The organism is Shewanella sairae, assembly GCF_023283535.1.
Lineage (GTDB): Bacteria > Pseudomonadota > Gammaproteobacteria > Enterobacterales > Shewanellaceae > Shewanella > Shewanella sairae.
Map to the genome: position 1 here is coordinate 1 of NZ_JAKILT010000004.1, position 57,671 is coordinate 57,671.

General features: G+C 43.3%; 51 protein-coding genes (1 of these 51 running past the window's edge). 24 read left to right on the plus strand and 27 right to left on the minus strand.

Going from position 1 to position 57,671, the window contains the following annotated elements:
* Positions 1–269 precede the first annotated feature (269 nt).
* Positions 270–1,559 (minus strand): glutamate-1-semialdehyde 2,1-aminomutase, encoded by a 1,290-nt coding sequence (hemL, locus tag L2748_RS02270; protein WP_220779455.1) that lies wholly within the window; start codon positions 1,557–1,559, stop codon positions 270–272.
* A gap of 26 nt (positions 1,560–1,585) precedes the next feature.
* Positions 1,586–2,605: an aspartate carbamoyltransferase gene (locus tag L2748_RS02275; protein WP_220779457.1), complete on the minus strand. Its 1,020-nt coding sequence runs from the start codon at positions 2,603–2,605 to the stop codon at positions 1,586–1,588.
* Positions 2,606–2,857: 252 nt separating this feature from the next.
* Between L2748_RS02275 and lgt the strand changes: the two genes are divergently transcribed.
* Positions 2,858–3,673: a prolipoprotein diacylglyceryl transferase gene (lgt, locus tag L2748_RS02280; RefSeq protein WP_373317178.1), complete on the plus strand. Its 816-nt coding sequence runs from the start codon at positions 2,858–2,860 to the stop codon at positions 3,671–3,673.
* 93 nt (positions 3,674–3,766) lie between these two features.
* Here lgt and L2748_RS02285 read toward each other — a convergent pair whose 3' ends face one another.
* From L2748_RS02285 to L2748_RS02315, 7 genes are all read right to left on the minus strand, one after another.
* Positions 3,767–5,923 carry a TonB-dependent receptor gene (locus L2748_RS02285; protein WP_220779466.1) on the minus strand — a complete coding sequence of 719 codons (2,157 nt, stop codon included), beginning with the start codon at positions 5,921–5,923 and terminating at the stop codon, positions 3,767–3,769.
* A gap of 367 nt (positions 5,924–6,290) precedes the next feature.
* Positions 6,291–7,379 (minus strand): glucosaminidase domain-containing protein, encoded by a 1,089-nt coding sequence (locus tag L2748_RS02290; protein WP_220779468.1) that lies wholly within the window; start codon positions 7,377–7,379, stop codon positions 6,291–6,293.
* Between the two features lie 205 nt (positions 7,380–7,584).
* Entirely contained in the window at positions 7,585–7,995 is a 411-nt protein-coding gene (locus L2748_RS02295; RefSeq protein ID WP_220779470.1) for a c-type cytochrome, read from the minus strand.
* 1 nt (position 7,996) lies between these two features.
* Positions 7,997–8,395 (minus strand): cytochrome C, encoded by a 399-nt coding sequence (locus L2748_RS02300; protein ID WP_220779472.1) that lies wholly within the window; start codon positions 8,393–8,395, stop codon positions 7,997–7,999.
* A complete protein-coding gene (locus tag L2748_RS02305) occupies positions 8,395–9,621 on the minus strand; it encodes a molybdopterin-dependent oxidoreductase (RefSeq protein ID WP_220779474.1) in 1,227 nt (408 codons plus the stop codon). The genes L2748_RS02300 and L2748_RS02305 overlap by 1 nt, the downstream gene beginning before the upstream one ends.
* A complete protein-coding gene (locus L2748_RS02310; RefSeq protein ID WP_220779482.1) occupies positions 9,621–9,941 on the minus strand; it encodes a c-type cytochrome in 321 nt (106 codons plus the stop codon). Before L2748_RS02310 ends, L2748_RS02305 begins: the two co-directional genes overlap by 1 nt.
* Before the next feature lie 687 nt (positions 9,942–10,628).
* Positions 10,629–12,350, minus strand: coding sequence for a chloride channel protein (locus L2748_RS02315; protein ID WP_220779483.1), 1,722 nt, complete (start codon positions 12,348–12,350; stop codon positions 10,629–10,631).
* Between the two features lie 59 nt (positions 12,351–12,409).
* Between L2748_RS02315 and L2748_RS02320 the strand changes: the two genes are divergently transcribed.
* Both L2748_RS02320 and erpA read left to right on the plus strand, forming a co-directional pair.
* Positions 12,410–13,213 (plus strand): DUF6776 family protein, encoded by an 804-nt coding sequence (locus L2748_RS02320; protein WP_220779488.1) that lies wholly within the window; start codon positions 12,410–12,412, stop codon positions 13,211–13,213.
* Positions 13,206–13,556, plus strand: coding sequence for an iron-sulfur cluster insertion protein ErpA (gene erpA, locus L2748_RS02325; protein ID WP_220779489.1), 351 nt, complete (start codon positions 13,206–13,208; stop codon positions 13,554–13,556). The genes L2748_RS02320 and erpA overlap by 8 nt, the downstream gene beginning before the upstream one ends.
* A gap of 81 nt (positions 13,557–13,637) precedes the next feature.
* On the opposite strand, the gene L2748_RS02330 is transcribed toward erpA, so the two are convergent.
* The 6 genes from L2748_RS02330 to L2748_RS02355 all read right to left on the minus strand — a co-directional run bounded on the left by L2748_RS02330 (position 13,638) and on the right by L2748_RS02355 (position 22,544).
* Entirely contained in the window at positions 13,638–14,138 is a 501-nt protein-coding gene (locus tag L2748_RS02330; RefSeq protein WP_308444239.1) for a hypothetical protein, read from the minus strand.
* Between the two features lie 85 nt (positions 14,139–14,223).
* Positions 14,224–14,604, minus strand: a complete 381-nt coding sequence (locus tag L2748_RS02335) for a DUF2750 domain-containing protein (protein WP_012154247.1) — start codon at positions 14,602–14,604, stop codon at positions 14,224–14,226.
* A 136-nt stretch (positions 14,605–14,740) separates the two neighbouring features.
* Positions 14,741–15,436 carry an aquaporin Z gene (aqpZ, locus tag L2748_RS02340; RefSeq protein WP_220779491.1) on the minus strand — a complete coding sequence of 232 codons (696 nt, stop codon included), beginning with the start codon at positions 15,434–15,436 and terminating at the stop codon, positions 14,741–14,743.
* Positions 15,437–15,604: 168 nt separating this feature from the next.
* A complete protein-coding gene (locus tag L2748_RS02345; protein ID WP_220779493.1) occupies positions 15,605–17,074 on the minus strand; it encodes an alkaline phosphatase in 1,470 nt (489 codons plus the stop codon).
* Between the two features lie 90 nt (positions 17,075–17,164).
* On the minus strand, positions 17,165–19,675 hold the full coding sequence (locus L2748_RS02350; protein WP_220779495.1) for an alpha/beta hydrolase family protein: 2,511 nt from the start codon (positions 19,673–19,675) through the stop codon (positions 17,165–17,167).
* Positions 19,676–19,769: 94 nt separating this feature from the next.
* A complete protein-coding gene (locus L2748_RS02355) occupies positions 19,770–22,544 on the minus strand; it encodes a TonB-dependent receptor domain-containing protein (RefSeq protein ID WP_220779497.1) in 2,775 nt (924 codons plus the stop codon).
* A gap of 350 nt (positions 22,545–22,894) precedes the next feature.
* Here L2748_RS02355 and L2748_RS02360 point away from each other — a divergent pair, with 350 nt between their 5' ends.
* Positions 22,895–25,039 carry a winged helix-turn-helix domain-containing protein gene (locus L2748_RS02360; RefSeq protein WP_220779499.1) on the plus strand — a complete coding sequence of 715 codons (2,145 nt, stop codon included), beginning with the start codon at positions 22,895–22,897 and terminating at the stop codon, positions 25,037–25,039.
* A 48-nt stretch (positions 25,040–25,087) separates the two neighbouring features.
* On the opposite strand, the gene L2748_RS02365 is transcribed toward L2748_RS02360, so the two are convergent.
* Positions 25,088–26,197, minus strand: coding sequence for an anhydro-N-acetylmuramic acid kinase (locus tag L2748_RS02365; RefSeq protein WP_220779501.1), 1,110 nt, complete (start codon positions 26,195–26,197; stop codon positions 25,088–25,090).
* Positions 26,198–26,263: 66 nt separating this feature from the next.
* Entirely contained in the window at positions 26,264–27,682 is a 1,419-nt protein-coding gene (locus tag L2748_RS02370) for a peptidoglycan DD-metalloendopeptidase family protein (RefSeq protein WP_220779503.1), read from the minus strand.
* 127 nt (positions 27,683–27,809) lie between these two features.
* On the opposite strand from L2748_RS02370, the gene tyrS reads away from it, so the two are divergent.
* Positions 27,810–29,006, plus strand: coding sequence for a tyrosine--tRNA ligase (gene tyrS / locus L2748_RS02375; protein ID WP_220779513.1), 1,197 nt, complete (start codon positions 27,810–27,812; stop codon positions 29,004–29,006).
* Between the two features lie 30 nt (positions 29,007–29,036).
* Here tyrS and L2748_RS02380 read toward each other — a convergent pair whose 3' ends face one another.
* The 6 genes from L2748_RS02380 to mtnN form a co-directional block, all read right to left on the minus strand.
* Complete coding sequence (locus L2748_RS02380) at positions 29,037–29,447, minus strand: hypothetical protein (protein ID WP_220779515.1); 411 nt, start codon at positions 29,445–29,447, stop codon at positions 29,037–29,039.
* Between the two features lie 92 nt (positions 29,448–29,539).
* Positions 29,540–30,019, minus strand: coding sequence for a nuclear transport factor 2 family protein (locus tag L2748_RS02385; RefSeq protein WP_220779517.1), 480 nt, complete (start codon positions 30,017–30,019; stop codon positions 29,540–29,542).
* Positions 30,019–30,642: a trimeric intracellular cation channel family protein gene (locus tag L2748_RS02390; RefSeq protein WP_220779525.1), complete on the minus strand. Its 624-nt coding sequence runs from the start codon at positions 30,640–30,642 to the stop codon at positions 30,019–30,021. The genes L2748_RS02385 and L2748_RS02390 overlap by 1 nt, the downstream gene beginning before the upstream one ends.
* Positions 30,639–31,016 carry a DUF2721 domain-containing protein gene (locus L2748_RS02395; protein ID WP_220779665.1) on the minus strand — a complete coding sequence of 126 codons (378 nt, stop codon included), beginning with the start codon at positions 31,014–31,016 and terminating at the stop codon, positions 30,639–30,641. The genes L2748_RS02390 and L2748_RS02395 overlap by 4 nt, the downstream gene beginning before the upstream one ends.
* 170 nt (positions 31,017–31,186) lie before the next feature.
* Positions 31,187–32,167 carry a cobalamin biosynthesis protein CobD/CbiB gene (locus L2748_RS02400; protein WP_220779527.1) on the minus strand — a complete coding sequence of 327 codons (981 nt, stop codon included), beginning with the start codon at positions 32,165–32,167 and terminating at the stop codon, positions 31,187–31,189.
* Between the two features lie 55 nt (positions 32,168–32,222).
* Entirely contained in the window at positions 32,223–32,915 is a 693-nt protein-coding gene (mtnN, locus tag L2748_RS02405) for a 5'-methylthioadenosine/S-adenosylhomocysteine nucleosidase (protein ID WP_220779537.1), read from the minus strand.
* A gap of 292 nt (positions 32,916–33,207) precedes the next feature.
* Between mtnN and L2748_RS02410 the strand changes: the two genes are divergently transcribed.
* The 9 genes from L2748_RS02410 to L2748_RS02450 all read left to right on the plus strand — a co-directional run bounded on the left by L2748_RS02410 (position 33,208) and on the right by L2748_RS02450 (position 38,214).
* Positions 33,208–34,065, plus strand: coding sequence for an alpha/beta hydrolase (locus L2748_RS02410; RefSeq protein ID WP_220779538.1), 858 nt, complete (start codon positions 33,208–33,210; stop codon positions 34,063–34,065).
* Positions 34,066–34,144: 79 nt separating this feature from the next.
* On the plus strand, positions 34,145–34,552 hold the full coding sequence (locus L2748_RS02415; RefSeq protein WP_220779546.1) for a VOC family protein: 408 nt from the start codon (positions 34,145–34,147) through the stop codon (positions 34,550–34,552).
* 95 nt (positions 34,553–34,647) lie between these two features.
* Complete coding sequence (locus tag L2748_RS02420) at positions 34,648–35,070, plus strand: VOC family protein (protein WP_246616089.1); 423 nt, start codon at positions 34,648–34,650, stop codon at positions 35,068–35,070.
* Between the two features lie 37 nt (positions 35,071–35,107).
* Positions 35,108–35,575 (plus strand): GNAT family N-acetyltransferase, encoded by a 468-nt coding sequence (locus tag L2748_RS02425; protein WP_220779668.1) that lies wholly within the window; start codon positions 35,108–35,110, stop codon positions 35,573–35,575.
* 28 nt (positions 35,576–35,603) lie between these two features.
* Positions 35,604–36,218: an FMN-binding negative transcriptional regulator gene (locus L2748_RS02430; protein WP_220779548.1), complete on the plus strand. Its 615-nt coding sequence runs from the start codon at positions 35,604–35,606 to the stop codon at positions 36,216–36,218.
* A gap of 376 nt (positions 36,219–36,594) precedes the next feature.
* Positions 36,595–37,023 (plus strand): DUF2753 family protein, encoded by a 429-nt coding sequence (locus L2748_RS02435; RefSeq protein WP_220779550.1) that lies wholly within the window; start codon positions 36,595–36,597, stop codon positions 37,021–37,023.
* A 135-nt stretch (positions 37,024–37,158) separates the two neighbouring features.
* Positions 37,159–37,371 carry a hypothetical protein gene (locus L2748_RS02440; RefSeq protein ID WP_220779551.1) on the plus strand — a complete coding sequence of 71 codons (213 nt, stop codon included), beginning with the start codon at positions 37,159–37,161 and terminating at the stop codon, positions 37,369–37,371.
* Positions 37,372–37,407: 36 nt separating this feature from the next.
* Complete coding sequence (gene sodN, locus L2748_RS02445) at positions 37,408–37,914, plus strand: superoxide dismutase, Ni (protein ID WP_220779553.1); 507 nt, start codon at positions 37,408–37,410, stop codon at positions 37,912–37,914.
* 45 nt (positions 37,915–37,959) lie between these two features.
* Positions 37,960–38,214: a S24/S26 family peptidase gene (locus L2748_RS02450; RefSeq protein ID WP_220779554.1), complete on the plus strand. Its 255-nt coding sequence runs from the start codon at positions 37,960–37,962 to the stop codon at positions 38,212–38,214.
* A 265-nt stretch (positions 38,215–38,479) separates the two neighbouring features.
* Here L2748_RS02450 and L2748_RS02455 read toward each other — a convergent pair whose 3' ends face one another.
* Both L2748_RS02455 and gltB read right to left on the minus strand, forming a co-directional pair.
* On the minus strand, positions 38,480–39,889 hold the full coding sequence (locus L2748_RS02455) for an FAD-dependent oxidoreductase (protein WP_220779555.1): 1,410 nt from the start codon (positions 39,887–39,889) through the stop codon (positions 38,480–38,482).
* Between the two features lie 5 nt (positions 39,890–39,894).
* Complete coding sequence (gltB, locus tag L2748_RS02460; protein WP_220779556.1) at positions 39,895–44,343, minus strand: glutamate synthase large subunit; 4,449 nt, start codon at positions 44,341–44,343, stop codon at positions 39,895–39,897.
* A gap of 509 nt (positions 44,344–44,852) precedes the next feature.
* On the opposite strand from gltB, the gene mnmL reads away from it, so the two are divergent.
* From mnmL to oxyR, 3 genes are all read left to right on the plus strand, one after another.
* Entirely contained in the window at positions 44,853–45,764 is a 912-nt protein-coding gene (gene mnmL / locus L2748_RS02465; protein ID WP_220779557.1) for a tRNA modification radical SAM protein MnmL/YtqA, read from the plus strand.
* Between the two features lie 218 nt (positions 45,765–45,982).
* A complete protein-coding gene (locus L2748_RS02470; RefSeq protein WP_220779559.1) occupies positions 45,983–46,348 on the plus strand; it encodes an Hpt domain-containing protein in 366 nt (121 codons plus the stop codon).
* Positions 46,349–46,541: 193 nt separating this feature from the next.
* The gene (gene oxyR / locus L2748_RS02475; RefSeq protein WP_220779561.1) at positions 46,542–47,456 is read left to right on the plus strand and encodes a hydrogen peroxide-inducible genes transcriptional activator OxyR; all 915 of its coding nucleotides are present in this window, start codon (positions 46,542–46,544) and stop codon (positions 47,454–47,456) included.
* Between the two features lie 51 nt (positions 47,457–47,507).
* Here oxyR and L2748_RS02480 read toward each other — a convergent pair whose 3' ends face one another.
* Both L2748_RS02480 and mutH read right to left on the minus strand, forming a co-directional pair.
* The gene (locus L2748_RS02480; RefSeq protein WP_220779563.1) at positions 47,508–48,584 is read right to left on the minus strand and encodes an adenylate/guanylate cyclase domain-containing protein; all 1,077 of its coding nucleotides are present in this window, start codon (positions 48,582–48,584) and stop codon (positions 47,508–47,510) included.
* Positions 48,585–48,709: 125 nt separating this feature from the next.
* Complete coding sequence (mutH, locus tag L2748_RS02485) at positions 48,710–49,381, minus strand: DNA mismatch repair endonuclease MutH (protein ID WP_220779565.1); 672 nt, start codon at positions 49,379–49,381, stop codon at positions 48,710–48,712.
* A 703-nt stretch (positions 49,382–50,084) separates the two neighbouring features.
* Between mutH and rppH the strand changes: the two genes are divergently transcribed.
* The 7 genes from rppH to nhaR all read left to right on the plus strand — a co-directional run.
* Positions 50,085–50,606, plus strand: a complete 522-nt coding sequence (rppH, locus tag L2748_RS02490) for an RNA pyrophosphohydrolase (protein ID WP_220779567.1) — start codon at positions 50,085–50,087, stop codon at positions 50,604–50,606.
* A gap of 18 nt (positions 50,607–50,624) precedes the next feature.
* The gene (gene ptsP, locus L2748_RS02495) at positions 50,625–52,859 is read left to right on the plus strand and encodes a phosphoenolpyruvate--protein phosphotransferase (protein ID WP_220779568.1); all 2,235 of its coding nucleotides are present in this window, start codon (positions 50,625–50,627) and stop codon (positions 52,857–52,859) included.
* A gap of 81 nt (positions 52,860–52,940) precedes the next feature.
* Positions 52,941–53,720, plus strand: a complete 780-nt coding sequence (locus tag L2748_RS02500) for a sulfite exporter TauE/SafE family protein (RefSeq protein WP_276521511.1) — start codon at positions 52,941–52,943, stop codon at positions 53,718–53,720.
* A 95-nt stretch (positions 53,721–53,815) separates the two neighbouring features.
* Positions 53,816–54,667 carry a thymidylate synthase gene (locus L2748_RS02505; protein WP_220779572.1) on the plus strand — a complete coding sequence of 284 codons (852 nt, stop codon included), beginning with the start codon at positions 53,816–53,818 and terminating at the stop codon, positions 54,665–54,667.
* Positions 54,668–55,160: 493 nt separating this feature from the next.
* Complete coding sequence (gene nhaA, locus L2748_RS02510) at positions 55,161–56,336, plus strand: Na+/H+ antiporter NhaA (protein WP_220779574.1); 1,176 nt, start codon at positions 55,161–55,163, stop codon at positions 56,334–56,336.
* Positions 56,333–56,716 carry a hypothetical protein gene (locus L2748_RS02515; RefSeq protein ID WP_220779576.1) on the plus strand — a complete coding sequence of 128 codons (384 nt, stop codon included), beginning with the start codon at positions 56,333–56,335 and terminating at the stop codon, positions 56,714–56,716. Before nhaA ends, L2748_RS02515 begins: the two co-directional genes overlap by 4 nt.
* Before the next feature lie 68 nt (positions 56,717–56,784).
* Positions 56,785–57,671, plus strand: partial view of a transcriptional activator NhaR gene (nhaR, locus tag L2748_RS02520; protein ID WP_220779578.1) — the 5' portion only. The gene runs 22 nt beyond the window's last position; the window shows 887 of its 909 coding nt (coding positions 1–887); its start codon is at positions 56,785–56,787; its stop codon lies off the right edge, out of view.

A 57,671-nucleotide genomic window follows, 5' to 3' on the forward strand; every position in this document is an offset into this window, starting at 1 on the left:
ATAAGTTGGTTGAGTCTTCATTACTTTTACACCGTTCTATATTAAGGAGAGTTTACCTCATATCGGTGTACAGGTTTATTAAGCCACAATAGTATTCCACCTATTTCCCTGCGGCAGCGAGGAAAGCGTTGAAGATGAAGAGGGAAGGGAAGTTAGACGAGCGCATCCCTTTTGCATTGACGGGCGTTACAGATATAAAAAAGGAACACTAATAAGTGTTCCTTTGATGTTTTTAGCTATTAGGTTTTAGGCTATCAGCCTTAACCTAATTAAGCCTTAGCAAGCTTAGCAAATACGCGATCAGCAGCTGCTAGTGTCGCTTCAAGCTCTTCTTCACCGTGAGCAAGTGATAAGAAACCTGCTTCATAAGCGCTAGGAGCAAGGTAAACACCCTCATCTAGCATTAGGTGGTAGAACTCAGCAAATAGTGCAGTATCACACTTAGTCACTTGAGCGAAGTTAGTTACAGTTTCTTCGTCAGTGAAGAAGAAACCGAACATGCCACCAACGTAGTTGATTGCCATTGGAATGCCGTGCTTATTAGCCGCAGCTTTAAAGCCTTCAGCAATATACTCAGTCTTAGCCGCTAGTTGCTCGTAAACGCCTTCTTCACAAAGCGCTTCCATCTGTGCAAGACCAGCAGACATCGCAATTGGGTTACCAGACAGTGTACCAGCTTGGTAAACTGGGCCTGTTGGTGCGATAAACTGCATGACATCTTTACGACCACCGAAAGCACCGACTGGCATACCGCCACCGATAACTTTACCTAGCGTTGTTAGATCGGGTGTTACGCCGTAGTGACCTTGTGCGCCGCTCTTAGATACGCGGAAACCTGTCATTACTTCGTCGATAATCATCAGTGCGCCATACTGATCACAGATAGCACGTAGACCTTGTAAGAAACCGTCGATTGGCGGAATACAGTTCATGTTGCCTGCAACAGGCTCGATGATGATACAAGAGATAGCTTCTGGGTATTGCTCGAAGATAGCCTTAACAGAGTCAAGGTCGTTGTAAGTTGCTGTTAGCGTGTGCTTTGCAAAATCTTCAGGAATACCTGGAGAGCTTGGCTGGCCAAGTGTTAGCGCACCAGAACCTGCTTTAACAAGTAAGCAGTCAGCGTGGCCGTGGTAGCAGCCTTCAAACTTAAGAATTTTGTCACGGTTAGTGAAACCACGCGCTAGACGAATAGCACTCATTGTCGCTTCAGTACCAGAACTCACCATACGAACTTGTTCCATTGAAGGAACCATTTCGATAACTTTTTCAGCCATAGTGACTTCAAGTTCAGTTGGCGCGCCAAAAGATAGACCATTTTCAACCGCTTTTAATACCGCTTCGCGAATTTTAGGGTGATTGTGGCCTAAAATCATTGGGCCCCAAGAACCTACGTAGTCGATATATTTTTTGCCATCTGCGTCAAAAATATAAGCGCCATCAGCTTTTTCGATAAAGCGTGGTGAGCCACCTACACCAGAAAATGCACGTACTGGAGAGTTTACGCCACCTGGGATGGTCTTTTTAGCTTGTTCAAATAGTTCGTCAGAACGAGTCATTTTTAATCCTTAAATTTGTAGCCGATTTAAAAATCAGCTTTTCGAGAATACCAATTAACAGGGCGTTCATACTGCTCAAGTTGAGCATCAACGCCTAACGTTAGTGCAAACAGTGCCATGCGGATCAACAAGCCATTATCAGCCTGTCTAAAGATAGCCAAATTTGGATGGTCGTTAAGATCATTGTCCAATTCGTTTGCTTGCTCACGCGAATCGCGTGGCAGCGGGTGCATGATCACAGTGTTTGACTTGCAATGCTGTGTATAAATACTTTGGTTTAAGCGGAACTTACCACGGTATTTGTTCGCTTCTTCTTGAGAAGGGAAGCGTTCTTCTTGAATACGCGTTAAATAGAGTATATCAGCGCGATCTAAATTGCCTTCAAGTTGATCTGTTATTGTGATCTTATGGCCAGCATTTTCAATGTCACTGATCACAGAGTCAGGCATTGCTAGCTCTTTTGGTGATACGAGTGTGAAGCTGACATCTTTATACATGCATAACAGACGCGAAAGAGAGTGGACTGTACGGCCAAATTTCAAATCACCGACCATGGCGATGTTCATGCCGCTTATATCACGACCGCCAGCTGCCAGTTCTTTTTGAATGGTAAACAGGTCTAAAAGTGCTTGAGTAGGATGCTCGTTAGCACCGTCGCCACCATTAATCACCGGTACGCGGCTGCCTTTAGCAAATTCACTCACCGAGAAAGAGTCTGGGTGACGCATAGCAATGACATCTGAGTAGCTAGAAAGCACGCGGGCAGTATCGTAAAGCGATTCGCCTTTTGATAATGACGATGATGCCATGCCAACGGTTTCGTTAACGCGACCGCCAAGTAGGTTAAAGGCACTAGCAAAGCTGACGCGAGTACGGGTACTCGGTTCGAAAAATAGGTTGCCTAAAACTGCACCGTCTAAAACAGTGGTACGTTTTTGTCTTAAAGCATAGGGAGTCATGCGAGTAGCAACGGAGAAAACTTTTTCAACGGCTTCCAAATCAAGTTGGTTTACCGACAGAATGTGCGAACCTTGAAACTGAGTCATCAGCCTATATTTCCAATTTCTGAGGGGCGGTATAGCGACGCTATAGCCCAAATTTATGTAGGGTGGCTGAGGCGGCACTATAGCAGAATCTAATGGGCAGTTAAATATAACAAGTACAGAACAATGGATTAAATTATGTAGATTTTTGACTTATCTCGATGGCTTGAAACATTCTGTTGCGGCAAATCTAGCGAAAACCTTGCCAAACAGCTTGTTGAAGCGTAAAAATGCGCATGAGTTATCACATTTTCGATGCACAACAATATATTTGGAAGGCTTAGTTTGGACCATTTTATTTGGAATATTGACCCTATCGCGATAAGTGTAATGGGGCTCACGGTACATTGGTACGGCATTTTGTTTGCACTGGCGATAGCGTCAGGCTTTCAGGTGATGAAACGCATTTATATTAAAGAAAACCTACCGGTAGAGTCGCTAGATAATCTACTGATGTATTGTGTGGTGGGCATTATCGTTGGCGCGCGTTTAGCCCATTGTTTGTTTTATGACCCAGCGTATTACTTGAGTCATCCTCTGAAAATTTTAGCTATCTGGGAAGGCGGTCTTGCCAGTCATGGCGGTGGTTTAGGCGCAATTTTAGCCCTGTACTATTATCAGCGTCAGGTTAAGTTGCCTTTCTTGTTCTTACTGGATCGTTTAGCGATTGCCACGGCAATATTTGGCTTCTTTGTGCGTATGGCTAACTTTGTTAACTCAGAGATTTTAGGGCTACCAAGTACTGTGCCTTGGGCGATTGTGTTTGAGCGTGTCGATATGCTGCCGCGTCACCCTGCGCAGCTGTATGAAGCCATTGCTTACTTATCGATTTTTGCCTTGTTGTGGGCCATCTATAAGTTGACTGATATGAAGCAAAAGCACGGCGCGATTTTTGGATTATTCCTAGTGCTAGTCTTTAGTGCGCGTTTCTTAATTGAGATGGTGAAGGTCAAGCAAGCAGTGTACGCCGATGCATGGACATTCAGTGCTGGTCAGCTACTGAGTATTCCTTTCTTAGTCGTGGGTGTGGTGCTACTTGTTTTGCCTTATTTGCGAAAAAGCAAAGCGTAATACTAAACTGTCTCAGTAAAGAAAAAGCCGTTAGCGTGTTACGCCAACGGCTTTTTTCTTATTTTGCTTTTGGGCTAAAAAGATAGTCTGCTATTAAAACGGTAGACTAAAGCCGACAGTTGCCGTGCGCCCCATGCCTTTAAAGTAGCGGGTATCTTTGCCTACGGTCTGCGAGTAATAAGTGTAATAGTCCTCATTTAACAGATTTTGTATTCCGATACTTAATGTGCCGCTGTATACCGGAATGGCAATTGATGCATCAACTGTGGTGTAACCATCAAAGTTAGCGTACACATTGTTATTCTCGTCTTTAAAGTCTTTATCCATATAGAAATTAGCTTGAATACGAGTCGAAATATCGTTGTCGAAATTGTGGTTCCAGAATAGGTTAATACGATTTGGAGAGATATTGGCGCCGTCGAGATCTGTATCTACACTTTGGTCACCATTGGAGTCGTATTCACCATTTTGAATGGCAAGGTTGACTCCAACATCATCATTATCACCAATATAGGCTGTTACGCTGGCTTCTATTCCTTCAATTAAGCTTTTCTCACGTTTAATTACAAATGAACCGCTACCATCTCCTTTGTCGACCATACGTGCACCATAGTCACTTGATGAGCGGTAATAAGCTATCTTAGAGGTAAAATACTCTCCTTGATAGTCTGCGCCAAATTCAATGTTGTCAGTAACAATAGGATCGAGTGCGAGGGTATCTTCAATGCTTGGATTCGGCCCTTGGAAGTTATCGCCATCGCGCAGGACTCGTCCTACATCTGGCATACCAAAGCCTTGATTAAAGCTAGTATAAACCCGCAGAGCAGGGGTTATTTTGTAAGACGCACCAATATTAAAGAGTGTTTCATTGAAATCGGGGCTACCGCCTTCAACATATTTGTTCCCGTAACCATACATGGTCTTGTAGTCATCGACATTAAGCTTGGCATACTCATAACGCACACCACCAGAAAGGGTTAGGTTTTCAATGAGATCATAATCTAGTTGCGCAAATGGTGCGATATTGTCATAGGTGCTTTCCGGTACCCAAGATACGCCGCTCATCACCATATCTTGCTCAGTCGTGTCGCGAAACAGATCTAAACCATAGGCAATACTAACGCCAGAATCAGCGATATTGTTTGCCATCAGAGAGGCCTTCATGCCCCATTTTACAGACTTGTTTCGTGATTGCTCATAGTAAAGAGATTCACCGTTAGTGCCGGTTCCACATAGGGTAACTTGATCACTGCCTTCCATGCTTGGGTCATAAAAGTCAGACCAACAACCGCCACCATAGACGGCTTCAAAGTTTTGATTAAAAAACTGTAAGTTTAGCTGTTGGCCAGCAATATCTTCATGGGTATAAGTCAAACTGGTCGTCGTAACTTGGTTGTTTGCTGCATCCCAAGGCTGCTCTTGTTTGATTGCTCCAGTTGGTATGTCGTTTTCTTTGTCACCTTTTACGGCCATGTAGTCGCCGTTATTTTCCATATTGTAATGGTTAACCATGAGTTCAAGACGCGAGTTATCAAAGTTGTGCCCAAGCTTGATAAAAAAGTCCATGCTCTGGCTATCCATAGACTCACCTTGAGTGGTATCGACACCAATTATTTCGTCGTTAGCATCGTAATAAACACCGTTATTGCGATAGCTGACGGCACCTATCATATCTAAGCTGTCAGATTCACCCGAGAAGCTATAGCTGGTGCCAAAGCTAATACCATCAGAGTCTAAATTATTTGGAACAGTGACATCAAAGTTGACGTGATGTTCGTTGTCTCCGCTTGGCTTTTTAGTTATGTAGTTGATAATGCCGCCTTGAGCACCAAGGCCATGCATCGCATTGGCGCCGTGTATGATCTCAATACGTTCAATCATGGCAGGATCTATGGTTTGCCCTGAACGGCCACCACTGCGTAGTGGGTTAGATTGTGGTACACCATCAATCATGATAAGCGGAGTACGGCCGCGGAGAGTTTCGCCTGTATTACTCATTTTCTGGCGGCTAGGCGAAAAGCTTGGCGCCAGATTACCGATAATAGTTGAGAGGTCCTGAGTGGTTCTAAGTTGTTCATTTAACTGCTCTTGGTCGATAATCGTTACCGTGTTCGGTATCGCGCTGACCGGTTTATCCATTCGACTTGCAGTGACTGTGATGACTTCGATATCGCTGTCTTGTGCGACAACTAGGTTTGGAGCAATAGCGGTTGCGATTGATAGCGCAATAATGGAGTTCTTAAACTGCATGAAAGATCCCGTTTAAGTGGAAACACTGTTATGTTTTATGTTTCCATCCATTGGAAATTGGTTCCTAGCGTGTCTACCCACAAATGTAAATGATAATGATTAGTGTTTTTCAGGGTAAAGGTGGAGATAAGTGATGTCCATGCTAAGTGCAAACATTGTACTGCAGAACTTTTGAAGTGTGAGATAGATCTCTATGGATGTAAAAGGTATGTTGTAATTAAGGTTTTGTTAAGTCTTTATTATCTATTTGGTTACATTTGTTGCTGTCTGTGCAGGGTTTTGCCCCCAATAATACTAGTTTGCAAGTAATAAAAAGTAAGGTATTTAACTGTTTAATTAAATACCTTGTATCAGGTGCTACTGTTACTTAATCGGGTCTAGGGATTAAATGCAGCGGCGCTGCATCACTTAAATAAGCTTCATCGACTTGATCTAGCTTGTTATAGCTAATCATCTGCCGTATGCCATCAATATAGGCTTGACCGCGTTCTGAGTATTTATCTAATGTGCCAGCGAGTTCCATTCCTGTAATGGGCTTATTTTCTGCGCGCAGCTTTGCGCGTAACTCTCTGAGTTTTTTATAGGCGTTATTGGTATTAAGGTTAAGCATATAGCCTTCAACTGATGCCAGCGGCGTGTCAAAACGGGCTAAACCGTAGTTGCCTAGCTCTTTGCGTTGTTGTTTGGGGATCATGCCTTTGCCGCTAAAGTCCCACTGACCAAAAAATGCATTGCCCTCAACCGTAAAGCGCGATGTTGCCCAGCCACTTTCTTCTGCCGCCTGAGCCAGTACCAATGATGGCGGCATGATATCAACTTCTTCTAATAGTGCTTGGCGTTGTAGCTCTGTTAGCGCGGTATTGTCGTCTTTGGTGATTTTGTATTTATGGGCAATTTTTTGCAGTACAACATCATCTAGCGGCGCTTGGGCAATCAGTTTGCGTTCTAGTAAAATATTCTCATTGGCGACCAAGATAAGCGGTGCAAGTAAGCGGAAGAACACCATCTTTTTTTGCTGTACCGGTATTTGATTTGAGGTCTTTTGCCAGCGTTCGCTTACCGATTCAAAGGTGAGGCGAGGGACTTCTCTGTTGCCTTCTCGCCAGCTTTGGGTGTTGTAGTTTAGCGAGTCAAACAGCGCCATTAGCTCATCAAGCGAGTTAACGCGGATATCTTTGGGGGTTTTAGTTGGGCGTTGGTCAGAAACTTTAACAAAACTGGTTTGGGTTGCAGCTGAGCCTTTTGGTGTGGCGAGATCGGCGGCAACGGTTGCTTGCTTTTCTTTATCGTTTGCCTTGTTCGTTGCATTGCCTATTTCCGGTGTTGTTTTCGGCGGCACTGTTAGTGCTACCCGTGCGCCAGCACTGTCAGGGTTAAATTGCGAATTAGCGGCATATAAAACCAGTGCGATACACAGGGCAAGTAAAGCGATCAGAGTCTGCGGCTTTTTAAGCATGAACCGTCCTATTGTTTAAATGGGCTAGCTTAAATTTAGTCGAACTTGGACAGATATGCTTTCGAGGGCGATGCTCTAAGTGAATTGTGATTAATTTCGTTGTACACAAAAACGTAAAAAAGCTCAAACGCCAATAGCATTTGAGCTTTTTGTGTCTAGCTTATTTGCAAGCGATAGCGTTTTAGAATGGTTATATTTCTAAAAACTACTTGCTTAAGTCTGATGCTGTCTGAGTAGAGTAGTAGTAAGCTACATCTTTCATTTCTGTCTCAGATAACATACCAGCTTGTGCCTGCATCAGTGGGTCGCTGCGGTCACCACGCTTAAAGTCAACCAACTGCTTGAATAGGTAAGCAGCTTTTTGGCCTTTAATATTAGGGTAAGTTTTCATCATGCCTAGCATGGCATCACCATGACAAGCGATACAACGCTGGTTAGCCAGCGCTTCACCTTTGCTAGCATCAGCCTGATAGTTTAGTGCGCTAGCCTCAAGCTTTAACCCTTGTACAGCTAATGTGTCTTTAAAAGACGTGTCTGCATTGGCAATACTTACGCTAACAGATGTTGCCCAGATCAAGCTGACTGCTAAGACTTGTTTAATTAAACTATTTGGCATCTTAACCTTCCTCACCTGGTGTTGGCATTGGCGGCATTGGCGGCATTTGCTCGCTATCCAAAGGCTTACGTCTAAAGATCTTCATATCAATACCGGTTTCATCATAATACGTTGATAAGTAATCAAGTACTGGATCCCAAGTATCAGATAAGTCCCACAGTCCTTGGGTATCAACCATCCATTGAATGGTATCACGCCAAACTTCACGGTTACCTTTGTTCTGTGGGATAATCAATGAGGTATGACAGGCATTACATTGATAATTAACCATCTCCCAACCCGGCGCCATGATTAGCCCTGAAACAGGGTCCACCGGGTAGCTTTTGGCTGCATCAGCAGCCATAGCAGGAGAGAGGCAACTTAAGGCAAGCAAGCTTGCCGTAAACAGAGTCTTTCTCATTATACGACCCTTACTGCCACTCGGTGACAGCCGTTAAATAAGTAACCTTTAGGGTTCCATTGTGGTTGAACCATTGGCTGAGAGTCGCCCTTGGTGTCTGTTGCGCGTGCCCAAATCTCATAGTAACCAGCTTGTGGCAACTTAAGGTCGACTTTCCACTGCTGCCAAGCTGTTGGGTTTACAGGCTTAGTGAGTGAAGCCTTTTGCCAAGTTGTACCGTAGTCGTAACTAACTTCAACTTTGGCTACATCGCGCATACCGGCCCATGCATGACCACTTACTGAAAGCGTTTTGCCCAACGCCATTTCGCTACCTGTTTGTGGCGACGTGATTAACGACTTAACAATCATCTCTTCGATAATCTTAAAGTCTTTATTTGCGACTTTCTCACCAGGTGCAACTGGGAATTTAGGTACTTGGTAAGCAGGAGCTTCCATCTTCTTACCATCGTGTACGCGGTCACGAACGCCCATACCTGTGGCACATTTTTGTGAGACAGAGCCTGGACGACCACCGAATACGATACGCAGCGGGTAACCGTGCATGTATGGAATATCTTCGCCGTTCATGCCCCAGGCAATCATACCGTTTTCATTCATTGCAGCATCGATTGGTACACCGCGTGAAATCGCCGCGCCTTTACCGCTGATATGCTTATCTGCACCGTAGTGAGCAGTGTAAACCGCGTCACTCTTCACGCCGCAGTCAGCCAGTACGTCTTTGATCAACACACCGGTCCATTCTGCGCAGAATACCGCAGTGTTACTCCACTGGTTACCCTTGGCATTTGGGTAGAAGTTTTCGCGGCTGTTACCGCCACATTCGAGCACTAACTGTTGAGTGTGGGTTTTGAATTTTTTCTTAAGTTCAGCAATGGTGTAGGTCTTTGGGGTTTCGATTGACTCACCGTCAACGGTAAATTCCCAAGTATCTGGATCAATCTTGTCAAACTCCGGCATTTGTCCGTTCCAACGGATAAAGGCAACATCGGCCGGCGTCTTAACTGGAGCAAGTAAGTGCTCAGGAGGGAAGGCGTTAAGCGGGCTAGAGTTCAATACTTTGAAGTGGCTTGGTAAATCTTCAACATTCTTCCACTTAACAGCAGATACGTCCATTGGCTCAATACCGGCTGGGCGGTTTGATGCAAAAGCCCAGTTTAGTGGCAGCATGGCTGTTACTGAGGTCGCCGCAGCGCCCTTTAAAAAATTACGTCTATCGATAGCCATTAGTCTTGTTCCTTACCCGTATTGAAATATTCCGCCATTGCCTGCATCTGTTTTTCGGTTAACAGTTTGGCGACTTTACTCATTGTCTTATCTTGGCGTGTGTCGGCTTTAAAGTTTTTTAGTTGTACAACCATGTATGCTGCATTCTGTCCCTTTAGATTAGGGATTGAATCGAATTCATTACTACCGTCGACTCCATGACATGCGATACACATGTTGAGCAACCTCTGATAGTCCTCTGCAACTGCCTGGCTACTGAAGCCAACCAATGATGCAGATATCACTATTAGCGCTGCTATTTTATTTTTTAATACACTCATTACGTGCCCTTATCGGGATTAAGTTGTTTACAGTAGGTTAAGAGGCTTCAATTTAGCCCGCTTTCCCTTTTTGCAGATAACTCCATGGCGTCTGCGCCAAGTTACGACCTTGCAACGTTTTCCTTCCAACGCTATCGAGAACTTGTTTTCGTTTTATAGTAAATGAAAGCGCCTGAGTTCGTGAAACTACCTAAAAGTGTGACGATAAGCCTGTAAAAAAATCTAAAAAGTTGTGAAAATGCCGCAAAATTAGACGTTGTGTTGGTTTTTAGTGCAAGTGATAGCTTAGGAACTATCGATGTGGTTTTGTTTTATGATTGTTGCTGTTTTATTGTGCGTCAGTTTTGTATTTGCTATTGGCTGTTTTGTTGAACATGTGTCGAGGTTATTTTGAGCTAATGAGAGGTTTTTTCTTGGGGTTTATGAGGCATCTTGATGGCTAGGTAAGGCATAGTTTGTTGATAAAATTAGCAGTTCCCTAAAAGGTAACACCACTATAGATATCCAATAGCGGTGATTAACGTCGCTTGTTAAATATGATGATTAAAAATGAATAGCTGTTGTCTGTACTTAATATTGGTCGACTTTATATAGACTCAACAACGAGTAACTATTTTGTTGTCTATGTGGCTTAAATTGAAATATATGGGCGCTTCTGAATCGATTAAATGGCGAGTGTAAAAGTTATTACACCTGACCTGAACGGATCTCTTTTTGTAGTGACATCCAGTTTATGACGCCAACAATATTGTTGCTGGTTTCTTGGTAGATATACACTTCACCACGGCGCTCTTTGGCTAAAATGGCATACACCTCGTTAAGTGTTGAGGTGTCAGCTAGTCCTTTTATTGGGTGGCGGGTAAGTGTGGTATCTTCATCTCTCACTTGCAGTTCAAGTTGAAGCATCTCCACATCACCCGCTGTATTGCGTACTAGCACCGAGCGCCCCTCTGCGCGTTTTAGCACCTCTAACAGCAATTCATCATTGTCATTTACTATGACAAAACGCTTATCCATTAAATGGCGCACACCGACTTTTTGTAATCCAAGGTTAACCGGAGCCACTTTATAGCCAAGCCCCATAATCTCTAATTGTTTAAAGAAGATTGATTTTGTTTGGAACCCTTGGTGTGCAATAAGAAATGCAGGGATCACCACGAACATCGAGGGCAGGATAATAGATGCGTTATTGGTGAGCTCAATCAGCGCGACTAGGGCGGCTAAGGGAGCGCTTAAACACACCCCCATCATGCCCGTCATACCGATAATGGTATATAAACCAATATAGGGCGCAATACTTGGGAACATAAGTGCACTGACTAGGGCTAATATTGTGCCTAGCAATGCCCCAATACCATAAAGTGGACCGATTAATCCGCCAGGAATGCCTAAGCCTATGGCGGCAATTGTTGCGATGACTTTACCTACCAATATGGCACATAAAAATAAGATACTCGGGTGTTGGTTAATCGTTTCGGCAATGGCAAGTTCGCCACTGCCAATAGCTTGAGGTAAGACTAAGCCCACAAGAGTAGTGATGGCCCCTGCTAGCAGTAAGCGGTTAATCAAGGGCCATTTTTGGCCCATTGCGGTTATTTTCAATAAGCTAGTATTAAAAAATGCAGCGATACAGCCAAGTACCACACCAAATATAGCCAATAGAGGATACTGGCTAAGGGGAATGACTTCAGCGCCGATCTGCTCAAATTCGTGAACATCGCCAAATACCATTTGGCTGGTGAGTGCTCCGCAAATAGCCGATAGTATAATAGGGAAGAAATAGTGGATTTTGTATTCACGTAAAACCACTTCAAACACAAAGATCACAGCCGCAAGTGGTGCGTTAAAAATCGCAGCAATCCCCGCAGCAATACCACTGGCACACATCACTCTAACGCTGTTGTCTGGCAGTTTAAATTTTTCAGCTAACACACTGGCGCTTACTGCGCCCAAATGAATCGCGGGTCCTTCACGGCCAACAGAGAAATTAGTCGCTAAAGCAAACAATGCTTGAAAAAACTGCCCCGGTGCAGACTGCAGCGGAATTTTGCCGTAATGTAATTTTACGCGATGGATTACATAGGCGATCCCCATGCGTTTATAACGCTGAGATCCCAGTTTTGCGACGCCCCAGATTAAAAAGGCACCTAAAAGCGGTAATAATACTCGCCAGTCATCAATGATATCCGTAAAATTCAGTGCTTGGGTTTTGGTGAAAGTGTCGCACCAAGCGAGCAGTAATTTAAAAAGTACAATGACACTAGATGCAAACAAAGCAAATAGTAAAGCGAGCAGGCATAACTGAACACTGACTTTAGATTGCGACAGCGTATCTTTAAGTTCAGTGTTGAGATACTTTTGAAATTGCGCTCGTTTTTTTACCAATGTTTGATGCACAGAGACTTCCAAAATGTGTGTTTATCACATTAATTTCGAATGTGAGATTTTTATTAAGGGGCTGTTACTTAATGCCAAATTATCATCGTTGGATCGATCGCATGCAAGTGGTTGAACGACAAATTAGGCCTTCGAGTGTTTATTTATTGCTTTTAGTTATTATTGCCTTTGTTTTAGGCGCACTCTGTTACGATTATGCCAAGTTACATTATTTGCCAAAAGCGGCAGTAAAAATCGATAACTCAGCAGAATATGTAAAGCAGCTACATACACAGGCGCAAACTCTGGCTGCACGTAATATTGAGCTGGCAGTCGAGCGAGAAGCCAATGACAATATGCAGCTGATGTTTGGTGAGCAAAGCGCTAAGCAAAAAGAGTTAGAGCGAGAGTTGGCTTTCTACCGCAGTGTGATGGCGCCAGAAAATAGTGCAGATGGTGTGGCGATTAATGGATTGGAGTTAACCCCAAGTATTGAACCACGCCAGTATCGTATAAAGTTGGTGCTTACCCAATTAGAGAAACGTAAACGCTCTTTGTCGGGTCGCAGTGAAATAACGTTAGAAGGTTTACAACAGGGAAAAACCGTTAGCTTAAAGCTAAGCGATTTAACGGAAGACTCATTTAAATTCCAATTTAGGTACTTTCAGATTTTAGAAGGTGAATTTACATTGCCTGACGGCTTTAGCTTGTCTAGAGTGAAGGCAAAAGTGATTGTGCCAGCGAGTCGCTGGACTAAAGGTTCACAAACTGAACAGGAATACAGTGCACAAGATTTACTTGTGGATGAAAAAGAGCAGGGCATATTACTTGAACAAAACACTCAGGTATTAGATAATTCTGCACAGCAAACTGATGTAAGAGGTAGTAATGACTGAACAAGCTGACGATGCTTTGCCAATTCGCTTTACTGATGCGGCGGCTTCAAAAGTAAAAACCTTGCTCGAAGAGGAAGAAAACGACGCACTTAAGCTACGTGTATACGTAACAGGTGGCGGTTGCTCAGGTTTCCAGTATGGCTTTACGTTCGATGAGAAAGTAAACGAAGGCGATTTCACTGTTGAGAAGCAAGGTGTTCAGTTGGTCGTTGATCCAATGAGCCTGCAGTACCTTGTTGGCGGTGAAGTGGATTATACATCTGGACTTGAAGGTTCGCGCTTCTTCGTTAAAAATCCTAACGCAACAACAACATGTGGTTGTGGTGCTAGTTTCTCTGTGTAATCAGTAATGATTTTATAGAGCTTGTACTAAAAAAGCCGTCTTATGACGGCTTTTTTGTGCAACAAACTCAGGAATCGATGTTTAACGCATAATATTCAGGTTTAGTGCTCTGCTGAAGTAGCGGCTGACTTTAGGCGTAAACGCAATCCAAACTTGTACAAATGACAAGATGATAAGTACAGCAAACACTAACCAATCAGGCAACTGCATGCTAAAGCTGCCAATACCATAGCTAGATGGCTCTGAAGGTACCATGTTGTCTGGATCATGCAGCATTATAGGAAGTGCACTGGCTATGGCTAATTGCAGCGAGGTATACACCCTTAGCATAATCAAGCCTGCTTTTTGTTTGCCTATAATAGCGAGCACCATAAACAGGGTTAAGATACAAAATAGCACGCCTTGTTTGGCCATTAAGCCACTGATAGAGATCACCACTAAAAATACCAGCAAGGCGATAAGGCGCTTGGGCATGTTGATTTTTTCAGCTTGGGGGTTAGCGGTGCTATTGGTAGCTTTAGTATCGTGCGAGGTTTTGCTAGCTTCAGACTTAGCGGGAACTACAGGTTTTTCACTATCCACTTTTTGATTCTCTTTATAGTTTTATTAGCAGATAAAAAGACCAAGATGGCAAGCTAACGTTGCTTGCCATCAAAGTGCTTAATGATTAGTGACGCTTTTTAGGCGCTAGACGCTCTTCTAGCTCATAAGGAGGAATAACCACACCTAGATCTTCTTGTACTGGGAAAACAGCAACGAATAAGTCGTCATCTTGCATACCAGGCACCCAACGCTCTAGCCACTCGTCAACAGGAATTGATAACGTTTGGCAATCTGCCCAATCATCAACGGCCCAAGACGCTGCAGCTTCTTCAGTCGGCCACATAGGAATACAATCTTCCTCTTCAGTCGTTAGCATTACACAACCATCTAAATCTTGTAGTGACCAAAGTGTTTGGTGTTCTTTCACTTGTTCTACAAGGTAGTCGTAGCGAGCTTCTGGCGTCATTTCAGTAAGTTGCTTAAGGCTTTTGCTTTTGTTGCTCATGGTTTACATCTCTTAATATTAAATGAGGCGAGCCTTGAAACAAGGAAAGCGCGCCGATTGAGACGGATAATAACATCTAGCTGACTATTGAAAAAGAAAACAGAGCTTAATTCAGCTCTGTTATTTTTATTACAGCTTATTCTTTGGCGTCAAACAGTTTATAAATGCCACCGGCAATAATTGCACCTACGATGGGGGCGACCCAAAATAACCACAATTGCGATGTCGCCCAGTCTCCAACGAACAATGCTGGGCCTGTACTGCGGGCGGGGTTAACCGATGTATTGGTTACTGGAATACTGATAAGGTGGATAAGCGTTAAACCAAAGCCAATAGCGATAGGAGCAAAACCTTTTGGTGCGCGGGAGTCTGTTGCGCCAAGAATGATAATTAAGAAAAACAGGGTCATGACTATTTCACAAATAAGCGCGGCGGTTAAGCTGTAACCACCTGGCGAATGCTCGCCGTAACCATTAGAGGCAAAGCCTGCTGATAAGCTAAAGCCATCTTGTCCGGAAGCGATTAGGTATAAAATGCCGGCGCCAGCAATACCCCCCGCGACTTGAGCAATAATGTAGGGCAGTAACTCAGATGCAGGGAAGCGACCACCGGCCCACAAACCGATTGAAACCGCAGGGTTGAGATGGCAGCCTGAAATATGCCCTATAGCAAACGCCATTGTCAGCACCGTCAAACCAAATGCCAAAGCCACTCCTAGTAAGCCAATGCCAACCTCAGGGAAAGCTGCAGCCAACACCGCACTACCACAACCACCTAATACCAGCCAAAGTGTACCGATAAACTCGGCAGTCATTTTTTGCGTCATATTCATATAACAGTTCCTTGTGCTTTAAGTTGGCGAAACACCTTTGTAGTGCGCCAATTTTAAAATAAGACATTGTTACTTCATGTTTAGCGATCTAAGTCTTCAGCTAAATATATGCTAAATTCAATGAATTGCTAAATAAGTGGCTATTTAATGAGCTGATTGTTTCAATCGTTAGGGCAATAAGTATTTTAGTGATTGATTATCTTCTTTTTGAAAAGTGTTTAATGAGGTAAGGGCTTTGTAACGCTCATCCTGGACCATTTGGATTAATGTCGCTGCTATTTCGGTATTGTCTTTATGTCCTCTGAAGTACAACGCGCCTTTACCATAGGCATATACGGGAACGTCAATAGCGTCATGACCACTGGTTGTCCAGCCGGTATAGGTTAATTTATCAATGGCTTGTTTCAGATCGCCAGTGAGCAGTTTCTCGGCTTTATGTTGCGACAAGCGAGAATTGAGTTTCCAACGTAAGCTATCGAGCTTTTTATCTTCTATATCGATATTGATATGCGGGTTTAAAAAGGAGCGAAATGCGCTTAAGTCGTTTAGTACTTCTGGTTTTTCAATAATCAGTTTGGCAATGCTGCTGGGTAAACTATGCACTTGATGCAAAAGTTGACCTTGCCATTGATAAGTACCATCTCGGCCAAGAGTGAGTCCACCAGTAGAATGATCTGCTGTGGCGATTAATAAGGTGTCTGGGTGGGCATCAACATAACGCTTGGCGAGTTCTAGGGTTTTGGCAAAGTCGTGCATTTCGGTCATGGCACAGGTGATATCGTTACTATGACCGCACCAGTCGATTTGGCTGCCCTCAATCATAATAATAAACGGTGTATCGTCAGTGCTTAATAGCGCTAATGCTTTAGTCGTCATTGTCGCTAGGCGCAAAGGATCGTCGCTTTCTATGGCATAAGGTAGCCCTTTAGGGGCAAATAGCCCAAGAGCGGGTAAACTATCAAGGTTATTTAGCTCGCTTAACTTGCTGATATATTGGTAACCCAAGTCTTGGAAGTCTTGGGTTAAGTTCCTATCTTCTCGCACAAAATATTGCGTACCTCCACCTAACATTAGATCTGCAACAGGGCGTTTTTGTATTAGGTTAGTTAAATAACTATCTGCTATTTGGTCGTAGTTACGGCGGCTTTCATTGTGAGCTAAAAAGCTTGCCGGTGTAGCGTGATTAATTTGCGAAGTCACCACAACTGCGGTGTTTTTGCCTTGGGCTTTAGCGATCTCAAACATGGTTGGAAATGGGCCATGTTGATGATCGACGGCAATAGCGCCATTATAGGTTTTATAGCTGGTGGCGAGTGCAGTTGCGGCTGCAGCTGAATCAGTGACATAAGTATCGTCATCAGGGTAAGTGCTCGACATTCCAACCAATAGTTGATCAAAGATAGTTTTCTCAACTCTGTTGGTTTGTGGGTTATCACTGTAATAGCGGTACGCTGTAGTGTAGGCAGGGCCCATACCGTCACCAATTAGGTAGATTATATTTTTAGGTAGATACTCTGCGGCAATGACGGGGACAAAAGGGGCTTTGTTATCCGCCGCTGCGACCGTTGTGTATAGGGCGGTACTTATGAGGCTCGAGCATATTGCGGTCAATCGTATTGTTGAAAGTAAATTCGCCATATTCTGACTATCCTTTTTATTCGCAGTGACAGACAAGACTGCTTAGCCATGTCTGTCACTGTGTTAGCAATGGTTAGGCTTTAACTGCAATTAGTGAAACGTGACTTCGGGCATAGTTGTTTGTTTCGGTTTTAGAGGATCACTCCCCCGTGCGAGCGCGGGCTTTTTCAGATATTGTTCAAGCCAGCTTTCTTGCTCCCATAACATGTGCATAATTGACTCTTTTGCTTTGTAACTGTGACTTTCATAAGGGAAAGTAACTAAACGTGCTTGGCCACCCAAGCCGCGTATCGCCTTAAACAGCCGGGCTGACTGCATTGGGTAAGTGCCGGAGTTTGAGTCCATTTCGCCATGCATGAGCAGTAAAGGCTCATCAATTTTATCAGCATGGGTAAAGGGGGATATTTGCTGGTAAAGGCTGGGGGCCTCCCAGAAATTACGCTTTTCATGTTGAAAGCCGAAGGGGGTTAACGTGCGGTTGTATGCACCGCTACGGGCAATACCGGCAGCAAAAAGATCTGAGTGAGCAAGCAGGTTTGCCACCATAAAAGCACCATAGGAGTGACCACCAATAGCAACACGCTCCCTATCTGCAACGCCCATATCAACTAACGTATCTATGGCCGCACTGGCATTGGCGACTAACTGGTGTCTAAAGCTATCGTTAGGTTTTTCTTTGCCCTCACCAACAATGGGCATAGCAACTTTATCGAAAACAGCAAAACCATTGGCAACAAATGGCACCGGACCTTTACTGCTTATAAGACTATATTGATTAGCCGAGTAGTTAACCTGGCTGGCGACTTCGGCATTTTTATACTCTCTAGGATAAGCCCACATGAGTACCGGTAGTGGCCCGTCCTGTTTGCTATAACCTGCAGGTAAGTAGAGTATGCCCGACAAGGGTAAGCCGTCATCACGGGTGTAGTTGACTAACTGTCTTGTCATGCCTTGGTAGGCTTTTAATGAGAGTTGCTTTTGATACAGCACTTGCTCTTTACCTGAGTCTACATTGATCTTGACCAAGTGGGCTGGAGTGTCTGCCGATTGCCTGCTAATGATGAGCGTTAGAGGCTCAAGACTTGTGATGTATTTGACGTTTTCAAGCTCTGTGGTTGAAGATTGCCACAAGGTACTACTGCTACCGAATGCGGTTAAGTCTGCTTCAAGTGGTTGTGCCTTAACAAATGGGCGATAACCTGTTGCTGATGCGCCTAAGCCATAGTGGATAAGCGCGTTATCATATACTTGAAAAACGTTACCCAGTTTTTTGCGATTATGGGTTGCTGCAGTGCGGTGCACTTTTCCTGGATCTTGATAAGTATCGCGAATCGCTTTTTGATACCAAGTCGACAATGTTTTATCGCTCGTTGGAGAGGTGTCGAGCAGGCTGACTCGCATCTGTTTTTGGCCTGAATGGCGTTCGGTTATTAATGCAGTATTTTGCTCACCCCATTGCACGGATTTTATACGCCAAGGAGTTTTAGTTAACGCGACAGGCTGGTTAAAGGGAGCCGAAAGAGTCCGCAGTTCATCTCGAAATTCTGCTTTAACACGGCTATCGCCTTTGTCTAGTGATTTTACGAAGGCTAGCGTGCTCGGTTTGTCGCTGCGCCAGTGGATCATTCGTGGGCCTTTTCTTACCGAGTCACTACCTGGCGGGCGGTACTCACTGCTTTCTAGTTGCGCTAACGTCGTTAGCTTTTTACCCGAACGCTCAAATAGCATGACTTGTTGGGCAAAATCATAATATTTAACCATATAGGAAAAGGGGGCGGCGATACGTTTCACCAGTATGTATTGGTCATCAGGCGACAGACTATAGCCAATATTAATTGCGGGTTGCCCAATAGCAGTGACACTGCCATCTAAGGCGATGAAGCTTAACTGACTCGTCGTTAAAGCTGAGAACTCTGCTTCATCCTGAGGGTTTTGTAATAGATCTTGATAGGTTCGACGCGGCGCTTTTTGGCCGTATGCTTCGCTAATATTTGGCGCAATAGTAAGTTGTTGAGCAGGTTTGGACTTAGCGGATATCGCCAAGTTGGTATAGAGACCTTTACTGTCATTCTGCCATGTATATTTAAGTCCTAAAGTTGCATTAAGCGGTTTAGGGTTGAGCTTATGGCTACGCTGTTGTTTTAGATCGTACAGGTATATATCGGCGCTGTTTTGAGTCAGTCCAATATAGCTTAAAAATCGACTATCGGGTGAGAAGCTGACTTTGGCTGCTAACATGCCTTTAGGTAAGTCGATGTTGATAGATTGCGGGTTGACTTGGTTTAAGCTCAGGTCAATTAGCTCAATATTTTGATAGGTGTATTTTATGCGACTAGGGCTCAACAAGGCGGGCGATACACGTAAACCTGCAAGCTTACGTTCATCTTTGGCTAAGCTGGCAATGGATACGTGTGTTTGTGGCGTGAGTACAGCGAGCCATTGCTTATCTTGAGATAAGCGGGTACTCACTTTTTTGTTTTGTTGTACGATGTCTTGTAATGGCTGTGTTGGTAGTTGATAGGTGCTACACATCGCATCGCTTATTAGCAGCGGGCTAAATATGGCTATCAGGGCAAACTTAAAGAGCGAGTGTCGAGACATTCTTATCTCCTGATAATAGTGAAAATATTAGAATAAAAAAAGCGCCCAGACTTGGGCGCTAAGGATCTGGTGATTATCGGAAGTACACCCCAGACTAGAACTTTTGTGAATACCCTACGAAGAAGCTGCGACCAGTATTTGAATAGCTACTGTTGTCATCTTCGTAGAAAGGCCAGCTATTATGTTGGTCATTACGAACGTCGTAAAGAGGTGGCATTTCATCAGTTAGGTTTTTAACACCTGCAGTGAACTTACCTTTCCATGGAGCATAGTAGGATAGGGTAATATTGACTACTTGGTATGCATCTAAAGTATCGGTGTAATCCTCTTCTTCATACTCGTTACCATCACTGTCGATAAGAGTAAATGTGTCCGTTCCCTTTGCTTCACCAGTATAGTAATAAGCAACAGTAGCGCTGAAATCTTGATAGTTCCAACTGAGGCTGGCATTACCTTTCCACTTAGGGAAGTAATCGGTTTCAGTCTGTTCTTCAATCTCGCTATCAACTCGCTCTTGGTACTCTTTCTTGATTAAGTAAGAGGCAGCAACTTTAAACTTAAAATCACCTATAGCGGTCTCTGGGAACTGATAGTTAAAGCTAGTATCAATACCTTCAGAGGCTTCATACGCACTGTTGATTGGGCCTTTACGCATACAAGCGATATTCTCAATGCCGTCATCGTCAAACTCATTGAGATAACCAACAACGTCCATTTGATCACAGTTGCTGTAATTGCCGGTTTGGTTATACCTAGCTTCATCGTCTAGCATCTCATCGGTTGAGATTGTTTTAACTGCGCCTTCAAGCTCAATGTTCCACCAATCTAGGGTGATGTCGGCATTGTCGGTTATATTAGCGACTAAACCTAAGTTCCAGAATTCGCCCTTTTCTTCTTCGAGATTGATATTACCTGAGCTTATGCTGCTGTAATTATCTTCATAGACCTCATCAGGAATAGTTGGGTGTGGGTATGAAGTAGATCCGTAAGCTCTTGTTAAACCGGCATAAAGACGGTGCATATCTGGCGCTCTAAAGCTTTTCCCCCAGTTAGCGCGAATCATGACCTCTTCGATTGGGCGGTACGATAAGCCTACCTGTGGAGTCGTTGCACCGCCGACATCGGAATCATCTAAGTATTGGTCGTAACGCAGTGCGGCTGATAGATCGAGTGATTTAACCCCGGTGATGTTTGCAATAAGTGGGATCTGAACTTCACCAGCTACAGCTAAGCGGTCTCTATCTCCCTCGCCACCAGTGCCGCCCATACCGATTAAACCACCGCTCATTGTTACTTCATCTAGGGTATCTTCATAGCTTTCACGCGCCCATTCTGCAGTGGTTGCAAAACCTGCAGTGCCGGCTGGTAACTCCATTAAATCACCGGTGAATACCGCTTGGAATTGATGCATGCTCGAATCTGAGTTCTTGGTTGAATCAGCAATAAGCATATTAGCTTGCTCTGTTGTCATTTGGCGGTTTGGATACCACTTTGATGGATCTGCATCGTTTGGATCAAAGGTGACAATATCAAGCAGCGCATCTGCTTTGACCATGTGATGGTTTTGCTTTTCATACTTGTTATAGCTACTTGACCAAGATAGATCTAACTCATAATCGCCTATGGTGCCATCAGCACCAAACGAGATAGCCGCTTTAGTGTTTTGGGTATCATAGGTACGCGGCCCTGGGTACTCTTCCATTCTGCGAGCTAGGTAAAAGCGGTTATCATCTTCAAATTCATATTTGTCGTAACTTAGTGCACCTGTTGCTTCATCTTGATAAATACTTCTGCCAAAGCCCTTTTCATCTTTGTACTTAGTGGCTTCTTTGTAAGAGGCGTTGATCATGCCGTAGATCTGCCAGTCATCATTCAAATCATAGGTTGAATTTAAGACTAGGTTCACTCGGTCGTAAGCTGATTTTAGGCCGCGGTCGGCGTATTTATCATAGTAGCAATCATACTTGTAATCGGGTCTGTAAATACCTTTTTCACCAAACAGTTCACTACATTGCTGTTCGCTAAGATTAACGTATTTATCGTCATGATAAACCTTACTGTAATCGGTAATTCGAGAAGACCAACTTGAAGGTGAAGCATCGCCATAAGGGCCTGCACCCCAGGTCAGTTCTCCATCTTCATTTTCATAGTAAGCAGGGCTATATAGGTCATCACGCTGGTAAGTTTGAATAGATTCTACTTTCTTGTATTCGAGCATCAATAAGGTTTGGCTTTTATCGGTATTAAAGCCTTGTAGGTAAGACAGATCTAACTGCTCGCCGCCACCTTGGGTTGGCTCGGTATACTTGGCGGCGACTTTAGCGCCGTCATACTGCTGTTTTAAGATGATGTTAACTACACCACCTACTGCATCTGAGCCGTAAATCGCCGATGCACCGCCGGTTAAAATTTCAATACGTTGTACTGCAGCTGTAGGGATATCAGAGACGTCAACAAAGTTAGAGGTACCGCCAGCGGCACTTGGAAATGAAGCCTGGCGACGACCATTAATTAACACCAAGGTTCGATTTGCGCCCATACCGCGTAAGTTGACAGAGCTAGCGCTGTCGGTAAAGCCATCGCTTTCACCGTTTAGCGAGCCGCCAGTGTTGGCAACTGAGGATTGCAGTACTTCTGAAATAGAGTTAAGGCCGCTATTGGCAATGTCGTCGGCAGTAATGACTGTCACTGGTGCAACGCCTTCAAAGTCAGCACGCTTAATACGCGAGCCAGTGACTTCAATTTTTTCTATTTCTTCTTTAGCTTCTGACTTACCTGCTGCTTCGGCTGCAAACAAGGTTGTTGGGGTTAGCGCTGCCATGCTGATAGCTAAACTAATAGCGGATAGATTCATCTTTTTTGGTTTCATTGATTGCAGTCCTTATTTTTATAATTGCCCTGACTGTGCGAGTTACTCTTACGCAACATCATCTGAATTTCACTAATATTCTCAGGGGTAATACTGTCGATGTTCCAATTTTTGTGCTGCTGGTTGTCAACTGAGTTATTTGTAATTTTTTTGTAAACTAACAGCAATGCTAATCAGGTCGTTTCTTTGTTGTTTATATATCTATTTATTATCTATTGTATTATTTTTCATGGTTTTGCTGTATGTTTTTGTGGTGTGATAATTGAATTGTCTATGTTGAATAGATGTAATTTTTCGCAGAGGGTTAGTTCCAAAATACTCAAATCTGTTATTTAACCGGAGGTGCCACGATGGGAATAAGAAAGGAAGCGGTATTTAAACTCGGCCAATGTGAGGTGAACCCGAGTGACAATAGCCTTTGCTTTTTTAATTCTGCAGTCGATGGCGTCAGCTCAGAAAAGGTGTCAGTTCAACCTAAATTTATTGAGGTATTAAGCTATCTCGCGCGGCAATATCCAGAAGTGGTTACCCGTGAGGAGTTGATCGACAATATTTGGGAAGGTAATACTTATGTGGGCAGTAAGGCACTAACTAACGCTATTTGGCACCTGCGCAAGCACCTTAATCAAGAGCTCGGTGAAGACAATGCGATTGAGACGGTGCGTAAAATGGGCTACCGCTTGTTAATTGAGCCTTGTTTTAACCAATCAGACTTAGTCGATGATCTGGACTTATTTGAGCAATCTCAACTGAAAATCGCACAGCTCACAAGCTTGAATCGACGGATTGCAGCTGTCGGAGCTTTAGCTTTGTTGTTTATGTTTAGTGCATGGGCTTATCACCTTTACCAAGATCGTATCCGCTATGTACCGACACTAAAGCAGAGCTTAACTACCGCAGCAGGTTCAGAGTTATATCCCATAGTGTCTCCAGATGGTCGTTGGCTCGTTTATGGTAGCCGCAGCAATAACCGGTACTCTAGTTTATACCTTAAGGACTTAACTAAGCCGACAGAAACGCCTAAACGGTTAACCTCAACCAAAACGGCGGAGATCCGTGCAGTGTGGAGCCCAGACGGTGAAGCCTTGTATTTTGGGTCCGAGCACCGTAGTGAAGGTAAGTGCTACCTAACTAAACTGAACTTGGATAGTAACGAGGCGCTTAAGCTCGGTGAGTGTTATACCTATAGCTCTGCACTTGATATTGCACCTGATAGTAGTCGGCTTGTGTATATTTGGGATGCCGGCGAAGGGGATGGCTCAGGTTTGTACGAATTATCGTTAACCGAAGAAGCATTACCTAAGCGACTATCCTGCGCAGAGCATTGCAGTTACCGTGATAGAGATTTGGCATTTAGCCCCGATGGTCGTTGGCTAGCGATTGCTCGCCGCTTTGGCAATATCTCGGAAGATATCTTTATTTTAAATACTAAAACCGCAGAAGAGCGACGTTTAACCTTTGGTTTAGAAGATATTCGTGGATTAAGTTGGCATCAAGATAATGAGAGACTGATTTTTAGTACCGAAAACTCAGGTGTTAGAAATGGCTTTATTGTTGGTATTAACGATAAGCATATTTTGCCGCTTGATGTTGAGGGCATGAGCTATCCTCGCTCCATTCCTAATACCGATGAATTGGTATACTCCAATTATATGCGAGACTATCAAGTGGCTTCTTTTGCGCTGGAGCAATCTATTCCTACAGCGACTTTTCCGCTGCTACAAGTCGACTATAGTTATCGCAATCCTGATTATTCGGCTATTACTGAACGTATTGTTTATGTGTCGAATGAAACTGGATTCAATGAAATTTGGACGAGTGATATCAACGGTGAAAATCGGCGTCAACATACTGACCTTAAGCGACGCGTAGCGTATCCAAGTTGGTCTCATGACGGGACTAAAATTGCCTTTTTAGCGCCTGATGATAAAAATGAAGGTAACAAAATCCACGTGTTAGATTTATCCACGTCGAACATCAGTATCTTAGCTACGCCTTATTTAGATCACAATCGTCCGAGCTGGGGCTGGAATGATGAGATGGTTTTATCACGTAGTAAAGATGGGATAACCGAGTTCTATCTTGATAACCGTTTACCTAAGGTCATCAACTCAATGAATATGCGTTTGGGGAAAATGATTAGCGAAGACAAGTTAGTATTCACTCGCCTTGATAAGGCGGGCTTGTGGGCTGTTGCACTTTCTGAACCTGATAATGTCACTGAGGTGATAAGTGAGCATCATTTTGGTGAGGGGTATAACTGGGTGGCAACAGACAAAGGTATATACTTTAGAAATACTCGGCGTGGATTTCAGTTGATTAACTTTTGGCGTTTTAATACTGGGTTAATCACACCGATATTAAAGCTCCCTTCCGGCAGTATTCCGCGCTCTGGCGCCATGACTTATATCGCCAATAATAATAGTTTACTGATGACGCTATCGCAGAACTATAAGCGGGATGTGATTAAGCTACAGCATAGGTTGCTGCACTAGATTACTCATGGCTAATCACAGTAGTTCTCTACTGGTTAAATTATCGTATTAATCTGCTGGGTAAAGCGCGCCAAGCACAGCCTCTTTAGAAGCGCCTGTGACAGCGGGAAGGTTGCCGGGCAAACCTAGGTGATGTCTCATCGCAAGCCAAGCAAAGGCGATGCCCTCAACCCATTGCGGATCCATGCCTAAGTCTGCTGTGGTAACAACTTTATAGTTTGGTAGCAACTTACGCAGACGGTGCATGAGTTCGCAGTTGTACGCGCCGCCACCACATACATAAAGCTCACCGTTTTCGCTTAGCTTAAGTGCATCATTTGCGATGCTATAACAAGTTAGGTCTAGCAGTGTCGATTGAATATCAGCTTCGCTTAAGTCGTTAAATTCAGATAACTGCTGTTCAGCCCAAGCTTGGTTAAAGAGTTCGCGTCCAGTGCTTTTAGGGGCATCGAGCGCAAAATAAGGGTGCGATAGTAGGTGCTGCAGCATCTTTTGATCTGTGGTGCCTGATTTTGCCCATTCGCCATCTTTATCATAAGGCTGACCCAGTTGATGCTGGATCCATGCATCACTTAAGCCGTTACCAGGTCCAGTATCAAAGCCTGTCACCTCTTCCGTGTTACCTGGTAGGTAAGTCACATTGGCGATGCCACCTATGTTTAAAATAATGCGCTGGTGATTTGGGTTGGCAAACACGTGCTGATGAAAAGCTGGCACTAAGGGCGCACCTTGGCCGCCCAGAGCCACATCTTTACGCCTAAAGTCAGCGATAACATTAATACCTGTTTCCACGGCAATCGTGTTTGGGTCACCAATTTGTAAGGTAAAGCCCATTTCAAGGTTTGGCATATGACGTACCGTTTGCCCATGGCTGCCAATGGCTATTACCTGCGACTTATCAATGCTTGTTTTAGCCAGCAATGCATTGGTTGCTTTGGCGAATAACTTGCCCATACTGCGATCGAGGTGACCTAAACGGTTAATTTCATCGTTGCCGGGTAGGCAAAGCTTTTGTAGGCTTTTTAATAAAGCGAGCGGTAGTGCTTCGGTATGCGACTCAATAAGGGTTGGTTGATCGCCGTCAAAATTAACGAGAACGGCATCAATGCCATCCATGCTGGTACCAGACATTAGACCAATGTAGTAACTGCTATTCATGCGCTTGATACCTTTTAAGCTTGGGTGACTCAACTGAGTAATAGTAAAGGGAAGGTTGTTGCAGCGCTATTGCGCTGCAATTTGTACCTGCTTATTGTGCTCTAGTTCAGCCATCATACTTTGGCTCAGCTTAGCAAATTGTGCCTTTTCCTTCTTGGCAATCGGATCGGATTTTGGCAGCTTTATCGTACGCGGGTTTCTATGAACACCATTTACAATGAACTCATAATGCAGATGCGGACCTGTAACTCGACCTGTTGAACCTAAGGTACCAATGATCTGTCCCTGCTTAACAGATTGACCCGTCTTAACCTTACGTTTGGTTAGGTGTAAGTATTTGGTTGTATAGGTGTCGTTGTGTTTAATAAACACATAGTTACCATTGTATTGGTTATAGCTAGACTTTATGACTCGGCCATTACCGGCAGCCTTAATGGGGGTGCCAACCGCCGCGACATAGTCTACGCCGCGGTGAGCCCTTACTTGTCCGGTTACAGGGTGTAGTCTGCGAGGATTAAAGCTTGAGCTTACATATTTAAAGTCGACAGGTGAGCGCAAGAAAGCTTTACGCATGCTGCGGCCTTCTTCCGAGTAATAGGTGCCATCTTTGTAGCGCACTGCTGTGTATCGGTCGCCTTGATTTATAAACTCTGCAGCGAGAATATTACCGTTTTTTAAGAACTTACCATCAGCATATTCTTCTTCAAATATCATGGAGAATTGATCGCCTTTGCGCAGATCTAAGGCGAAGTCGACGTCCCAACCAAAAATGGTTGCTAACTGCATAATTTGGTTTGGCGTCAAACCAGCATTGACGCCGGCATTCCAGAAATTGTTTTTGATGGTCGCGCCAGCAAACTTTTTCCGAGCTTCCACTTTTTTGGTGACAATTTGCTCGGTATAACCATTTTCATCGTTACTCACAATCAAGGTAGTAATTTTATCTAAATGATAAGTGAGTTGTACCAGTTTACCGTTTTTATCTTTGGCGATGACTAAGTCGTCGCCAGGCATAATCTTAAGTAGATTTTTTTTGGCTTTCGGCAACTGAGTGACGTCATACACATCTTTCGCAGTAAGACCCGCGCGTTCAAATAACGCAGCCAGCGTATCACCGCTTTTCACTTGAAAGTGTTTTTCGTTTAACTTTGGCGCAGCTGGGACGTTAGATACTGTTGTTGCAGTTTCTTCAGTTGCTGGCGTATTAGTTTGTGTTGCAGCTGGCGCAAGTTGTTCAGGGCGTTTGCGCTGCGCAGGATCTGAGCTACTTAATGATGCTGAAGGTGGTGTTGGTTCTCTAAACGCTAATGGCACGTTATAACGTTTATTAACGTCATATTCGCCGTCGACTGCAGAGGTTTGTTTTGAAGCTTGCACATCATCGGATGGCATAAAGATAATAATTAACGTGACAAAAACTAAACCGCACAAGAGCATTTGATGTAATTTTGGCAGTAATTTAAATAAAGTTATAACCTTTCCCATTGACCTTGATACCAAATTAGCCCTTTCTTAGTGATCCCCTTAGTGTACACACTTTCATTTGTCCTTGCTAACAAGTAACATAAGTGCCCAGAATTTTTTGATTAGGCTCCCAGGAGTAACCGCCGATATGGCTGATTTAGAGCAAGCATTAGCAGAAATAAAACGTGGTACGGACGAGATATTACTCGAAGCAGATCTACTGGAGAAGCTAAAAGAAGGTCGCCCGTTAAAAATTAAACTAGGTGCCGATCCAACCGCTCCTGATATTCATCTTGGCCACACGGTTATTTTGAATAAAATGCGTACTTTCCAAGAGCTAGGTCATGAAGTGATTTTCTTGATTGGTGACTTCACGGGTATGGTCGGTGATCCAAGCGGAAAGAACAGCACTCGTCCACCGTTGACGCGCGAACAAGTGCTTGCCAATGCTGAGACATATAAGCAGCAGGTCTATAAAATTCTAGACCCAGCCAAAACTCGTATTGAGTTTAACTCTACGTGGTTAGAGCCATTAGGTGCCGCGGGTATGATCCGCCTTGCTTCGCAGCAAACCGTTGCTCGTATGATGGAACGTGATGACTTTAAGAAGCGCTATGGTTCAGGTCAATCAATCGCTATTCATGAATTCATGTATCCGTTGCTACAAGGCTATGACTCAGTTGCCCTAGAAGCTGACGTTGAGTTAGGCGGTACCGATCAGAAGTTCAACCTGTTAATGGGCCGCGAGCTGCAAAAGTCTGCAGGTCAAAAGCCACAAACAGTGATCATGATGCCACTGCTTGAAGGCCTAGACGGCGTTAAGAAGATGTCTAAGTCTGCGCATAACTATATTGGTGTGAGTGAGCCAGCTGGTGAGATGTTTGGCAAAATCATGTCTATCTCTGATGACCTGATGTGGCGTTACTTCGAACTACTGTCTTTCCGTCCACTAGCTGAAATTGAGCAGTTTAAAGTTGACGTTGAAGCGGGATTAAACCCTCGTGATGTAAAAATTGCGTTGGCTAAAGAAATTATCGCGCGTTTCCATGATGATGCGGCTGCAGAAGCGGCTCACAATGAGTTTATCAATCGCTTCCAAAAAGGCGCGATTCCTAGTGATATTGAAGAGCTAGAGATTGCCGCTGGTGAAGGTATCGCGATTGCTAACCTACTTAAAGAAGCGGGTCTTGTTAACTCGACATCAGATGCGATGCGCATGATTAAGCAAGGTGCAGCAAAGATTGATGGCGACAAGATTGAAGATACTCGCTTACAACTTACAGCCGGTACTACGGCAGTATTCCAAGTGGGCAAGCGTAAGTTTGCAAAAATAACTTTGGTATAGTTGATAACTAAACGACCTACCTTGGGTCGTTTATGGGTTCGATAAGCAACGGTCAGTACTAAAGTGCTGACCGTTTTTGCATTTCCAGGTCAAGCGAGCCGCATCCAGTTGCCAACTATTATTCTGCTTTTCCATCGATAAAATAAGTAACATCTTAGGGTGTTTGGTATCGGCAGTACTGACATTGTACGTAACAACTTTGCCTTGATACTGTTTGACTTTGGCGAGACTGAAGCCAGTTCCAGCATAATGGGCGGAGATTGATTCAGGTTTGTTAGTCCAGTGCCTATGTTGGCGTTGAGCTTGTTGTAGCTCTTGATTAAAACGGTGAATTGGCTGGTCAGCATAAGAAACGACAATCGGTTGTTCTAGAGCAAACGCAGAGCTACAAAACAGTAGCGCAAGCATAATTGCGCTGCGAAGCGCATTAATCAAATTCATAGTGACCTACAACAGATAAAGTAACTAAATACTCTGATTGCTGAAATCGAAAAAAATTCCCGAGCCTTGATTGAAATGTGATCTAAGCAGGTCTACTGCACTGAGAGTTGATCCGCCATGGTTTGGTAATCCATCAAGTCTTGATGTTCTTTAACGCGCTCATGGGTCATATCTAAACGCAATGTCGTCACACCAGGAATGGCAATATCAATAATCCGCCCTGGCTTACCAAAAAGCTCGCCAGGTCCTTTGTAACGGTAATTACCAATAAGCACGACGAGAGAGCCTGAGTTGAACATGTGCTCAATATTAAAGCTATACTCCAGTACTCCACGGTGGGCACGCTTTAGGAACTGCAAAATATGACGTTTGCCGGTATATTTTCTGCCAGCAGTTCTGTCGTTAAACACACTATCACGATTATAAAAGTGGCTTAGACCTGAGTAGTCTTGATGCGTTAACGCTTGAATATACTTGATAGCGAGCTGCTGCTCTTTGGGCATATCACCAATATTGGCAGTGGCCGAAAAGCTAGTTAACAGTAACAGTAAACTTAAAAATCCAAATCTCATTATTGCGGTGTCTTTAAATCAAAAGCCGGTAAAGAAAGATGCCAACGAATCGCAGCTAATCTAATCACGAGTGCGGTGCTCATTGCAAATAATAAGGCAAACATATCCGCTGCGCCCAAGTGTAAACTGATGGTATAGCAGATACCGCCTACAATTGATGCTGTCGCATAAATTTCGGTACGCAATACCATAGGGACTTGTTGGCAGAGCAAATCACGAATAATGCCACCACCGACCCCAGTAATTAAGCCCATAACCACAGCTGTCATGCCATCTAGACCGACGCTCAGTGCTTTCTCCACGCCAATAGTGGTAAATAACGCTAAACCAAAAGCATCGGCAACTGGCAGGATATAGCGTGGAACACGTTTGGGTTTGCGCACTAAAACAAAAGTCAGTACTACTGTTGCTAAGATGACAATAATATAACTGGGATCTTGAATCCAAAATACAGGAGTCGTGCCTAATAGCGCATCGCGTATGCTGCCACCCCCTATTGCGGTCACAGAGGCGAGTACAAGCACACCGAACGGATCCATTTTATGTCGCCCTGCGGCGAGTGCACCTGAGAGGGCGAAAACCGCAGTGCCACAAAGATCAAAAAAGTAGATCCAATCGATCATTTGTCCATCTCTTCAAGATGGATGTTGAGCGCATCAACAGAGATTCGAATTTCAATCACCGACAACAGCAGTGAATAGAGCAGTAACAGTAAGCTACAACCAAAAATAAACGAACCAGTTTTGTTAAAACCCACATAAATAAAAATCATACATAACACACACAGTGCAAAACTGAGCACACCAGACTCTTGCATGCGCCTGATGATACTAATGCGCTGACGCAGGTTTTTAATCTGATCTGTGTGAATAGGTTTTCCGTCGGCACTTAAATTACGGATCAGTGCTGCCAGTGAGAAAAAACGGTTGGTGTATGCCAATAAAAGTAAAGAGATTGCTGGAAACAGCAACGCAGGCGTTGTAAGTGAAACGTGAATATTATCAAACAATGGGATTTGCCCTAGAAGATGCAACACAATGAGTTTAACGAATAATAACAACGCCAACAGTTTATACAAGACGATTACAATGCTATTGCGTAAATAAGCATGCCAACTTAACCAATACTCACTTTAATTTGCTTTGCACTGCAAAGTATTGCGCTTTATTAGTTTTGTAATAGACGCAGTGCGCCCCATAGTCCCGGCAAAATAACGATAGCAGATACCCATAGCGCAAAGGCAATAGAGTTGATTTTTATGGCCATTAATACGTCTTCTGCTGTCGGGTGACGTCCGTAGTTGATTTTGCTCATCTCAATACGGGTATCATTAAACTTTACCGGACCACCAAGTTCTACCGTTAACGCACAAGCCATGACTTCATTTGCTTGATACTCGTTCATAGGCACAGCATTCACTTTAGGATTGAATAAGGCTGCTAAGCTTTTTGGTCCGCCTTGAATCGCAATACTGAGTGCCCAAAGTTTGGCTGGAATAAAATGCATCACAGTACTTAAAGCATAAACGGGGATGCCAAAGTAGCGATACTCTGGATTGTAGATCGGCCAGCAAAACTCCAGTTGCTTGAGCATTCTAGCGATTATTAATAAAGGGATACCACCTATAGCGTAAAATAGGATTGCTGATACGGTGCCGTAAATGGATGTGGTTGTTAGTCGCTCAATTGTAGCTTTGTATAAGCCAACACTCGATAGCGAGCAAGTGCTACGGTTAAGCCAAGGCATCAAGAGGTTGCGAGCTCGAGTCTTATTATCACGTTTGACGGCGATAACAACTTCATTGGCTATATGGCGGAAGTGGTCATCTTGTAAACAGAGGTAGATAATAATCGCTTCAAAAAACCATGGAAACTCTGCCAGCTCAACTAGAAAGCTAATCACCGCCCAAAAAGGAATGATTAACAGTAGCATAGCTAACGTTCCAGCGATTAGCTGTTGCGAACGGTCGCGCCGAGTATGATTGACTTTTAAGCTAAGGTTTTTGGCCACTTGAGAAAGCCATTCAAGTGGCTGTAGATTGCGCGGCAGCGGGGCAATTCTTGCCAATAAGATTGACACTAAGAGCACCAAAGCACCTACGTAAAGCTGACTATCTTGAGAAAAGATTTTGGTAAACTCAGGAACCATATTGCCGCGCTATCCTTGTCTTATCTACTTTATGTAACGACTTAAGCTGTTTTGCTTAAAGTTGTTCAAGTAGAGCAATAACCATCAATGCCGAGTGACGACCAGCTTTAACGATATACTCGTCGAAATCGACAGGCGAGTCGTTATTTGCGTTGTCAGACAGTGAACGAATAACCACAAATGGTACGTTGAACTGATGACATACTTGCGCAATTGCCGCGCCTTCCATTTCACACGCTGCCATGGTTGGGAAGTTTTCAAGCATGGTCTTAGTGCGAATTGGGTCGCAAATAAAACTATCGCCAGTACAGATCAAGCCTTCAATTGCTTTGACTTCACCAAGGCTTGCAACCGCTTTTTGCGCCGCAGCAACTAATTTTGTATCCGGAATAAACGCTGCAGGTTGCTGCGCCATTTGGCCTATTTCATAACCAAAAGCCGTTACGTCAACATCATGGTGACGCACTTCAGATGAAATTACGATATCGCCAATGGCTAGCTCATCGGCAAAACCGCCAGCAGAGCCAGTGTTGATAATCGCATCAGGAGCGTACTTTTCGATAAGTAGTGTGGTTGCGATACTCGCAGTCACTTTACCAATGCCAGAACGTGTCACAATGACGTCTTTACCTGCCAGTTGACCTGCAACAAACTCGATACCCGCGATGGTGGTCGAGCTTGGGTTTTGCATTGACTCAACTAAGTGCGCAACTTCTGGCTCCATAGCGCCAATAATACCGATTTTCATGAAATGACCTTTAACTACTTTAGTGAATATGGGCGCTAATATACCACGGCATTTAACGTTAGTGAAAAAGCCTTGTAGATAAGATGAGAGGTAGGGCGTTAGCTTGCTGTGCAGCCTTGTTGGTATACGAGCTTTTGGAGCATTAACTGTGGAGATAAAGCGCGATGAATTTTACTATATAAGTTACTGCTTGATTATCATTCGGGTTGTGGATAGGATTAATTGCAAATACAAATCTGCTTAATAAGCGTTCAACACAAGGCGTTGAATCAGGCTAAACAAGGAATGTTTTATGCTTAAAATTGTCCCAATTATCGCCCTGTTACTGCTCAGTGGCTGCTCCATCAAGATCACTCCAGACACCTTTATTTATCAAGATGAGGTTGTCGAAAAAAACCTAGATTTAACTGATATAAAATCTAAGCTAGACCAACAAGATAACGAAATTGAAATCAGTGCAGTGGCACTGACAACAGATGATGGCCTAACGTTAAAAGGGGTGAAATTGTTACGGCCTGATGCACTGGCTAATGTACTCTTTTTTGGCGGCAATGGTATGAAAATCAGTACATCATCGGGGATCCTTAAGCAGTTTGCTATGTTACAGCTAAATGTGATCTGGTTTGATTACCGTGGTACAGGCGTGAGTGAAAAAAAAGAGGCGTTAAAGGTGGTGGATTTGCAAAGTGATGCCCTGGCAGTATTTGATTTTGCCAATGCTAGCTTGCCAGCCGATATACCCTCGGTGATCCACGGCTTATCCATGGGCTCATTAATAGGTAGCTATACTGCCAGTCAGAGAAATGTTGATGCGTTAGTGCTTGATGGCGCGATTAGCTCGGTGCCAGAGCTAGTGGACGCGTTAGTGCCTAGCTGGAGTAAAATCTTTTCGACTGTGACTGTCGCGCCAGAGTTGGCAAGCATTGATAACATCGCGTTAATGCAAAATTATCGTGCCCCGCTGTTATTGCTGGTGGGAGAAGAAGATGAAACAACGCCTGTCGCATTTTCCCAAGCGCTTTATGATGCTGCCGCTAGCGAGCAAAAAACTTTAACAGTGCTTAAAGGTACGGGTCATAGTCAGTCCATGAAAATGGATGCGGCGTTAAAAGCTTATGCTAGATTTATCGACGAGTTTAGTCTGCTTTGATTTTTCTGCTGCAGATTTTAAGCAATAAATACGCAAATTAAGACTCACTTAGCGGCGTGGCTAATCAAAAGGAAGTGTAATGAATCTAAATCAAGTGACTTTGCCTGTTTATGACATGGTTAAAGCCGTGGAGTTTTACTTAAGCTTGGGTTTTACGCAAATTGTCGACACCGCGCATTATGCACGCTTTGAATGCCCTGAAGGAGAGGCTAGTTTTTCGTTATCTTTAGAGGATGAGCCTGGCAAGGCTGTTGAAAAAGGCTGCGGCGCCATCATCTATTTTGAACATGAGCAGCTTGATGAATGGGTTAGTGAACTCGAACAAGCGGGTATTGTGTTTGAAACAAGTCCTGCTGATCAGAGTTATCTTTGGCGTGAAGCTGTTTTATTTGATCCGTCAGGCAATAAAATCAAACTCTACTGGGCTGGAGATAATCGATTGAATCCGCCATGGCGAGTAGATAAACGAGTAAATAAAAACACTTAATCGTAATGCGCTAGGGTAGGGAGGCTAGCGAGTAACTTACATGTTGCGCTGTTCTCACTCGCTGATTCGACTTATCATCATGTTACAGACTAACGATGAGTAACAACGTCATGCAAACGGCGATAACACAAAAAATTGGCTCTATCGCACTGGTCGTTGAAGACTATGATGCGGCGATTGCGTTTTATACCCAAAAATTGCGTTTTGAATTGGTTGAAGACACGGATTTAGGAGATGGCAAACGTTGGGTACTTATTACCCCACCTAGATCCAATGGGACACATTTGCTATTAGCCAAGGCGAGTAACGCTGAGCAGAAACTTGCTGTTGGAAACCAAACCGGTGGCAGAGTGTTTTTGTTTTTACACACCAATGACTTTTGGCGCGATTATGAGTTTATGCAATCTCAAGGCATAAGCTTTACTGAAGAGCCCAGAATTGAACCCTATGGCACAGTGGTTGTATTTGAAGATCTATATGGCACTAAGTGGGATTTACTGCAGTTAAATCACTCATAACCGTATATTTAAGGGAAAGATGATTAAAGATAAACCGATGCAAATCAAATGTGGTCAATTAGATAACTCTCAAGTATTGGCGTTATTAACAGCCCATCATGAGGATATGGCATCCCACTCGCCGCCTGAAAGCGTGCATGCATTGGATGTCTCAGGGCTTGAAAGTAAGGCTGTAACATTTTGGAGCCTGTGGACTTCGCAGCAACAAAGCGAGCGATTAGCAGGCTGCGGCGCACTGAAACAGTTAGACCTTAAGCATGCTGAAATTAAGTCTATGCGCACATCCGCTGACTTTTTACGTCAAGGTGTGGCACAGCAACTATTAACCCACATTATTGCAGAGGCTAAGTCTCGAGGTTATCAAAGGCTGAGCCTTGAAACAGGCACTATGGCGGCTTTTTTACCTGCAAAGAATCTTTATCAACAGTTTGGTTTTAAAGAGTGCCCACCTTTTGCTGATTATCAGCTCGATCCTTACAGCTGTTTTATGACCAAATCACTTTAGTACTATTTATTAATTACAAGGACGTTTTATGCATATACCTGACAAGTGGGATATGGATTCACTCGCGAACAAACAACAATTTATCAACGAATTTGGCTTCGCCACTGTAGTCTCACAGGATTTAGAAGCGTCCCACTTACCTTTACTGCTAGTGGCAGAAGAAGGTGAGTTCGGTGTGTTATATGGCCATTTTGCGCGCTCAAATTCACATTGGCAGTCTGTTGTTGATCAACCCGTAGTCGCTATATTTTCTGGCCCTCACTCATATATTTCACCAACTTGGTATCACACTCAACCTGCAGTGCCAACATGGAACTATGCTGCCGTGCATGCTTTTGGGAAAATAGAGCTGATTGGTGAACAACAAACTGCGGAGGTGTTAGCAATAGCGATTAAAAAGTACGAGCCTGAGCATAGCCAAGATAAAGACTTTATTCCTAAGGAATATCAGCAAAAGCTCAGTAAAGGCATTGTCGGCTTTAAGATTGTCCTTACCAAGATCCAAGGCAAAGAAAAGCTAGGTCAGCATCGTACCCCAGTAGATCAACTCGGCGTGTTCAATGCGCTGAGTGTAGCGAGCGATACTGATGCCAAACAGTTATTCAATTATATGTTAAAGCGTAAATTAGGTACTGGAAACTAGCTAAATCCAATAATGGATATTAAGTAGCGCAAACGACGAATAGATACCTTTTGATGTATTAGCTAAGTCTAAATCATATTGGGTAGTACTTTTTGCTGCCTAAAATTTATGCCGTATCACCTCAACAATGTAAGCTCAGTTTTACTCATACTATTTAGGTTTCGCGAACGTTTACATAAGTAAATTTTCTCTTTGCTGTTTGAGCACAATTTTCACTCATGCTACTGTTAATGAGAATGATTCGTAATTAATGTTTTTTTGAATGTATTAAGTTCAATGTGCATTTCAACACAAATTATCGATGACGGAGGTATCGCGGTTAATAGGCTGGAACAGTTATTGGCTATAAACCTTATTTAACGAAAGCGGTGGTGCAATGGAAAACTGGCAACAACTTATGAGTTCTGGTAATCAACATTTTAGAGATGCATCTTGGATGGATGCGCAATACTGCTATCAGCAAGCGGTTTCTTTGATTGAAAGTAAGTGGTCACATCAGGTGGACGATAGAGAATTGCTGTTTGCATGGGTCGCGGGGATGCACAACTTAGCGCATCTGTATGAGTGTCAGAATCAAAGCGAAATGGCGCTGCATTATTTAAAAAATGCTCACCAAGAAGTGCAAAGCTTATCGACCAATGAAACGGTTTGCGAAGAGGTGCGCAGTTCGGCTTTTCAAAGCTTAAGCATTACTATCCCGCCATTATTGGATTTTGCTAAGCGCTATCCTATGTGTGAAGACTGCGTGTCAGCGCTAGAGCAAACGGCAGATATTATTGGTATGCGCAACACTGCCGTACATTAGCGCTGTTTTTGCTAAATCAACGTAGCAGCTGAATTGCAGTAGTAGAGGTTTAAATTAGCTTGATAAGTATCAGTGTTAAAACCGTTACCGCTAAATATTCGCCATCATTATTAGTGATTATATAAAGGACTATTTATGAATAAATTATACCTAAGCAGCGCGATTGGCGCTGCACTCACCACTTTTTCAACGTCGGTACTAGCCCATCCAGGGCATGACCATAGCGCTGAGTCATCTAATCTAATCCACCTTTTATGGGCGGCGCCAATATTGGTAGCGGCAGTATTAAGCTACAAATTAATCAAGCATACGTTAGCGAAGAAATCATCTGCGAAAGATCATGCATAGCAAACAGTTAATTAAAGATTGTGAGTAGGAGTGAGTATGTTAGCCAATTTACTGAACAAAATAGACGGTAAGCGACCTTTTGCTGAGGTGTCTGCACATTGCGATATCCCATGTAAGATCTACGATCCGATAACGGCTCAGCTTGCGGTACTAACCATGATAAGAATGGTTGATTTACTTGCAGAGTTACCAGAGCCTGCGGTAATGACAGCTAATCAATTAGCGCAGTTCAATCGCTTGGTGAGCGAAAAAGAGCTCCATGGCTGTAAAGTTAAAGATGAAGTGCAGGTTATTTGGGGCGATTACATTAAGCAGCCGCAGCTGGATGCGTACCCAGAATTACATCAACTTAGCCATAGCATTATGTTAGCCGCTTCTAAGGCTAAGCAACATATTGATCGCGCTGCGACCTTAGACTTACTTGTTAAAGTGAATCGCTTTGCTGAGATTTTCTGGTTATCTAAGGGGATTGAGGTATTTGCTGCTCCATGCCCTTATCCACCAGCTGAGGTAGTTATCTATCCAATATTAACATCTAAGTAGTCGCCCATGTTTGGCTTTAGTTTTAATAAAGTTGCAGGGAACAGCATGTTCCCTCGACTAAAAAGCGGTAACTTTGTCTTATTGTCAGAACATTTTGATAGAAGAGGCCTAAAAGCCGGTGACATTATTAAGTTATTACACCCACGTTATGGCTACATAGTCAAAACGTTAGTAGGGATTGACCATACTGGTCGATTTTGGTTTAAAGGTGAAAATAAGCAGAGCGTTGGCATTGATGATATTGGTCCAATAGAAGCTTCGCAAATTAAGAGTAAGGTGATTTTTGTCGTGGGGGCGTAACAGTGTCTTGGTGTGGTTGATGGTGTTATTGAATAGCGTAAATGCAAATTAAGTCTCTGTTGACAGTCGCTATGCGGTCAACTTGAGTAAAAAAAGCGCCCCTTTCGGAGCGCAATTCACAAGCAACTTTCTACAACCGCTACAAGCTAAAGTTTTATAACCAAACAGCCATTTTGCTAATCCATAGGATTGTTAAGCGAAAGGGCGGTGATTGGGTCTTTGCTGAGCAAGCCTTCTACGTAATTGTTAATCTTCTAATTAATTATCAGTCTTCTAAGTAATTTAAAATACCCATTGCGGCATCTCGACCTTCGGCAATCGCGGTTACAACCAAATCTGAACCTCGCACCATATCGCCACCAGCAAACACTTTAGGGTTAGTGGTTTGGAATGGATTATCGGCCACTTTTGGCGCGTTAACTAGACCCCAATCATTGAGCTCAATATTATAATCACCGAGCCATTTAGCTGGGCTTGGTTGGAAACCAAATGCAATAATAATGGCGTCTGCATCTAATATTTGCTCACTACCAGCTATCGGTTCTGGGCGACGACGACCGCTTTCATCAGCTTCACCAAGCTGAGTTTCGATACACTCGATACCAACAACTTTGCCATCTTGAGTTTTAATTTCACTCGGTTGACGGTTAAATAGAAACTCTACGCCTTCCTCGCGTGCGTTTTGTACTTCACGGCGTGAGCCTGGCATATTGTCTTCGTCACGACGGTAAGCACAGGTGACTTGAGTGGCCCCTTGACGCACTGCCGTACGCACACAATCCATAGCTGTATCACCACCGCCAAGCACAACGACGCGCTTACCTTCAAGACTTAGATAAGGGTTTTCACTGCACTCAGTACCCATCACGTTGTGGGTGTTGCCGATTAAATAAGGCAGTGCCTGATGCACACCCTCAGCGTCTTCGCCAACGAGGTTAGCTTTCATTGCTGTATAGGTACCCATGCCGAGGAAAACCGCATCATATTCTTCAATCAAGTCTTTAAAATCAATATCTTTGCCGACAGTGACGCCTAGCTTAAACTCAATGCCCATCCCCTCAAGCACGTTACGGCGAATTTGCATCACTTCTTTATCAAGCTTAAACGAAGGAATGCCATAGGTTAGTAGTCCACCTATTTGCACATTTTTATCAAACACAACCGCGTTAACACCATTGCGGGCTAAAATGTCGGCACAACCAAGACCTGCAGGTCCAGCGCCAACAATTGCCACTCGCTCTTTACGTGGCGTGACTTTTGACATATCAGGGCGCCAGCCTTGAGAAATAGCGGTATCGGTAATGTACTTTTCAACATTACCAATAGTGACAGCACCAAACTCTTCATTTAGGGTACAAGCACCTTCGCAAAGCCGGTCTTGTGGGCACACTCTGCCACAGATCTCTGGCAGAGTATTGGTTTCGTGAACCAAATCTGCTGCCTCCATAATACGTCCTTGTTTGGCTAATTGAAGCCAGTTAGGAATGTAATTATGCAGCGGGCATTTCCATTCACAATATGGGTTACCGCAATCAAGGCAGCGGTCCGCTTGCTCTTTTACCTGTGGTTGGGCAAAAGGCTGGTATATCTCAATAAACTGCGTTGCACGTTGTTTAGCAGCATGTTTAGTTGGGTCTTTGCGCCCAACTTCAATAAACTGAAAATCATTGCTCATCGTTTTTACCCCGCTCTGACTGCAAGTGCAGGTTCTGATTGTTCTAATTTTAATAAATCGCTTAGCTCAACATTCTTAGGCTTGACCAATACGAAGCAATCTATCCAGTTTTCAAAATCGCTTAAGATCATTTTGCCGTGTTCACTATTGGTTTCTTTGACATGCTGCTCAATTAAGCCACGTAAATGTTGCTGCTGAATTGGCGATTGTACCTTGTGGGTATCGACCATCTCGGTGTTGACTCGGCGGTTAAAGTGACCGTATTGATCAAATACGTAAGCAAAGCCCCCCGTCATGCCTGCGCCGAAGTTCACCCCGGTTTTACCCAGAACAACAACTATGCCGCCAGTCATGTATTCACAACCGTTATCACCTAAACCTTCAATAACAGCAATGGCGCCTGAATTACGCACCGCAAAACGCTCACCAGCCTGGCCTGAAGCGAATAACTTACCGCCAGATGCACCATACAGACAGGTATTACCCAATATGGTGGAACGTTCCGCCTTAAATGGGCTACCAAGTTGCGGGTAAACACTAATTTTACCGCCTGACATACCTTTACCGACATAATCGTTGGCATCACCGCACAACAACAGTTCTAAGCCTGGTGCATTCCAAACCCCAAAACTTTGACCTGCGCTACCATTAAACTTGAGGGTAATAGGCGCTTTTGCACCGTCTCGACCAATATGCGTCGCAATGAAACCAGAAAGGCTCGCGCCTACTGAGCGGTCAGTGTTATTGATGCTAAAGGTTTCAGAAACGGCTACACCGGCTAATACGGCTTCTTTGCACTCTTCTACTAAGCGTTGATTTAACTGACCCAGATCTGATGGCGGGTTAGTTTCGCGCCATGTGACCGCTGAAGTTTCCGGTACAGTCGGACGATATAAAATCGGCGCTAAATCTAATGCTTGTTGTTTTGCTGTTTCACCTTCAATCGCTGCTAACCAATCGCTACGGCCTACAAGTTGCTCGAATTCGGTGACACCTAAGTCAGCCATGTATTCGCGGATCTCTTGGGCGACAAACTCAAAGTAGGTCATTACCCGCTCTGGTAAACCATGATAATGCTCGTTACGCAGTTTTTGGTTCTGGGTCGCCACACCGGTTGCACAGTTATTTAGGTGACAAATACGCAGATACTTACAACCTAGAGCGATCATTGGTACTGTGCCAAAGCCAAAGCTTTCGGCGCCAAGAAGTGCGGCTTTGATAACGTCTTTACCGGTTTTTAAACCGCCATCGACTTGTAAGCGGATTTTGTGGCGTAGACCATTTTCAACCAATGATTGATGCACTTCTGCAAGACCTAGCTCCCAAGGGCTACCTGCATACTTAACTGAAGTCACAGGGCTTGCGCCTGTGCCGCCATCATAGCCAGATATAGTGATCATGTCGGCATACGCTTTCGCCACGCCTGTGGCAATAGTGCCAACACCGGGTTCTGATACCAGCTTAACTGATACCAGTGCCTTAGGGTTAATCTGTTTTAAATCGAAAATAAGCTGAGCTAAATCTTCAATCGAGTAGATATCGTGATGCGGCGGCGGCGAAATAAGGGTGACCCCTGGACGGGCATTACGCAGCGCGGCAATTTCAACACTGACTTTGTCACCAGGAAGCTGACCACCTTCACCAGGCTTGGCGCCCTGGGCGACTTTGATCTGCAATACTTCTGCATTAACCAAGTAATGCGCAGTAACACCAAAGCGGCCTGATGCTATTTGTTTAATCGCCGAGTTACCTTCGGTGCCAAAGCGGCGCGGATCTTCTCCACCTTCACCAGAGTTTGAACGGCCACCTAAACGATTCATTGCAACGGCTAAAGCCTCATGGGCTTCAGGGCTTAATGCACCGATGCTCATGGCTGCGCTATCAAAGCGAGGGTATAAGGTTTTAGCTGTTTCTACGTCTTTAACATCAACAGCCGATAATTGACCTTTTACGCTGATTAAATCACGCAGGGTGGCAGTAGGGCGATTATCGACTAATTCTGCAAATCGCTTATAAGTTGGGTAGTCTTGATCTCGTAAACTGGCTTGTAGTGTATTAACGACATCAGGGTTAAAGCAGTGGTACTCACCGCCTTCTACATACTTAAGCAAGCCGCCTTGTGATAACGGTTGGTGAGCTCTAAAAGCATGTTTGTGCAGCAGTTGTTGATCTTGTTCAATTAGCTCAAAGCTTGCACCTTGAATACGACTGACTACGCCGTTAAAGCAAAGCTCTACCACTTCATCAGCCAGCCCTACAGCTTCAAATTGTTGACTGCAACGATAAGAGGCAACGGTACTGATCCCCATTTTTGACATGATCTTACGCAGACCCTTATCGATACCTTGACGGAAATTGAGCATTAAGTCTCGGGTATTACTGACGCCATTGCGCTCGGCAAGATCTGAAATGCATTCATAAACTAAGTACGGATAAATCGCTGTGGCACCAAAGCCAAGTAGTACGGCAAAGTGATGTGGATCGCGAGCTGATGCGGTTTCGACAATAATGTTAGTGTCACAGCGGAGGCTGTTGTTTACGAGTACTTGCTGTACTGCGCCAACCGCCATTGCTGCTGGGATAATTTGTTTAGACTTTGCGGTGGCGCGATCTGATAACACTAATAATGTGGTGCCAGAGCGAGCCAATCGTTCTGCTTCATCACAGATACGTTTTACAGCTGCTTCGAGTCCTTCGCTAAGGTCGTAGTTTAAGTCAACGGTATTAGCACGGTAGTATGTACTATCGAGCGCCATTAACTGATTGAAGTCACTAAATAACAACACAGGTGAGTTGAACATCACTCGGTAAGCATGACCAGTGGTTTCGTTAAACAGATTTTGCTCACGACCAGCACAGGTGGTTAACGACATGACATGCTTTTCACGCAGTGGATCGATAGGCGGGTTGGTAACCTGGGCAAACTTTTGGCGGAAATAGTCATAAATGGTTCGTGACTTTTTCGATAGCACAGCCATAGGAGTGTCATCACCCATTGAGCCTGTGGCTTCCTCGCCTTTTTGGGCTAACACCCAGATAACTTGCTCTAGCTCTTCACGTGAGTAACCAAAGTGTTTTTGATATTGCAGTAACTGCGCGCTGTCAAATTCACGTTTACCTTGCTCGTTGGCGCCAAACTCTTCCGCGGGTTTAAGCACTTTACTGTGTTTTGCCATCCATTGTTTATATGGGTGACGACGCTTCAGATCGTTATCAATCTCAAAAGACGAATATAACTGTCCGTTTAAGGTATCCAGTACCAATAACTCACCAGGACCTACCCGGCCTTTTTCAATGACTTCATCAGCGGCGTAATCCCAGATTCCCACTTCTGATGCAAGCGTTAGGATACGATCTTTAGTAATGATGTATCGAGATGGACGCAGACCATTACGATCAACTGCGCAGGCAGCATGACGGCCATTGGTCATTACTATGCCTGCAGGACCATCCCATGGCTCCATATGCATAGAGTTAAAGTCATAAAATGCCTTTAGCTCAGGGTCCATCTCTGGATTACTTTGCCATGCTGGTGGGATAAGTAAGCGCATGGCACGGTATAGATCCATACCGCCGGCGAGCAGCATTTCTAGCATATTATCTAGAGATGATGAATCTGATCCTGTTTCATTCACAAAAGGTGCTGCTTGTTGTAAGTCTGGCAGTAATGGAGCGTGAAACTTGTAGGCACGCGCTCTGGCCCATTGGCGGTTACAGGTAATGGTGTTGATCTCACCATTATGAGCTAAATACCTAAAAGGTTGCGCTAATGGCCACTTAGGTGATGTATTGGTTGAAAAGCGCTGGTGGAATAAACAGATGGCGCTTTGTAGACGAATGTCAGCTAAGTCGCTGTAAAATGCCGGTAGATCGGCTGGCATCATCAAGCCTTTGTAAACAATGACTTGACCTGAAAGGCTAGCAACGTAGAAATCTTTATCGTGAGTGAGTTGTTGCTCAACTCGACGTCTTGCCATATATAAGCGACGTTCAAGATCTTTTTCTCGCCAACCGATAGGTGCATTAATTAGCACTTGGACGATTTGAGGTTGGCTTGCTTTACCGATAGGGCCAAGTACATCGGCATTAACCGGCACATCGCGCCAGCCCGCAACACTTAAGGTTTCTTTCTGAAGTTCTTGTTCTAGTAGTTGTTTTGTTTGTGCAGCTAAGATGGCATCTTGGCTAAGAAAAAGCATCCCTACAGCAAAACGACGGCTTAGATGCCAATCATTTTCTTCAGCGATAGCTTTAAAGAAATTAATAGGTAATTGCATCAATAGTCCACAACCGTCGCCGGTGCGTCCATCTGCTGCAATTCCTCCACGATGTTTCATTCGGTCTAGGCCGTGAATCGCGGTACGTACAATACGGTGGCTTGGCTCACCGTCCATTTGGGCTATTAGTCCAAACCCACAATTGTCCCGCTCAAAACTTGGATGATATAAGCTCATTACTACACTCCCTAACCTCAACTGATACTACTTCGGGAGTTCAAAGCAAAAAATCTCTATAGATATGCACCCGAATCAATCAAATTAACCCTATGCGGGATAAAGGTCAAACCAAATTATTGCATAAAAAATAACTAAAGCTCACTGTTTTATGCACTTAAAAAACCAACCTTACCTTAACGTAAACTGCTAAGTTGCACGTATAACCTTATGAATAAAAAGAATTTTAATATTTATGGTTTATTTTTTTAGTTGATTTGTAAATAAAATGTTGATTATATCTGTTTTGCGTAAAGTGATTTTTATTGCATATACAGTGAAATGATAATCACTATTAGGTGTGACTATTTATGCACTTAAATGGCAAGGGCTATGAATAAGTTGTTTTTGAACGATGAGGAAGTGCATACCTTGCATTGGCTCTTTGCGGTTATTTGAGCTAGCGCTAATTAATACGATTGAGAACTGGTTAAAATAGTGCAAATTTTGATTTTAGGTAGATAGAAGAGTTGGGACTAGACAGTTACGTTAATACCTTTGGTAGTGTGTGCAAGCAAAAGTATGGAGAGCGGATCCGGAAATTGACCATAGATGCTAAATTTACTTGCCCTAATAGAGATGGAACGTTAGGCAAGGGCGGTTGTACTTATTGCAATGTTGCCTCTTTTAGCCATGAGCACAAGACCGAACTTTCTATTCAAGAGCAGCTTGCCCAAGGGCGTGAGCGGTTATCGACTAAGTCTTCTAAGTATATTGCTTATTTTCAAGCTTATACGAGTACCTATGATGAATACCTAGTCCTTAAGCAGAAGTATGGCGAAGCGATACAAGATAACGATATTGTAGGCTTATGTGTGGGGACTCGTCCTGATTGTGTGCCAGATGACGTATTAGAGTTGTTAGTCGGCTATCAAAACGATGGCGTAGATGTTTGGCTTGAGCTCGGTTTGCAATCAGCTAATGATAATACGCTGAAGAAAATTAATCGTGGACATAACTTTGCAGCTTATGAAGATACTGTTAAGCGAGCAAGACGTTTAGGTATTAAGGTCTGTACTCATTTAATTTTGGGATTACCAGGCGAAGAGCATACCGACTATCTTGAGACGTTGAATAAAGTGTTAGCTGTTGGTGTTGATGGACTTAAATTACACCCTTTACATATCGTCGAAGGTAGCACAATGGCTAAGGCATGGCGCAATGATAAGATGACATTACTTGAGCTAGATAGTTATGCTTACAGTGTTGGCGAGCTTATCCGTAACACGCCTACCGATGTTATTTTCCATCGAGTGACGGCATACGCGAAAAAACCAATGTTACTTGGACCTGATTGGTGCGCTTATCGCTGGAATGGTTTAGTTGCGATTGTAGACGACTTAAAACAAAAAGGTGGTCAAGGTGCATATTTGCAATCTTAGTTTGAGCTTGCTAGAAGCGAAGCTTAAAAAATGAACAAATATGACTAAGTTAAAGTAATTGTTAGATAATATTGTTTAATGCTTGGTTGCTAAATAGTTAAAATATAGAGAATTTCAGCTTCATATTGCACAAGTTGTTGCACCTGCGATTTTAGCGGGTATTATGTGGTAAAATCGTTTTCCCTGTATATACGGCAATATTTTTGAGAGGTGCCTAAATGGCAACAGCTGAATTAGAATCAATTTTGGATCTTAATACACTGGAGCAGTACTGCAGTGCAATTGGTGCCGGCACGCTACTTAAAAGCGTTGTCTTATTTGAACAGCTAATGCCTGAGTATGTTGGCAATTTAGTGAGTGCGCACGAAGCAAATGATAAAGATACACTTTGCAGTGAAGCGCATAAGTTTAAAGGGGCTGCAGGCTCAGTAGGTCTTAAACGTATTCAGCAATATGCTCAGTTATTGCAACATGGTGAAGATGCAGCTTGGCAAACAGAGCACGCAACTTGGTTAAATGAAATTGTGGCATTCGCTTCTAAAGATCTACAGCAGTTAAAAGAATACTTAGAGTCAAAGGCATAATTTAGCCGGACTTTGAAAATAGCGCAGTTGGATTTATCCACTGCGCTATTTTTTTGTCCGTAGTTAATCGCGAAGCCGAACTCATTATTGATTCAGTTCACACTCTAACCGCACTTAAGCGCAGTTATGTTAGGGATCTATGATAGAGTTAGATTGAACGATTAGATAAATTCTGTCATTGGTAATCTACTTTATGAAACATTTACCCAGCTTAAAAAATCTGTTCTATTTGGTTAATTTGCACCAGGAGCAGAACTTTAATCGAGCCGCTAAAATTTGCCATGTTAGTCAGTCTACTTTGTCGAGTGGCATTCAAAACCTTGAAGAGCAGTTAGGGCACCAATTGATCGAACGCGATCACAAGTCCTTCATCTTTACTGCAATAGGTGAAGAAGTGGTTATGCGTTCACGCAAGCTGCTAACCGATGTTGATGACTTGGTTGAGCTGGTTAAGCATCAGGGCGAGCCCATGACTGGCGAGATCCGTTTGGGCTGTATTCCAACTATTGCGCCTTTTTTGCTGAGTAATGTCGTTCAGCATTGTAAGCAGGCTTATCCAGATTTAACGCTTTTCTTAAAAGAAGATACCACAGATCGTTTGATTGATGCGTTAGGTAAAGGAGAGCTGGATTTGCTATTACTGGCGCTGCCAGTTGATACCAGTGGTTTCCATAGTATGAAAGTGGGAATCGACCCGTTTAAAATGGTTGTGCATAAAGATTTAACCGGTGAGATCCACGAGCCGATTGATTATCAAGATTTGCCTGATGAGAGTATCTTTTTACTTCAAGCTGAGCACTGTATTACTGGTCATGCAATTTCTGCTTGTCAGTTAGGTGAAAGTGAAAAAATCAATCCATTTGCAGCGACCAGTTTGCATACGCTAGTCCAGATGGTCAATTGTAAGTTAGGAACCACCTTTTTACCGCAAATGGCAATAGATGCAGGTATTTTGAATAATACTGATCTAACCACTATGGAGCCTCCAGGTGAGACGCCTTATCGAGATATTGGTTTAGTCTGGCGACAAACATCTAGCCGAATTTTGACTTTTAGAACCTTAGGCTTAGAAATTCAAAGCTTGTTAGAGCAAGAAGACGATATCTAATTCTTTGTGATGAGAGATATAAAAACGCCGATAGTAATATCGGCGTTTTTATTATTTTACGGTTTTAGGCGTCACACCAAACACTTCAATTGAGTGTTGCTTACCCTTTAGCTTAATTGGACCTAAGCTGTTTAGATTATATTGTGAATCGCTGTACTCAAGTCTTGATTGCAAGGAACCGGAGATTAGCATGCGTTGCCCTAATGGATTGCATTGGTCTTGTAATCTGGCCAAAGTATTGAGCACATCACTAAAGAAACTAATTTCTTGCTTTTGTACACCAACGACAGCTGCAACGACTTGTCCACAATGAGCAGCAGCCTTAAATTTAGGCACAAAGCCATACTGCTCTTCAAAATACTGCCTTTGCCAACTTAGCTGCTGACTAAATTCATGATAGATATTAAAGCATCTATCTTCTTTTATCCCGTCTTTAAGTGGCCAGTGAATCAGTACAGCATCACCCATGTAACGGTATATTTCAGCTTCGTTATTGGTCACTGTATCGGCTAATAAGCTAAAGCTATCTTGAATTAAGCGGCTAAAGCGGTAGTCACCTAAGGATTCTGCATGAGTCGTAGATGCAACCATATCTAAGTAAAGAAATAGTCGCTGCTCGTACCTAGGTTTATGATATTTACCTAGACCAATGTTTAACAGTACGCGAGGGCCGACTAATAGCGCCATTTGTTCGATAAACGCTAATCCAACACGTACTACAACTAAGTAAACAATGAGCGCCTGAAATGATGGACTATATAGAATGTGGGCGGTGAGCATTTGGCGCAAGGTCGTCATATGATTCTCAATGGCCCACATATTTAGGTATTGAGTAATATACGCCAACGTAGTGGCACCTAACAGCAGAAACAACCCTTTAAAAACAACTGAAAAAACATAAGGTAATCTGTTGATAGCGCTAAAGTCTGCAATTAAATTCGACATCCAATGAAGGCTGCCAAAAATAATTCCCATATAAATTGAAAGCGTCGCTAAATCAGCGGAACCAATGGCCCACTGCGGAAGGTCGGGAGTCTGCGCGTATCGAAAAAATACGAAAGCCGCCATGGCCGAAGTCCAAGCGAATATAGCAAAGGTTAATTTCTTTGCTTGTATACGTGCTTTCACTATTAGGGGGGTATCCAAATGCTACTTGTTTTTAGGAGGCGCTAGTTTATAGAAAATCCCCCTACTTTTACCAGTAGTATTTGTGATCTAAGTCAAATGAGTGTGAGTTTTGGTCCGAAATTTACTCAAAGTAGCTGAGAAAGTATTTTTTGGGTAAATTGTGTCTTCAAATAAAACCCTCTTGGGTTGGTTTGAGTGAGTTCTCCGTTGCGGCCAATGCTGTCGGTTAGTACTTGGCTATTGGCAGCTTTTGGTCTCAGTTGTAGGACTTCGCCATGGCGGGCAGTCACTTTATCTACTTGGCCAATTGAGATAAATTCCATTATTTCTTCCCAATCTTGTTTGAGCAATTGGGTTTCTTCCTGTGAAGGTTGCCATAAAATGGGAGAGCCGATTTGTCTTTGAGCTAGGGGAATATCACGATCTCCTTGAACTGGGATCCATAATACCTGCTGCAATTTATGGCATACAACGCTATTTTCCCAAGTTAGCCCCTGGATATCAGTTAGTGGTGCGACTGACACATAAGTTGTTTCTAACACTTTACCTGAACGACTAATCGGGATGGTTTTAAGTTCGACGCCTAAATGAACAAAATCAGGCTCTGGTTTTGAACCGGCTAGTGCCCCAAGTTCTAACTCAATGAGTTGTCCCACCCAGCCTTTATGTCGTTTAAGATCATTAGGCATTTCAATTTGATGGTAGTTTGCTAATAGCCCTAAATTGAGTCCCGCCATTGATTCAGCGCGCTGCATTAATTCTTCGATGCTATTAGGGGAGTTAAGTGCTTTCTTCATTTAGCTAATTCTACCTATGTTAGTACCAATATCAAAATAGCTTAAAAAATAATCAGTCAGTAAGGGGGTTGGTGATAACTTAATTTAACGTTGCTAAGTTTCTGAATTAAGTAACGATCTTGCTATTAGTAATTATTCGATGGTTGATTTGTTATTAGTTACACCTGTGCTTTCCCTGTTTTTCCAACATAGTTATCCACAGATTTATTGGATAACTTAAACTTTTGTTGTTGCTACTGCAATAAATGTGATCTGTCAATGCTAATTATAACCGATTATTTGCTTTTTTTTGCGTGGAATAAGTTGCGCTTGTGAATAACCCTATTTGCTAGCCGGGGTGATTAATCGTTTTAAATTCACTGGTCAAAAAACGCTCTTGTTGGGTAGGTGGTTTATTTTGGTTTGCTGTGTGTAATTTTAACTTGTTGTATTTTAGGTGTTTTCTGTGTTTTTTCGGCCTTAGGTAAAATTAGTAAACCAATGCTAAAAGCGAAGCTTATTAGACTTTAATGGAGTTTCCAACAGAGATATCCACAGTTTTTGTGGATATAATTGCTTAGTCAGCTACAGCTCTGTTGATAAAGTTGACGAATAAGCGCGCTTTAACCATTTTTATCCAGAATCTATGGGTAAACTGATATTTGCCGCCGGACACGCTTTGTGAAACAATCAAAAGATTAATAGTTAATAGTTCGGAGTCCATGTGATTGATAGTGACGGCTTTCGTGCAAATGTGGGCATCATTATCTGTAATCGCTTTGGGCAGGTTATGTGGGCAAGACGTTTCGGCCAACATTCCTGGCAATTTCCTCAGGGTGGCGTTGACGATGGAGAGTCAGCAGAAGAAGCCATGTATCGTGAGTTATACGAAGAAGTAGGATTAAAGCCAGAACATGTGCAAATTCTAACATCTACGCGATCATGGTTGCGCTATAGGCTACCTAAGCGGTTAATCAGACAAGATAGTAAACCCGTGTGTATCGGGCAAAAACAGAAATGGTTTTTGCTACAATTAAAAAGTACCGAAAATGCCATCGATCTTAGTGCTAGTGGTCATCCAGAATTTGATGATTGGCGCTGGGTCAGCTATTGGTATCCAGTAAGACAAGTTGTTTCATTTAAAAGAGATGTATACCGTAAAGTAATGAAAGAATTTGCTCCGGTTACTTTACCTCTGCAGGTAAAAGAGTCGAATAATAAAAGACGAGGTATGCGAAGAAATTAAATTGAGAGGTTTGCGTTAGTGCTTAAAACTCTGAGAGATATCACCCAGGCTGTTGCGCAAGCGCATGATCTTCAATATGCGTTACAGCAGCTGGTTACGCAAACTAAGCTAGCAATGGCAACAGAATGTTGCTCTATCTATATAATAGAAGAGCAACAACTGGTTTTGTCAGCAACCGACGGACTCGCCCTCTCAGCAGTGCACTCTGTTAGACTGCCAATAACAGAAGGACTCGTTGGTTTAGTTGCCCAGCGTGAAGAAGCGGTAAACCTCGCTGACGCGTCATCTCACCCTAGATTTAAACTCCTGCCTGAAGTTGTTGAAGAAGCCTATAGCGCTTTTCTTGCTGTGCCTATCGTTTATCAAAAAACCGTCATTGGTGTGCTGGTTGTCCAGCAAGTTAAAGCACGTCAGTTTAGCGAAGGCGAAGAAGCTTTTTTAATGACTTTGGCGGCGCAGCTTGCGGTCGCCATTAAAGGGTTAACTCATAGAGCGCAACTGAGTGCGGGATTACAGCAACGATATTACACCGGTACTCAAGCATCAAAAGGTATCGCAATCGCTAAAGCTTTAGTTTTGGGCGGGCAGATATCATTTAACCAAGCTGAAGTAAAAGCAACTTCAGTTGCAGAGGAGTTACAACGACTAAAAGATGCAATGGCTCGTTGTAAGGACTTGCTTATCAGCTTGTCTCAGCGCTTTGATCGCGAAAAAGATGAAGAAGCCGCATCGATTTTTAAGGCGCTACTATTACTGCTTGAAAAGGCGAGTTTAGGTGGTGAGTACATAAAGGAAGTGCAGGGCGGCTGGAATGCTGAAACTGCAATTTGCATAGTGTCAAAACGTTATATCGAACATTTTGGCACTATGACTGACCTGTATTTAAAAGAGCGCGCGAGTGATATTCGCGATCTTGGTCAGCGCGTGCTTAGGCAACTGATTGAGCCTGATAAGATATTTTTGGAGCCAGAAACTCCAGTAATATTGATTGCAAAAGAAGCGAGCACCACATTACTCGCTGAATTTCCAAGACAAAAACTTGCGGGAATCGTTACCGAATTTGGTGGCGCTAACTCTCATGCGGCTATTTTAGCAAGAGCTATGGGAGTGCCTGCAATTATTGGCGTTGAAGGGATACTCAATGCCAATATTGAAAAATCTCAGCTGATTATTAACGCTAATCGCGGCCAGGTGATAGTTGAACCGTCGGCATTGGTTTTAGCTGAATACCAAAGCTTAATTGCTGCACAAGAAGAACAGCAAAGACAATATGCAAGCGAGTCCTCTTTAAAAACTGTCACCACAGATGGTCAGCGGATTTACCTATATATTAATAGCGGTTTATTGAGCAGTGTCGACTCTGAAACCGGTGTAGATTCAGACGGTATTGGTCTATATCGCACCGAGATTCTGTTTATGCTTAAGCAGTGTTTTCCCGGTGAGATTGAGCAACTTGAAATCTATCGTAAGGTTTTAAAGGCTGCTGGCGACAAACCGGTGGTTATGCGTACCTTGGATGTGGGTGGCGATAAACCCCTTGATTACTTCCCTATCATTGAAGATAACCCGTTTTTAGGCTGGCGTGGCATACGTTTATCGCTGGACCACCCTGAGTTATTTTTAATCCAGCTTCGCGCCATGTTGCAAGCGGCAATCGATACTGAGCAATTACATATTTTGCTGCCGATGGTGAGTAATCTTGAAGAGATAGATTTATCGCTAATTTATTTAGAGCAAGCATGCCAAGAGTTAACGGCAGAACTAGGTAAGAGTATCAGTATGCCCAAAGTGGGTATCATGCTTGAGGTACCTGTGTTGCTTTATCAGCTAGATGAAGTGGCACAAAGGGTCGATTTTGTTTCAGTTGGTTCTAATGATTTAACCCAGTACCTATTAGCTGTGGATCGCAATAACCCTAGCGTGAGCCCGTTATTTGATAGTTTTCACCCTGGTGTATTAAGAGCACTTAAGTTTGCCGTTGAAAGCTGCAATCAACATCAACTGCCGATAAGTGTGTGTGGTGAGTTAGCGGGCGAGCCTATCGGGGCTATTTTGCTTATTGCGATGGGATACGAGCAATTGAGCATGAACCAAGCAAGTTTAGCACGCATTAATTACTTATTAAGGCGCGTTTCAAAACAAGAGTTAAGTGTATTACTTGCCCAAGCTTTGCGCCTCAACAGCGGTGATGACGTCAAAAAGCTAGTGACTGAGTATTGTGAGCAACGAGGTTTATTAGCGGTAATAAGTTAAATCGCCAATGTAAGCCTGTTAGCATAGGGTTGATTATAGTCATAACAAGAGGTCGCACTTGTGGAAAGCTGGCTTTATATAATGTGTATTTGTCTCGGCTTAGGCGCAGCAATAGGCTTCATGGCTGGCTTATTAGGTATTGGTGGTGGCTTGATTGCGGTACCAGCATTACTGCACATTTTGCCACAAGTTGGTATTTCTGCTGAAAAGGTCCCCCATGTAGCTATTGCCACGTCTCTTGCGGCGATAATTCTTACTTCGTTATCTTCAGCACGCGCTCACCATATACGCGCCAATATTCCATGGCCATTATTTAAGTCAATGCTTCCAGGGTTCGTATTGGGGGCTCTGTGTTCTGGTTTTATTTCAGAGTTGATTACGGCTAAGTCACTGCAGCAAATTTTTGCGCTGTTTGTTGTGTTAATGGCACTTCAAATGGCGTTTCCATTTAAAACTGAGTCAAACAGGTCAATGCCTTCTCCTATTGCCTTATTCTTTGCAGCGACAAGCATTGCGATTATTGCAGCATTGATGGGGATCGGCGGTGGTGTGTTATTAGTACCATTTTTAACTTGGTGTGGACTGCAGATGCGATTTGCCGTAGGTTTCTCTGCTGCAACAGGTTTATTAATCGCCCTTTTTGGTAGTATAGGTTATACCCTTGCTGGTTGGGATGCTGCAGGTTTACCACCATGGACTTTAGGCTATATCTATTTACCAGCATTGATTGGTATTGTCTCAACTTCAATGTTGATGGCACCCATAGGTGCTAAAGCCGCAACCGGTTTACCAACAGCAAAACTTAAAAAGTTATTTGCGCTGTTCCTTATGCTTGTTGGCTTAAAACTTGTTTTTGCGTAATGCTCTGTTGAATCAAATTCGGTAATATGTCGTCGTTTAATGTTTAGTTTAATACTGAGTAGCCACTCAGCCATTCTTTATAATAGGTAGATATCATGAAACAGTATTTAGATCTTTGTCAGCGAATTATTGACGAAGGCACTTGGGTTGAAAATAGCCGCACGGGTAAACGTTGTCTTACCGTGATTAATGCTGATTTGGTTTACCATGTTGATAAGAATGAGTTTCCACTGATTACCACTCGCAAAAGTTTCTATAAAGCCGCCATTGCTGAGTTGCTTGGCTATATCCGTGGTTATGACAACGCAGCTGATTTTCGTGCAATAGGTTGTAATACTTGGAACGCCAATGCTAATGATAATCAAGCATGGCTGAATAACTCACATCGTAAAGGCGCGGATGATATGGGGCGGGTTTATGGAGTACAAGGGCGCGCCTGGAGTAAGCCTGATGGCGGTAGCATAGATCAACTGCGTAAAATTGTTGATGACTTATCACAAGGGATTGATGATAGAGGTGAAATTTTAAGCTTTTATAATCCAGGTGAGTTCCATATGGGCTGTTTAAGGCCTTGTATGCACACTCATAACTTCTCGTTAGTAGGGGACACTTTACATCTTACGAGCTTTCAACGCTCATGCGATGTGCCACTAGGGCTTAACTTTAACCAAGTGCAGGTATTTACTCTGTTGGCATTAATGGCGCAGATCACCGGTCATAAGGCGGGCAAAGCCTACCATAAGATTGTTAATGCCCATATCTATGAAGACCAATTAGAGCTAATGCAAAAGGTACAATTAACCCGAGAACCTTTTGCATCGCCACAATTGGTCATTAATCCCGATATTAAGTCATTAGAAGATTTAGAAACCTGGGTGACAATGGATGATTTTGAAGTGACTGGCTATGAACATCATGATGCCATTAGTTACCCGTTTTCTGTGTGACTTTTTACATATTATTGCAAATCAAAAGCTCGCTTTACAGCGAGTTTTTGATTTAACATTTTATTAAATAACTTTTCCGCCTTACCTCGTTTCAAACCTCAACTCTTGTTTATTCCCCTCTTGTAAAATCACTGCCACCTTAGTGGTTTAAGCTTGCTTTAAGTTTATATTCAGAGAGTAGTGACTGAAAAGTGAGCAAAAGTTCGTTATTTTCGAGTCGTCAAAAGATTGTTTTGTTAATTGATATTTTGTGTGAATAATAGACTTGTAATATAGACCACCGTTTTAGTTCCTAAAAAAGTGTGATCGTCAGCACTTTATTGTTATTGTGGTTTTATAAAGCGTGATTATTCTATTGAGGTTTGATATTTATTCACACTAGGACTAAATTTGATACTTCGGATATTCCGAGGTTTATGGCTGACGCAAACGATTATTCAGGTTAATTGTATTCAGCTACACTCGAAGTATTAAGATTTTATGGAGCGTATGAATGGAACGGGCAATTAGAAACTTTCTAAGCCAAGAATCTGCAGGTGGCATCTTATTGATGGCCTCTGTTGTGATTGCGATGATTTTTGCAAACTCACCTTTATCAGGTATGTACCACGGCTTTCTGGAAACAGAGATGCAAGTTAGGCTTGGTAGCCTAGATATCGACAAAACCTTGATCCACTGGATCAATGATGGACTGATGGCCATTTTCTTCATGCTTATCGGTTTGGAAGTGAAACGTGAGTTACTAGAAGGTGCGTTGTCGAGTCGTGAGCAGGCATCTTTACCGACGTTTGCGGCTATTGGTGGTATGGTTTTCCCTGCTGCTGTTTATTTAATATTTAACTATTCAGATCCTATTACTCAAGTGGGCTGGGCGATTCCAGCTGCAACGGATATTGCGTTCGCACTTGGTATTATGGCGTTACTCGGTAGCCGCGTTCCTGTAGCACTAAAAGTGTTCTTGTTAGCGCTAGCAATTATCGATGACCTTGGCGTTGTTGTGATTATTGCACTTTTTTACAGTACCGATTTGTCGACGATAAGTTTGGTTGTTGCGGCCGTGGCTATTTTAGGTTTGATAGGGCTTAACTTAAAAGGAGTGACAGCCTTAGGACCGTACGGTGTAGTAGGTCTTATTCTTTGGATTGCAGTACTTAAGTCAGGCGTTCACGCGACATTAGCAGGCGTTATTATTGCTTTCTGTATTCCGCTTAGAGCAAAAGATGGTTCATCGCCGTCTGAGAGCCTAGAACACAGTTTACACCCTTGGAGTACATTCATTATCTTACCGATATTTGCTTTCGCCAACGCTGGCGTTGACTTAAGTGGTATGAGCTTAAGCTCACTATTGTCGCCAGTACCTATCGGTATTGCACTTGGTCTGCTACTCGGTAAGCCGCTCGGTATTATGTTATTTAGCTATATCGCTGTGAAACTAAAGCTTGCAGTATTGCCAGAAGGCATGGGCTGGAGACATATCACGCCAGTGGCTGTGATGTGTGGTATTGGTTTCACAATGTCTATGTTCATTTCGTCACTTGCCTTTACAGGTGATAGTCAAATGTACGGTGACTATGCAAGATTGGGGATTTTATTGGGATCACTAGCATCGGCACTCATAGGTTATTTCTGGTTGTCTAAGGTGCTACCTGAAAAAGGAGAGAAAGCATGAGAATCACATTATTAGCATTAGTAGTCGGGCTAGGTTTTAGCTCGGTGGCATCGGCGAAACAAATTGAAGTTTGTAACCAAGATATCAATAGTGTCGTATGTCAAAACTATCTTGAAGGCGTGGTTGATGGTGCTTTGATGTATAAAGCGGCAGCAGTTGGTCGGAGACTTGAGAGTGATGGCTATGAGTCTCGCGCGCTTAAATACCGTGGTGGTAAGCGTTTCCAAGAGGCTAACCGTACTTTTTGCCAAGATAACTTACCTGATAGAGATGCGTTGGTAGCGGGGTTAGCGGAAGCATTTTCTGCTAACGAAATCAAAACCACAGATGATTTAACGACAGCGATGACTGGATTATTAGACTGTCAGCGTCTTAAGTAACTGTAAGTGAACTAACGAGGCAACTATATTAGTTGCCTCTTTTTTTATCCCAAACGGCCGTGTTTACCATGTCAAATCTAAACTATAATCACCTTTATTATTTCTGGATGATCCAAAAAAAAGGCACTGTAGCTAAAGCTGCTGAAGCACTTTGTTTGACTCCGCAGACTGTGACAGGGCAAATACGCGTGCTTGAAACGAGCTTAAAAGGCAGCTTATTTAAGCGCGTGGGCCGTTCGCTTGAGCCAACAGAGCTTGGGGAGTTAGTGTTTCGCTACGCTGACAAAATGTTCAGCTTGAGCTATGAAATGCTCGATTTATTGAATTACCAAAAAGATGAAAATATCTTGTTTGAAGTGGGCATTGCAGCAGCGCTATCGAAAGCATTAACCAGCCGAGTGTTATTATCTGTAGTACCGAGTGACGGTTCGATGCACTTAGCCTGTTATGAGTCGACCCATGAAGATTTAATGACCCGATTACGCGAGCATAAGCTTGATATGATTTTGTCTGATTGCGCGGGCGAAAGTTTAAAGTATCCCGAAATCTTATCGAAGCAGTTAGGTGAATCTGGGGTGGCTTTTTTCTCGGCGGAAAAATACTCTAAGCCGTTTCCACAATGTTTAGAGCAAGGCAAGTTACTTATTCCTGGAAGGCGCAGTTCATTGGGGCAACAGTTAGTGCGTTGGTTTGATGAAAAGGCATTGAACGTCAGCATTCTAGGCGAATTTGATGATGCGGCGATGATGAAATCATTTGGCTTTTTTAAGCAAGGGATATTTGTAGCGCCTTCGATATATAAACAAGATATCTTGGCTCATGGTATGACCTTGTTAGGTGAAACCTCAGAGATTAAAGAAGTTTATCATGTGATGTTTGCTGAGCGTATGATTCAACATCCCGCGGTAAAGCGGTTATTAGAAACCGATTTTACTGAGTTATTTGCAGGTAAAGA

Excerpts from the sequence above, each read along its gene's own strand:
- hemL (WP_220779455.1), bottom strand. The coding sequence starts at position 1,559 with ATGACTCGTTCTGACGAACTATTTGAACAAGCTAAAAAGACCATCCCA.
- L2748_RS02275 (WP_220779457.1), bottom strand. The coding sequence starts at position 2,605 with ATGACTCAGTTTCAAGGTTCGCACATTCTGTCGGTAAACCAACTTGAT.
- lgt (WP_373317178.1), top strand. The coding sequence starts at position 2,858 with ATGCACAACAATATATTTGGAAGGCTTAGTTTGGACCATTTTATTTGG.
- L2748_RS02285 (WP_220779466.1), bottom strand. The coding sequence starts at position 5,923 with ATGCAGTTTAAGAACTCCATTATTGCGCTATCAATCGCAACCGCTATT.
- L2748_RS02290 (WP_220779468.1), bottom strand. The coding sequence starts at position 7,379 with ATGCTTAAAAAGCCGCAGACTCTGATCGCTTTACTTGCCCTGTGTATC.
- L2748_RS02295 (WP_220779470.1), bottom strand. The coding sequence starts at position 7,995 with ATGCCAAATAGTTTAATTAAACAAGTCTTAGCAGTCAGCTTGATCTGG.
- L2748_RS02300 (WP_220779472.1), bottom strand. The coding sequence starts at position 8,395 with ATGAGAAAGACTCTGTTTACGGCAAGCTTGCTTGCCTTAAGTTGCCTC.
- L2748_RS02305 (WP_220779474.1), bottom strand. The coding sequence starts at position 9,621 with ATGGCTATCGATAGACGTAATTTTTTAAAGGGCGCTGCGGCGACCTCA.
- L2748_RS02310 (WP_220779482.1), bottom strand. The coding sequence starts at position 9,941 with ATGAGTGTATTAAAAAATAAAATAGCAGCGCTAATAGTGATATCTGCA.
- L2748_RS02320 (WP_220779488.1), top strand. The coding sequence starts at position 12,410 with ATGCCAAATTATCATCGTTGGATCGATCGCATGCAAGTGGTTGAACGA.
- erpA (WP_220779489.1), top strand. The coding sequence starts at position 13,206 with ATGACTGAACAAGCTGACGATGCTTTGCCAATTCGCTTTACTGATGCG.
- L2748_RS02335 (WP_012154247.1), bottom strand. The coding sequence starts at position 14,604 with ATGAGCAACAAAAGCAAAAGCCTTAAGCAACTTACTGAAATGACGCCA.
- aqpZ (WP_220779491.1), bottom strand. The coding sequence starts at position 15,436 with ATGAATATGACGCAAAAAATGACTGCCGAGTTTATCGGTACACTTTGG.
- L2748_RS02345 (WP_220779493.1), bottom strand. The coding sequence starts at position 17,074 with ATGGCGAATTTACTTTCAACAATACGATTGACCGCAATATGCTCGAGC.
- L2748_RS02350 (WP_220779495.1), bottom strand. The coding sequence starts at position 19,675 with ATGTCTCGACACTCGCTCTTTAAGTTTGCCCTGATAGCCATATTTAGC.
- L2748_RS02355 (WP_220779497.1), bottom strand. The coding sequence starts at position 22,544 with ATGAAACCAAAAAAGATGAATCTATCCGCTATTAGTTTAGCTATCAGC.
- L2748_RS02360 (WP_220779499.1), top strand. The coding sequence starts at position 22,895 with ATGGGAATAAGAAAGGAAGCGGTATTTAAACTCGGCCAATGTGAGGTG.
- L2748_RS02365 (WP_220779501.1), bottom strand. The coding sequence starts at position 26,197 with ATGAATAGCAGTTACTACATTGGTCTAATGTCTGGTACCAGCATGGAT.
- L2748_RS02370 (WP_220779503.1), bottom strand. The coding sequence starts at position 27,682 with ATGGGAAAGGTTATAACTTTATTTAAATTACTGCCAAAATTACATCAA.
- tyrS (WP_220779513.1), top strand. The coding sequence starts at position 27,810 with ATGGCTGATTTAGAGCAAGCATTAGCAGAAATAAAACGTGGTACGGAC.
- L2748_RS02380 (WP_220779515.1), bottom strand. The coding sequence starts at position 29,447 with ATGAATTTGATTAATGCGCTTCGCAGCGCAATTATGCTTGCGCTACTG.
- L2748_RS02385 (WP_220779517.1), bottom strand. The coding sequence starts at position 30,019 with ATGAGATTTGGATTTTTAAGTTTACTGTTACTGTTAACTAGCTTTTCG.
- L2748_RS02390 (WP_220779525.1), bottom strand. The coding sequence starts at position 30,642 with ATGATCGATTGGATCTACTTTTTTGATCTTTGTGGCACTGCGGTTTTC.
- L2748_RS02400 (WP_220779527.1), bottom strand. The coding sequence starts at position 32,167 with ATGGTTCCTGAGTTTACCAAAATCTTTTCTCAAGATAGTCAGCTTTAC.
- mtnN (WP_220779537.1), bottom strand. The coding sequence starts at position 32,915 with ATGAAAATCGGTATTATTGGCGCTATGGAGCCAGAAGTTGCGCACTTA.
- L2748_RS02410 (WP_220779538.1), top strand. The coding sequence starts at position 33,208 with ATGCTTAAAATTGTCCCAATTATCGCCCTGTTACTGCTCAGTGGCTGC.
- L2748_RS02415 (WP_220779546.1), top strand. The coding sequence starts at position 34,145 with ATGAATCTAAATCAAGTGACTTTGCCTGTTTATGACATGGTTAAAGCC.
- L2748_RS02420 (WP_246616089.1), top strand. The coding sequence starts at position 34,648 with ATGAGTAACAACGTCATGCAAACGGCGATAACACAAAAAATTGGCTCT.
- L2748_RS02425 (WP_220779668.1), top strand. The coding sequence starts at position 35,108 with ATGCAAATCAAATGTGGTCAATTAGATAACTCTCAAGTATTGGCGTTA.
- L2748_RS02430 (WP_220779548.1), top strand. The coding sequence starts at position 35,604 with ATGCATATACCTGACAAGTGGGATATGGATTCACTCGCGAACAAACAA.
- L2748_RS02435 (WP_220779550.1), top strand. The coding sequence starts at position 36,595 with ATGGAAAACTGGCAACAACTTATGAGTTCTGGTAATCAACATTTTAGA.
- L2748_RS02440 (WP_220779551.1), top strand. The coding sequence starts at position 37,159 with ATGAATAAATTATACCTAAGCAGCGCGATTGGCGCTGCACTCACCACT.
- sodN (WP_220779553.1), top strand. The coding sequence starts at position 37,408 with ATGTTAGCCAATTTACTGAACAAAATAGACGGTAAGCGACCTTTTGCT.
- L2748_RS02450 (WP_220779554.1), top strand. The coding sequence starts at position 37,960 with ATGTTCCCTCGACTAAAAAGCGGTAACTTTGTCTTATTGTCAGAACAT.
- L2748_RS02455 (WP_220779555.1), bottom strand. The coding sequence starts at position 39,889 with ATGAGCAATGATTTTCAGTTTATTGAAGTTGGGCGCAAAGACCCAACT.
- gltB (WP_220779556.1), bottom strand. The coding sequence starts at position 44,343 with ATGAGCTTATATCATCCAAGTTTTGAGCGGGACAATTGTGGGTTTGGA.
- L2748_RS02470 (WP_220779559.1), top strand. The coding sequence starts at position 45,983 with ATGGCAACAGCTGAATTAGAATCAATTTTGGATCTTAATACACTGGAG.
- oxyR (WP_220779561.1), top strand. The coding sequence starts at position 46,542 with ATGAAACATTTACCCAGCTTAAAAAATCTGTTCTATTTGGTTAATTTG.
- mutH (WP_220779565.1), bottom strand. The coding sequence starts at position 49,381 with ATGAAGAAAGCACTTAACTCCCCTAATAGCATCGAAGAATTAATGCAG.
- L2748_RS02500 (WP_276521511.1), top strand. The coding sequence starts at position 52,941 with ATGTGTATTTGTCTCGGCTTAGGCGCAGCAATAGGCTTCATGGCTGGC.
- L2748_RS02505 (WP_220779572.1), top strand. The coding sequence starts at position 53,816 with ATGAAACAGTATTTAGATCTTTGTCAGCGAATTATTGACGAAGGCACT.
- nhaA (WP_220779574.1), top strand. The coding sequence starts at position 55,161 with ATGGAACGGGCAATTAGAAACTTTCTAAGCCAAGAATCTGCAGGTGGC.
- L2748_RS02515 (WP_220779576.1), top strand. The coding sequence starts at position 56,333 with ATGAGAATCACATTATTAGCATTAGTAGTCGGGCTAGGTTTTAGCTCG.